This window comes from Ensifer sp. EB106-03-01-XG145 (assembly GCF_058792075.1).
In genome coordinates this window covers 57,672-115,342 of sequence record NZ_JBYTEC010000007.1, presented here as the reverse complement: position 1 = coordinate 115,342, position 57,671 = coordinate 57,672, and the positions used below count along the sequence as shown (strand labels likewise).

The window sequence follows — 57,671 nt, the reverse complement described above, 5'->3', positions numbered from 1 at the left end:
GAGCTTGTCGAAGCCCGTGCCGCCGTCGACGGAAACCGGAGCATTGACGTTGTACTGGACCTCGTCCTCACCACCACCGGCGCGGATGTCGGGCGCCCGCGCAACAGAGAAGCCGAGTCCGATGATCGGCATCGCAACGCCCTGGTCGTCGCGCACGATCACGTCGTCGGTGTAGTCGTCGGGCGTGGAATCGGCATCGGCAAAGTTGATGACGCCGTCGCCATTGGTGTCGAGCGTGACAGCCGGCAAGTCGTCCTGGTCGATCGTGCCGTCGCCATTCCAATCCTGGTTGGCAACAGCGGCGATCGCAAAGGCGCGCACGATGAACAGGTCGTTGTTGTCGTCGCCTTCGAGCCTCAGTTCAGCCTGGTTCGAATAGACACGGAACTCGTCGTTGCCGGTTCCGCCCTGCGCGACCAGCGGCGCACTGATGCCGGGGCTCAGCCAGCCGCGAGTCGTAGCAACCATGTCCGGGAAGACGTCCTGGGCGAGCAGGCCGCCGCCGAAGAACGGCGTGACGCCGTTTTCCGGATCGTCGGTGCGCTTGTTGCCGAAGATCTGCCCGATCTGGAAGGAGTCGTCCCCCGCTCCGCCCTGAAGCGACACGATCGCCGTCGTATCGTCGGAATAGAAGTTGTCGTTACCGCCGAGGCCTTCGACGGTGACGCGACCATTGAGGGCCGTGTCGTAGTTGATGCGTGCGCTCTCGTTCGACGGTTCGTTGTCTTCGATCGTGTCCGCATAGGTGGTCGGCTGGCCGTAGACCATCGCGACATAGGCCGGGCGATCAGCCGTTTCATGCGGCAGAAAGTTCGCGCCGCGCAGCAGGAAGATGTCGTCGATCGGCTTGTTGCCGTCGCCGTCCTTGCCGTTGAATGCCGAGTTGTAGCCATAGATGTTCAGCGCATCGACGCCGTCGTTGGAGCGCCCGCTGTCGAGCACGTTGATGACGTAGTTGCGGTTGAAGTCCGTGCCGGCCGTGCCGCGGCCCGGATTGTTCGAGCCGAGCGTGTAGACCTCGTAGAGGTCGCTGCCGGAGACACCGTCGAGCGTCAGCGTGTGCTCGGCGGCTGTCGTCATGTTTGGCGATGTCTGCGTCGCTGTATCCTGCAGGTAGTAGACCGTGAAGCGATCTTCGCCGTCGGCGTTGGTCGGGTCGAGGTTCTGGCTGCCATAGGCCCGCGTCTTCGAGCCGAGGAAGATATAGCCGGGGCTGCCCTGGGTATTGGTGCCGCCGGCGCCAGAGGGATCGCCGAACTGGATGGTATCGACATCGGTATTGCCAAAGATCCAGGTCAGATTCGTGGCGTGAGGCGCAGCCGTCTTTGGTGCAGCGGTACCAACAGGCGTGCCACTGCTCTTGTTGCCGGGCGTTACTGCGGCATTGGCGATGATGCGCCCGCGCAACAGCATGACCGAACCGAAGCCGATATCGGCATTGGCAAGCAGGGTGATGGCCTCGTCGAAGGCGGTGACGTCGCCATAGATGTCGATCCGCTTGGCGGCCAGGATCTCGCTGTTCGAATCGAGTGTGACGTTGTCGCCGACGCGCAACTGCACATTGCCCTTCTCGGCGAAGATCTGGCCATGCGGGATGAGACGCTCGGCATCAGCCTGGAAGGTCGGGAAGGTGAGGCCGTCCTCGGAGAAGCGTGCGCTGCCGCTGTGCAGCAGGTCGAGGTTCTCCCCCTGTGCCGCCGTCTCGCGCACGGTGATGCGAATGTCGCCGTCATAGGTATGGGCGAGCACGAGCCTGAGGTTGCCGGCGCTCTCGCCGGGATTAACGGGTGCTTCCGCCAGATAGATGTTGTTGTCGGCTTCCAGCGCGACGTCGTCGTTCGACGAGCCGCGTGAGGAATCGATCTCCAGATCATTGTTGAAGGCGCCGATGGAGCCGCCGCCATTGGCGTCGAGATCGATGCTCTGGCCAAGCAGGTCGGCGAAATCATCGCCGGCGCCGTTGTTGCGCGCATCGAGGATCGAGCCAGAGACGGTGCGCAGCGAGATGTCACGCGTCGTATGGACCGTGTGGACGAGCAGATCGCCGACGACTTCATCGAGGAAGATGCCGAGCGTGCTGTCTGCGGTCGTATCGAATGCCCTGAGGACACCGAGGCCACCAAGACCGTTGCGGATGTCGACGTTGATCTCGAGGAAATCGTTCGGCAGGCCGATGCCCCCGAGCGGCGAATTGATGTCGAGCAGCGTCGGGTTGAGAACCTGCGCAGCGACCTGTGCATGGTTCGGGTTAAAGAGACCGACACCGGCGGCCATGGTGATGTTGCGGCCGGCGACATCGGCTTCGACATCGCCTTCCGTGAGGCCGCGCGCATCGAGAATGCGTCGCGGCGAATAGAGCAGCACATCCGACGCAGTCGACTTGATGCGCTCGACGCGCATGTCGCCGGTCTTTTCGCTCAAGGCGATGTAGCCGTTGGTCACCACATCGATATCGCCGTTTCCGGTAATTTCGGTGATTCCGAGGACATTGATCGTCGTTGCGCCGGGATCGGGATTTGCTGCAGCGACGATGATATCGCCACCGCTGGTGACCGCTCCGGCCTGGAGGCCGGGCAGAGTCCGATTGCCGGTAGCCGGATCGATGCCACGGAAGTCGTAGGTGGAAGCGATCGTCGTGTTGCCGGTTCCGAAAACGCCGCGGCTCAGCTCTTCAGGAAGGCCGCTGTCCGGCCGGAAGAAATTGTAATGGGTGATACCGGCTGCCTGGCTCGGCGCCTTGACGAGCACGCCGCCCGAGGCGCCTGCGCCGCTCTGCTCGAGGCTCGCCTGTAGCAGCACATTGGCGCTATCGCCGGCGCTTATCCGGTCGATTTCGACAATGTAGTAGCCGCCGCCGAGGTCTTCGCGCAACAGGGCCTTGAGGTCGAGGTTGATGTTCTGGACGGCATCGACGGTAAATGTCTCCGCCGCAATCAGGCTGTGCTGGTTGGTGAGCGGCCCGCTCGGCGAAAGATTGATCGCGACACCGGCGAGGGAATTCGCCAGCGTGCTTGCCAGCCTGACGCTCAGGCCGTCGGAGGAAGCGATGACATAGTAGTAGCCACCATCGACGAGCCCACCGATCGCTGTGCTGACCGCGTCATAGCGCACGAGCTGGCCGGTATAGAAGCGGTTCTCGTGCCCGAGGAAGATCTGCTCCGTCAGGCCGCTGACGCGGCCGGTATCGAAGCTGATCAATTGCGGCAGGCCGGCGCTATCGACGATGTCGACATTGACGCGGTTTCCTGTCGTTCCAACATTTTCCTCGGCGCGGATATTGAGGATGTGCGTGCGGATCAGGGATTCCCGGCCGTCGCTGCCGAGCACACCGCGATCGTTGGTCGCGAAAACGGATCCGTCGGTATTGACGATCGAGGTGGTCCCGATCGGGTTTTCGATGGTGCCGTTGATATAGATATCCGACCGGCCGCCCGTGTCGGTGATCTCAATCAGCGTCGGCGCCACCTCGCGCTCGATGTTGAACGTCAGGGTCACTGTCTTCGACGGGTTCAACCAGGCAAGCGGCTGCTCGTCGGTGACGACATCGATGTTGTTGATGACGATGTCCTTGTCGGACTCGTTGCGGATCGTAACGCGCTGCAGCGTGTCGCGGAACGTCCAAGTGCCGCCGGAACCGACCATCGTGTCGGAATCGAAGACGACGTCGCCCGGGCCGGGATTGACGATGTCGTTGACGACGATGTCGGCGCTCTGGATCGTATCGCCCTCTCCTTCGCTGCTGCCACCACCGCTGGCGCTATCGTTGACGGTCACCTCGACCGCGACGTCGATCTGCCCGTCAGCACCGATGACGAGCTGTTTGACAACCAGTTCTGGCGAGCGGCCGGAGAGAATGAGGACATCCGAATTGAAGTCGATCTGTTGCGGGCGGTCGTCGGGGCTGCTGCCATCGGAGCCGCCGGCGGCAAGCGAACGCTTGCTGTGGTCGGCGTCATCCGTCTGCGAGATCGAGCCGTTGACGGTGGAGGCATAGAGCGCCAGGTGTTCGCTCGATGCCGCGGGCTCCTGCGGATAATCCGGATGGCCGAGAACACCATCCGCATTGTCGCGCGGGCCGGCGGTCACCAGGGCTCCGGACGCGCCGGATATCTTCGATGCCACGTCGGTATCGTTGTGCGCATCGGAATCGACGAAGCCGAAAAGGCCTGTGGCACGGGCATAGGACTTGGCATGCGTCTTGACGTTGTCGTAGCGGGTGACGAGATCGACGCCCTCCCAGCCGGTCAGTTCGGCGTCGGCATTGATGTGCACTTCCGCCTTCGGCCGGGCCGTTATGGTGCTTTCGGCCTGGCCTTCGCCATAGAAGCCGGCGCCGCGGCCGTCGCTTCCGGCGAAGACGTCGAAGCGCCCGACTTTCGCGCTGGCAACGGCCCGCTTGGCGCTCAGAACAGCCCGGTCGCCGAGCGTTGCGAACGTGTCGGCCTGATCCGGATCGGGGTTCGGATCCGCAACACCGATATAGACATGCGTGACGGCATCGCCATCTCCGCCGAAGCCGACGCCTGAACCGGTCGACTTGGCGGAAACGCCAGCTTCGGAATAGGCGGTTAGCCGTGCCAGTTCGCCGGCGACGACGATCGCGTCGGCGCCGATCGTCGCGGCACTGTTGTACTCGATCCAGACTACGGTCGTCGGCGAAGCCAAGCCAACGGCACCGCCAGCGCTCGCATGCGACGAGGCTCCGGTATTGGCATTGGTGCTGGATGCAACGGTGACGTTCTTGCCGGCGACGATGCGCGTGCCGTCCCCAACCGAGGCAACACTGTTGATGTCCTGGTAGCTGTTGGCATCCGCGTCGCCGACGGCGACGAAGCCGCCGGTGCCGTTGACCGCGTGCGCCGTCGTATTGGTGGTGGCCGATGTGGTGATCGAGACATCGCCGCTCGTCGTTACAAGCGTCGCCGATATCGTGGCGGTCACGTTCGGATTGCTGGTGATATTGGCGTCATTGCCGTTGACGCCAACAAAGCCGCCGCCGGAACCCTTTGAATAGGCCGAGGATACGCCGTCGCCTGACTGCGGCGCGATTTCGCTGAGCGAGACCTCGCCTGGGCCGAACAGGAACTGGCCGCCAGCTACCGACGTCACTGCATCGTTGATGTCGATCCGAAGCTGTTGCTCGCTCGTGGTGTCGCTCGATATGTCGACGGCCAGCGCGCCAATGCGATGGTTGGCGTAGGGGCCGGAAAGCCCGGTCGGCGTCAACGTCATCTGCGTGCCGCCGGAAGGCGCGTCCCACAGTTCGAAGGTATCGTCGCCGGGCCCGCTGACGCCACGGACATAATAGGTCTTGCCGTCTTCGAGCCCGCCGATTGGCAGATTCTTGGCGTTGATCAGCGAATGGATGTCGTCGGCAGTCTTCGCCTTGTTGGGCGTGAGCGTGATGATCGACTGATCGAAGGTCTTGGTGAGCGTCGTTTCAGTAACGCTGTTGACGACCGACAGGATCAGCGTGCTGCCGCTGACGCCGGTAACGGTGTAGGTACCGCTGTTGGCACCGGCGCCGCTGATGAACAGAGTACCAGTTCCAAAACCGAAATCGGCCCAGTTCTCGCCATCGGTACGGATGATCCGGTCGCCGGCCCCATTGCGGACGAACTGAACCTGTTCGGTGACCACGTCATTGCGTTTCAGTTGGATCGTCGTCGAATTGACGACGTGGACACGGTAGGTCTGGCCATCAGACAGCCCCCCGATCGGCGTTCCGGGCGCTCCCGTTTCCGTTTCGACGTTGTAGACGACGTGCTCGCCCTCGCTGAACCCATGGTTCAGCGCGTTGCCGTTGTCGTCAAAGAAGCGAATGTTGTTCTGCGTGCCGTCGTCAATCGGTGAGCCATCGGGATTGAGTGCCGTCGGATGGACATCGACCTGCCGGCTGACGAAGGTCTTGGCGTCGGGCGCGTCATAGGTGACGGCCATGCCATTGGTGAACCCATGACCGGAGATCGTGATCTGATTGCCGGCGATGTCGTCGGGCTGGAAGTTCTTGAAGTAGTTTTGCGGGTTGACTGCCTTGTCATGCGTATTGACCAGTTTGATATGGGACTCGTCGATAACCAATACGTAGTAGAGATTGCCTTCTGTCAGGCCGAAGCTGTTAACCGTTTCGTCGGGCCCGGCGTAGTAACGCACGGCATCGCCGCTGATGAAGTTATGCGCACCCTGGAAAGTAATAATCTCGGTTTCGGAATCGATGCTTGCGGCATTGAAAGTCGAGCCGAAGTATAGCTTGTTCGGGTCGACATTGCCGCCATCGATGACGTTGATGACGTTGTACTGACGGTTGACCGCCGGATCCTGCGGATCGGGCCAGTTGAGGCCGGGGATCACCGCGCCACCGGTGCCGGCATCGTATTCGACGGTATCGCCGGTCACGAGACCATGGTTGTTGACGGTGATGGTGTTGGCGACACCATCGGCGTCGACGACTGCATAGTCGGGCTGCGTGCCTGGAATGGGCGCTGCAATCGCCTCGACCGAAACCGTGCCGGTCGCATTGATGACGCTGCCAGTGCCAATGGTGCTGGAGACGGTCGGGCTGACATTGGTCGTGGCATCGGAATCGCCGGCGCCGAAAATGCCGCCGATCGTAACGCCGACGACCTTCGAATCCCCTTCCGTGTTGGCGAGTGCCTTGAGCCGGATATGGCGTGCGGACTGAACGGACGTATTGTTGCCGATGGTCGCCGCAACGGAGGACGGGCTTGCGGTTGCCGTGGCGCTGTTGAGCGTCAGCGCCCCGAGGACGCCGCCGCCTGTCGCTTCCGCAACGGCGAGCGCGCCGTTGATCGCAAGCGCGTCGACCCCGATGTCGCGAACCGAAACGATATTGGCATTCATCGCCGCGTTCGACTGGCCGTTGGCGGTCGCTTCGGCATCGGTTGCACCGACAGCGGCCGCACCAAAGGAATTCGCCTCGGTGTTGGCGACGGCGTAGTTGCGCAGGCGCGACTTGATATCGATGTCGTTAGTAATGGTCAGGCTGCCGCCCGCGCCGATCGTAGCGTTGACGATGGCGTTGGCCTTGGCGGTGGGCACGGCGCCCTGGCCGCTGAACAGGCCGCCACCCGAGGCTTCGGCAAAGGCCTTGGCGCCACGATCCGTCGCCGTTTCGCCGGTGAAATTGTGGGAGGCGAGCATGACGATGCCGCCGGCTGTAATAGTCGAATTGCCACCGATCAGCGCACTTGTCGTCGGTACGACATTCACCGTCACGAAGCTCGTGCCGACCGCGCCGAGACCGATGGTGAGCGCGAAAACATCGCCCTTGGCATTGTGGCTCGAAAGCGCTTCCAGCGTCACGGTGCCGGTGGCATCGATGTTTGCGCCGCCAAGGATCGATGCTTCGATGTTGGTCTCGACATCGATCAGCGCAAAATTGAACGAGAGGCCGAGCGCACCGCCGGCGAGCGCAAAGGTCTCCGCCTTGGCGTCGACGGTCGAGACCGCATGCACAGTGATCGCACCGACCGTGTCGTTCTGGCCGATCTGGCTGCCAGCCCCGATGGTCGCCAGAGACTCGATCGTGCTGTCGTCCGTGTCGCCGATATTGAGGTCGACATAGGAGGCGCCGGCCGCCACTGCGCCGACCTGTATGCCTGTCGTCGTGACGTCGAAGTCCTGCGTGTTCGAAGCGTTGACCGACAACAGGGCGGCATTATCCACCACGGTTCCATCGAGCAGGCGGGCCTGCACGCGGCTGGTATCGTTGATGACGATGACCGATGCGCCGAGGCCGACGAACCCGCCCTGGAAGGCGACGGTCGTCACATCGACCTCTTCATCAAGCTCAGCCTCGACCTTGATCTGGTTGCCGGCGCTGAGGTTACCGCCGGCCTTTGCCTTGACCTGTCCGGAGACGTTGAGCACGGTCACGGCTGCGCCGGCGCCGACGAGGCCCGCGGCAGCGTTGCCGATCAGAAGATCGACCTTCATGTTCTGGCGCGAGACGACCAGAATGTCATGGCCGGCCTCGACATCCGCACCGGCTTCGATCGTGGCGGTAGTACCGTGCTCCTCATTCGTCGGGATCAACGCGGCAGCGAGGTCCGCGCCCGAGAAGAACGACGGGTCGTTCAGCCGGTCCGACGCACCCTGCATGTTGTCCCTGACACGGGAGTCCGCGGTGCGGGAGTTTCCGTCGCCGCTGAAACCGGTCATCTGGCCGGTCAGTTCGCCGACGCCGCCATCGGTCTTTTCCCCCGCATCGGCGGCCGCATTGTCGCCGCCGCCCGTGGTGGCATCGCCGGACGTGCCTTCCTTCTCGTTGGCGTAATCGTCCTTGAAATCCTGTCCGATCGACCAGACCGAGACCGACGCACCGAGGCCAACAACGCCGCCGACGCCGCTGAAGGCGAAGCCCTTGAGGACCTGAATCGAGTCTGCACTGACAGCGACATCGTTGCGGGCCAGGATGTCAGCATTCGCGCCGATCGAGGCTGTGGTGTCGTTCTTGATGCTGCCGAAATCGATGCCACCACCGATGCCGACGAAGCCGACGGCAGCCGAGCCGGCAAAGGACGTGATGCGGACATCATTGGCGGCGTTGACATAAACGCCCTGCCCGAGGCCGACATTGCCCGGATGCAACTGATAGTCTGCAAAGCCCTGGTTGATCGCGGCACCCGCGCCGATGGCGGCCAAAGTGTCGGAATCGATGATTGTCACACTGACCGCACCGGCAATGCCGACATAGAGCCCGCCGGCGCCGGCAACGGCGATATGCGTGACGATTTCCGACGATTGCGCCTGGACGATCACGCCGTGCGCCTCACCGGAAAGCGTGGAGAAACCGGTCGGATCGCCGCCGCTGGTCGTGATCTGGCCGTCGAGCACGTTCGAGATACCCGCGCCGTTGGCGCGCGCGTCGATCGTCGCGTTTTCGCCGATCGTTGCCTCGGTATCCTTGGTGACGTTGACGACGCCAACGGAGCCAGCGGCACCGCCGCCGGCCAGACCGATGGCGACCGCACCGGAAACGATGGTGAACTGCGAGTCGTCCTTGGCCATGACGGCGACATCGCCGCCGGCCTCAACCGTCGAATCCCCGATGCGCGCGAACGTATCGGCATCGAGCGAGACAACCGAGACGCCGCCGGCGAGGCTGACGGCGCCGCTTACCGCAAGCCCGGCGGAGACGACGAGAACCTTTTCCTTCGCAGTAGCGATGACCGCTACATCATTGTTCGCGTCTACGAGCGTGTCGTCGCCAATAGTCGCCTTCGTTTTCGTGGTAATGACCGACACGTCGACTGCCGGAGCGGCTGCACCCGACCCGCCGAAGGCCGCACCGGCGCCAACGCCGAGGTGGCTGAAATCGCTGGCCGCAGCGACTAGGACCGACTGCGCCCCATTGCCGCCACCGCTCATGTCCTGATTGATGCGGGCGCCTTCCCCGATCAGCGCGGTCGTCGTCGTGTTGAGTACGTTGACCGCCGCACCGACGGCGACACCGACGGATCCGCCGCCGCCGACGCTGATGGCCGCCGTCTCGATATCATCCTTCGTGCTTGCCGAAACCGCGACGCCGCGGAAGCCGCCATCAACGGCGGCCGTCGCCGTCCGCTGCTGGGTCAAGCCTGGGTCGGTTGGGGTACCGTCATCGCTCTCATCCTGGTCGAGGTCATTGAACTGGCCGAGGCCGCCGCCGCCTTGCTTGATCGGCACGCCCGCTTCGAGACTGTCCTTGCTGACCTGGCCGTCGGTCTGCGGGTCATAGCCATCGCCCATGCTTTGCGATCCGGCAAAGCTGATGTCGAACCGGCCGGTACGTGCAGCCACGCTGTGCTGGCCCTCGCCGGTCACGCGCGCGTCTTCACCGATGAACGATTCCGTCGTCTTGGTGACGACGGCCACACCGGCTGCGACACCGACGCCGGCGCTGCCGCCGACGGCAACGCCGCCGACGATCAGATCGAGCTCCGTTTCATCGACCGCCTGCACCAGCACACTGCCAAGGGCGCGAACGTCGGTCAGGCCCGCATTGGCGATGCCGTCGAGCGGATCGTCACCGATGAAGGCGCGAGTCTTCACGTCGAAGATGAACACATCCGCCGAGACCGTGATCGCGGCTGAGGAGGCCCCGCCGGCTGCGACCGAGAAGGAGCCGACGTCCTCGTTGCTGGTCGCTTCGACCTTGATGTTGCCATCGGCATCCATATCCATGCCGGAATCGATCGATGCCTGCGTGGTCTTGATCAATGTCGCGATATTCACGCCGGCGCCGACAGCGGCGCTGCCGCCGGACGCAGCAAGCGATCCCGCAACCGTCAGCAGATCGGTCTCGCCATAGGCATAGACCGCAACACCCGGATCATTGGCGCCGGACTGGGCCGTGACCGCCGTATTCGAGCCGATGCGTGCGATCGTCGTTTCGGTCAGCACCGTGACGGCGACAGAGCCGGCCACGGCCGCGCTGCTGGTCGAAACGCCGCCAGCGGCTGCGATCGTGGTCACGTCCTCGGTCGAAATGGCCGAGACGTCGAGGCCTGCCGGGCCGCCGGTTTCGACGTCCGCGTGGCCGCGGATCTCAGCCTTCACGTCGTCGATGTGAACGAAGACCGTGCCGCCGATGCCGATGCCGGCACCCTGGCCGAAGGCGATGCCGCCGGCGAGCGCAAAGATCTTGGCGTCACCGGTTGCCTTGAGGGAGACATTTCCGCCGGCATGAAGCTCGGATTTGTCGAGTGCTGTTCCCGTCTCGACATAGGCTTCGGTCGAGGTGTCGAGCACGACGACACCGACGGACGCGGCGATGCCCGAGCCGCTGAGGCTCAAGCCGAAGGTGGCGGCAATCGAGTTGATGGTGTCGAACGAATCGGCATTGACGAGGATATTGCCGGCAATGGCACCGAGGTCCGCCGTTCCACCGACCCAGGCGCTGGTATTGCGGATGATGACATTCACGTCGAGGCCGATGCCGACACCGGCATTGCTGCCCCCGGACAGTCCGATGCCGCCAGCACCACTGACCATGGTCAAGATATCGGTCGCTTCGACGGTCACCCCGCCATTGCCGTCGAAATCGGAGCCGTCATTGATGAAGGCATGCGTCTCCATGAAGACGACGTTGACGCTTGAGGAACCGCCCACCGCCGTTCCGTTGCTTGCCGCAACGCCGGCAGCAAAGCTGGTCACCGCCAGATTGCCGATGACAGGAATGCTCTCCGTAGTCGGCAGCAGTTCGGCATGGGCCGTGACACCAATCGCGCCGCTCGCCTCGGCATCGACGCCGGTCCCGACGTCGGCCTTGGTGTTGAGATCGTTGACGATATTGATGGAAACCGCGACGCCGACACCGGTGCCGCCATTGAGGCTCAGCGCCGCGCCGCCGGCGATGCTCTGCATCTCGTTGACGCTGACCGCATTGATAGCGATCCCGCCGGCGTTGGCGTCGAGATCGGCGTTGTTGCCGATGATGGCACTCGAATTGACGTCGAGATAGTTGATCGCGACGGAGCCGCCGACGGCGGTGTTCTTCGAGACGGCGCCTGCCAGTGCCCGCGCCTGGAAGGTATTCCTTTCGCCATCGGCCGTGACTGCCCGTACCTTGATTGAGCCGGCGGTAAGATCGGCGCCGGAATTGACCTGCGCGGTATTGTCGAGCAAGGCGATATTGAGGCCGACAGCGGCGGCAACGCCGGTATTGGCGCTCGTGTTGGTCGCCGTCGCCGTGCCGAGCGCACGCGCATCGGTGGTCATCGTCGCTTCGATTTCCATCGCGCCCGAAGACCCGATCACGACGTTGCTTGCGATCGTCGCGGTGTTGTCGGCGTCGAGGAAGTTGACGGCGATCGTGGCGGCGACGCTGGTCCCGCCCTGTGTCGACTTACCGGTCTCATTCGTGCTCTTGCTATCGGCGGTGCCGAGACTGCTGCTGCCAGATTGGGTCGGTGCCTTCGATCCGCCACTCTGGTTCTGCGCCATGTTCGTCTGGTTGCTGCTCTCCTGGTCGGAGTTCGCCTTCGAGGTATCATTTCCCTTGGCGCTCGCCTTGGACTCTGCCTTCGTGTCGAAAGTCGACGTGGCGGTGACACTGACATTGTTGGCGCCGGAGAAGTTCCTGCCGACAAAGGCATCGTTGGTCACTTCGGCGATGTTCAAAGCGAGCGAAACGCCGACGCCGACATTGCTGCCGGCCGCTTCGCCGTCGCCGAGCGTGTGGATCGTGCTGGCATGGCTCGCCTGCGCGGCGAGATTTCCGGTCAACGTGATCGCACCGCCAGCACCCGAGCCGATATGTGCATCCGTGTCATTATCCACGTAGGCGACTGCAATTGCGCCACCGACAGCAGTGTTGCCGGCTGCGCCCGCCTTTGCCGTGGTGGTGACCGTATCGTTCGAGGTGGCAAGTGCCTGAAAGTTGCCGGTGTTGCCGCTGATCGTTTCGCCGTTTTCGATCCCGGCGAAGGTCGTGTTGAGCGAAATACCAAGCGCTATCGACGCGCCGACGCCAGTGCTTCCTGAGCCGCTGCCGGCACCATGGGCCGTCGCTTCTGTCGTCGATTTGGTTGTGTTGGTTGCCTGCAGGCTGACGTTGCCGCCAGTGAGCGCCACAGACGTCGTGCCGCCGCCGCCGTGGTCGAGCCCAATCGTGCCGAGCGTATTGGTGGTTGCAACACTCAACGCAAACGAACCCGCCACGCCGGTGTCGCCGCCGCTCGCACCTGACGTGGATTTCGCACCGAAATTGTGCTCGGCATTGCCGCCGACCGTCTTCATCGTCGCCGAAGCGGTGAGGCCGTCGGCCGTGATGTGCGCGCCGGCGCCGACCGAAGCTTCGTTGCGCATGGTCGCGACGTTGATGGCAACGGCGACACCGACGCCGGTGCCACTGCTCGTGGTCGTCGCCTTGCCGTCGCCCGTGGCACTGGCATTCATGTTGTTGGAGGACTGGAGCTGAAGCGCTCCGGTGCCCGCGCCTTGCCCGGCAATGATCGTGACGCCATCACCGATCGAGGCGACGGCAAGCGACGAGGAGACGTTTAGGGCGAGCGCTGCGGCGACGCTTACCTGGCCCCCGCCGGTACCGCCCTGGCTCGTTGCGGACTTGTCACCCGTATTCGTCTTGCCCGATTTCTCGTTGGCAAGTTGCTTTTGTTTATTCTTCTGGTCGTCAGTGGTGGTGTTGCCGCTGTCGCTTTCCTTATCCTTGTCCGCACCCGCGGCACTGGCTGTAGCCTCGGCCTTGCTCGCGCCATCGCCATGGGCTGAGAAGCTGACATTGCCATCCGCAGTGATGTTGCGGGCGGTGCTCGCAGTCGCGCTGTCATCGACGAACGCAAGCGCAATAGCGGCGCCGACCGCCGTATTCCCGGCGATTGCGTCGCCGAGTGCGGAAGTCGCGCTGTCGCCATGGTGGGTCGCGGTCGCGGCGAAGGCGCCGTCAAGGTCGATAAGGCCTCCGGTGCCGAGCTTTGCCTCCGTCACATTGTCGGCAACAGTGATCGCGATGGCGCCGCCAACACCGGTACCATCTTCGGCTGTCGCGCCGGATTCCGCCGTCGTGGTGGTCTTGTGGCTACCGGTGGCGTTGAGCGTCAGGTCGTCGAGGCCGGTGAGGACCACGGAATTTTCGACCTTGGCCGATGCCGTGTTGTCGGCTGCGTTGATGGCGAAGGAGGCTCCGACGCCGGTGCTGGCACTCTCTGCATCCGCCTCGGCGACCGCGCTGCTTTCCGAAGTATTGGCGACCGTCAGCGAAGCGTCGTCGCTGCTGAGCGTGACGCTGGCGGAAGGCCGGATCGCCGATTCTGCTGTGGCATCCGACACGTTGAGCGCAAACGATCCGGCAACGCCGGTGTCGCCGCCGCTGGCGCCGGAGGTCGAATGCGCTTCGAAGACGTTCTTCTGGTCGCCGCCGACATTCTTCATGGTGGCAGACAGGATGACGCCGCCGTCGGCGTTGACGACCGCACCGTTGCCGATGATCGCCCTGTTGCTCATGTCTGCGACGTTGATCGCCACGGCGGCGCCGACCGCCGTGCCCGAGGTTTCGCTTTCGAGCGTCGCGCTGCCATCGGCGATGGCCGAGGCATCCATGTTGTTTTTCGCCTGCAGGCTCACGCCGCCGGTTCCGGCGCCGTCGCCAGCCGTCACGGTGCGGCCAATGGCGATGCTGGCCAGCGCTTCGCTGTCGGAGACGTTGATCGCAAGGGCGGCCGCGACGCCGACATCGCCACCGCTGCCACCGCCGGTATTGGCGGTCTGGCTCGTGTTGTCGGCATCGCCGGATTTGCTGTTGGCGAAGTCTACCTGCTTCTGCTTCTGCTGATCGGCCTTGGTGTTGCCATCGGCGGATTCGTCGTTCTTGTCGGCGCCTTTGGCGCTGGCTTTCGCGTCCGCCTTGCTGGAGCCATCGCCGAGCGCCGACAGGCTGACCGAACCGTCGGCGCGCAGATTGCGGTTCGTGGTCGAAATTGCACGGTTGTCGACGAAGGCGAGCGCAATCGCGGCGCCGACCGCGGTCGAACCGATCGCCGTGCCGTCAGCCGTGGTCGTGCTTAGCCCATGATGGGTTGCCGTTGCCGAGAAATCACCGGTTATATCGAGCTCGACATCGTCCGTCCCGAGCGAGGCGCGGGTGGTGTTGTCGATCACGTCGATCGCCACTGCGCCACCGATGCCGGTGCTGCCGCCGGTGCCGCCGGCTTCCGCCGTCGTCTCGGATTCATGGCTGCCGGTTGCCGAAAGCGTCACGTCGTCTGCGGCCGTGACCGTCGCACCGTTTTCGAGCTCCGCGATGGAATTGTTGTCGATGACGACAAGAGCCACCGAGCCGCCGATGCCGGTCTCGCCGGCTTCACCGAGATCATCGCCATTGGGGGTGGCGGCCGTCTCGGCGTGAGTGGTCGACGAGGCCGTGAGGCTGAGATCCGCGCCATTGAGATCGACCGTCGCACCGGCCTCGATCACGGCTTCGACGTCGGTCATGATGATGTTGATCGCGAGAGCCCCGGCGACATTGGTTTCGGCGCCGCCCGCACCGGCTTCCGCCGTCACGACAAAGCTGTCGCCGGCATTCAGCGTGGCATTGAGGTTGACGGCGCTCGCCGTCAGATCCGACGTTCCAGCGACATAGGCACGGGTGGTTACATCGGCGATGCCAAGCGCGACAGCCACGCCGACGCCGGTCCCGGCGCTGCCCGTAGCCGAGCCGTCGGCGGCTGCCGTGACGCTCTCCGTGGAGGTCGCCGTCAAGGCAAGTGTGCTTGCGGAAACGAGGGTGGAACTATCGAGATAGGCTTCCGTCGTTGTCCGGTAATCGGAAACCGTGACGGCACCTGCAAAGGTGATGTCGCCGCCGCTGGTTGCCGCCTTGTCCGAGGTATTGCTGTCCTGGTTCGGGTCGGCGAGCCGCTTTTCGGATTCGCTCGTGCCATCGCCCTGGTTCGAACCACCGGCGCTGGAGATCGCCGCGGTGCTGACATTGCTGGTCAAAGTCGCGCTGAAGGCGACGGAATCGGGCAAGTTACCGCCATTGGCGTTGAGCGACGAGTTGCCCGCCATATAGGCGCGCGTCGTCGCGTTCACTTCCGAAACGGCAACGCTCGCGCCCTTGGAGCCCGAGCCGCCATCCGCGGTTGTCGTCAGTGCCAGCTGGGTGTCGGCGGTCAGCGAAACGGCGCCGGATACGTTGAGGGCGCTGCCGCCCAGCACTTCTGTAATTGAATCACTGAGAACAACCGTCACGGAAACCGCGGCATCCTTGGTCGTGTCGTTCTCGCTTGCATCACCTTCGTCGGCCGCGGTCAGCGAAACGCTGACCGAACTGCCGGCCGTCAGGCTCGCTGCCGTCAACGTGCTGTTGTCAAATCTGATCCTCGCCTCCGGCAGAACGGTAACGATGACGCCTTTGAGCGGCCCTACCTCCGCGGTCGAAGCCGAAACGGTCGCATCCGCCGTCGCCGAGATCTGCACGGCGCCAGAGGCGGTGATGGTCGCGCCGCTGAGGTCGATGATCGCCTCGGGTGTCGCGAAATAGGCGCCGCCGGTGATTTTGCCGTCGTCTTCGGCGAGCGCCACAAGGGTGACCGTCGTCGCCGAAACACCACCTGAAACCGTGATCTTTTCGGCATGAACCGCCAAGGCGCCGAATGTGTTCGTCCCCTCGATGAAGACTTCGTCCTTGCCGTCATCGCCAGCCGTATCGGCAGCGTTCTCGCCAAAAACAGTAAAGCTTGCAGCCCCGAGATTGACACCGGTAACCGTTAGGACATCCTTCGACAGCAGCGGGATCCCGAGGTCGGCGCCAAGTTTGATTGTCAGGCTGTTGGTGGGCTTGGCGAAGGTGACCTTCTCGAAGGTCGGGATAAGCGACAGCGACTCGAGCGTCAGAGTGCCGTCACCGTTATCCTTCAGCCTTGCTTCGTCGTCGAAATCGCTGGTCGCGATAATACGATCGGCGACGACCGTATTGTCTGTGATCGGTTCCAGGCCATCGTAGCGCAGAACCTGACCATCGCGGGTGATCGTGCCGGATGCGGGACCGGTCGCAACGTAGGTGACGGAATGGAAGACGCCGCCATCGAGAACGAGACTGTCGAAGCCGTCGGCCCCACCGTCCATGACGCCGGTCAGTCCGCCGCCAGCTGAAACGAAGAAGGTGTCCTCGTTGTCGGCCGAACCTCTGAGATTCTCAACCTCGACGAAGGACACCCCTGAAACGTTGCCGGAATTCAGTCCGGTTATGTTCCAGTCGGAATCTTCTGGCGGTCCGATCACTGCGTCGCTGCCGGCCCCACCGCTCAGCAGGACCTTGCCCGAAACGGCGTTGTCGAAACCATTATGGACGAAGGTGTCGTCGCCGGCGCCGGTGTCGATCGTCAGCTTCAGATTTGGCGAAGCGAAGGTGTAGGACACCAGCGCGTCGCCGTTGATGCTGTCAAGTGTCGAGAACCCGTCTCCCGGCGTGCCGGCATCGCTGAGACGCAGAGTCTGCCCCTCGCCCGTCATGTCGGCAAAGATCCGCTCCTGCGCGGTTGTCGCATCGGTCACGGTCGAGACGCCACCGATACCGATCCGATGGCTGATCTGGCCGTCTACGGCGGTAAACACACCGGACCCCACGCCATCGACCGCGAACTCGACGAGATCGAACACGCCGCCGGTCAGCGAGAGCCTGTCGTCGCCGTCGCCGCCTTGAAAATCGATATCGAGCGCCTGAAGGAAATCCGTGCCAAAATCGATTGTCAGCGTATCGTTCGCAGCAGTACCGGTCACCCGGATATAGTCGATTTCTGCGGCATTCCGCTGCGCAACGAGGAGGCTCGACCTGTTGTCGTAAACCTGGACCGCCTGGATCAGGTTGTCATAGCGCAGGCTGTAGTCAGCGCCGCCATCACCGACCATGTCCACCGCAAAGGGCATGATATCGGCAGACAACAGATAACGGGGCTCAAGCGTCTCGAGCGCGAGCCCGGGTAGGTGGCTGGTTTCCGAGCGCGGTGTGAAGCTTCGTGCCTTCCTGCCACCGAACCACCGGAAAAGGCGTTCGATCATCGCCGTTTCCTGGGGAGGTGGCCCATCCTGTGCGGCTGACTTTCGGCGGAGGTGTCGGGAATTCTTGGAATCAAGCATCGACGACAGCGGCATGCCACCCTCCCGCGTTCAAAGCTGTAATGAAACCCCTATATTCGAATGTTAACAAACTCTAATGCGGAAAGACAAGCCGTAATCTTTCGCAGTCAATAAATCTTCATAATCCGCTAGATTTTTACTTAACCCGGAAAGCATATGACAACTGCGTTACAGAAATTTCATAATAGATCTGTCGCCATTAACGGATTGGTTTGACTGGTTTTTATAGCCCCTACGAGCTAATTCGGCCGCTTCCTTTTGATGACCCAAAGTGATCAGAAGCCCGATCTGCCCAGCGCCGGTTCGTACGCCACATGACCGCCATTCGGGTGTCGATTAATCGCATCGCGTTCAACGAGCGACAATATTGCAATTACCAATTGCACCGAGATAGTCTACGATCGTTGCGATGCCTTGCCTGCCTCCGGGAACTCCGATCTGAAAACCAATCGGAACCAGACAGGGCGGACGGCGGCCGCTGCCGAGATCACGCGATTTTGCAAGCAGACCGCCTCCCAAGAAGCCATGTTTGGCCGATAATCGAGCGATCGGAAACCGGAGGACGAGCTATGCGCCCTGGCTTCGCAGGTACGTTGCTGACCTTTTCGTTGCTCTTGTCGGAGCCGACTGCTCCCCATGCAGCCGACGTCACGCGTTCGGGCCAGCCTGTGTTTGACCGCGTCGTCGAACTGGTGGATGAAGAACTCTACGACACAACGGCGCTGGTCCGCTTCAACGCTGCTGCCCGGGCACAAATCGACGGGAGGTTGCACTCGATCGCGGCCGCGAGTTCGCCCAGCGACGTCGACGACGCGATTACATCGGTCCTTTCCAGCCTTCGGGTCTCGCATACCGGACGCTACAAGCCCGATACGATCGACTATTTCGAACTCTCCGACATTTTCCGTTTCGCAATCCGGAATGACATCCGCCGCCTCTTTCCGCCGGATGGCGAGGTCCGCTATCCCGGCATCGGCATGGTGACGACCGTTGACGGTGATCGTCGCTTCGTTGCCGATGTCTACGATGGATCGCCGGCCGAGAGGGCCGGCCTGCTCGTTGGTGACGAGATCCTGTCGGTGGACGGGCTTCCCTACCGGGAAATCGGCTCTTTCGCCGGTAAGGTAGGTCGAAGCGTCGAGATCCGGCTTCGACGCCATCGCGATGCCGCACCGATTTCGGCGAAAGTCCAGGTGGAGCGCTTGCGGCCGCTGCTGATGTTCGAGCGGGCGATCGACAAAAGTCTTGCACTCAGCGAACGCGATGGCCACAAGATCGGTTACGTGCGGATGTGGACGCTCTCAACGCGCAATGGCCTCGATATAGTCGCGGAAGCCCTTGCGACCGGCCGCCTCAAGGGCGCCGAGGGTGTTGTCGTTGACTTGCGCGGGCGCTGGGGTGGTGGCCCTGCCGATGCGGCGGAGCTTTTCGTTGGCGACACGCCGTCCTTTCGGTTGGTGCCGCGCCGCGGGGATGCGACACTCGCAAACTTCCGTTGGCGAAAGCCGGTGATCGCGCTGATCGATAAAGGCACGCGCAGCGGCCTGGAGCTCTTCGCCTATGCCCTCAGGCAGAATGCCATCCCGCTGGTCGGTGAACGGACGGCGGGCGCCCTGCTCGCAGGCCGCGCCTATGTCTTGCCGGATGACAGTCTGCTCGAACTCGCGGTTTCCGATGCGGTGATCGACAACGACCTTCGGCTCGAAGCTGTCGGCATCGAGCCGGATATTTCGGTGACGTCGCCGCTTGCCTATGCGGCAGGAAGGGATCCACAGCGGGAGGCGGCGGTCAACGAGATGGCTCGGATGCTTGCCGCCGGCAAAAACGGAAAGACCTCGGCGCCACTCGATCCGGCGTTGACACGCTAATCCGGCCAATGATCATGCGTGTGACGCCTAGGCCTCCTGTCAAGCGCGCCCTGACGGCTAACACGTACCGGCGACGACTGTTGCGGTGGCGCGCAATTCGACTTTGCCCGCCCGGATCGACTGCCGGGCGAGATCCAGAACCTCAGCCTTGATACTTTCCCGTGTTGCAATATCCGCCTGGCCCAACCCCGCGACCACGGGTGCGGCGATTTCGGTCATGAAGGTCCAATAGTCTTCGGGCGTGTCGTGAACCATCGTGGTCGTGACCTCTTCCTCGCGGACGTCTCGCAGGCCCGCGTCAGTAAAGACGGCAGCCATCAGGCCCTCGGGCGCACAGCGGAACAGGCCGGGGGCTCCCGCCGGCGGTTTCGGCATTTCCACGTGGCGCGCAATGGTCGACATGATCGTCGTTGCCCAGATGTTCTTGTCAGGCGAGGCCCAGACGGCGGCACAAACACGTGCACCCGGTTTCGCGACCCGCTTCAATTGTTCGGCTGCTGCCGCAACATCAGGGAAAAACATGAAGCCAAACCGGCAAAGAACAGCGTCGAACGTCGCGTCCGCGAATGGCAATGCGCCGGCGTCGCAGATCCTGGTTTCAAAATTCGTCAGACCGCGGTTCCTGGCGTTTTCGCTCGCCACCTGAAGCATGCGCTCGGATAGGTCCGTGACGGTGACGCGCCCGTTCGGAATCGAGGCGGCGACGGTCAGTCCCGGCTCGCCTGTCCCGGCAGCGACGTCAAGCACCTGATCGCCATCTTTGATCGCTGCTTGGCGGATCATCGCCTGGCCGAAGGGGGCAAGCCAGCCGAGAACGAGAGCGTCCCATTTCTTCCAGCCGGCTGCAAAGCGGTCCCAGGTTTCTCTTTGCTGATCGCGGATTTGATCGAGATGCGCGGACATACTGGTTCCTCCCTTGGCGCCGTTTTTCGACCTCGTTTGGCAAAACTATGAACCCGCTTTCGGATGGTACAAATCAATTTTGCGCCGGGATACGAGGGCCTTTGTGACCGCGGTTACATGTGAGCTTAGACAATCCGCTCTAGGGTGAGAGCGTAAGGCACGCTATATTCCAATTAAAGATACCGGGAAGGAGAGATTCGCACCGATGTCGAACCGGACGAACGTCAAGAATAGCGGCCGGATAGAGCCCAGCGACGAACAATCCCTCGGTGATCAATTGCGGATGATGCATCGGGCTTTCATGGCCTCGCCGCTACGCAACAAGATCATTTGGCTCAGCATAACCATCGTCGTTGTCATCGTTGTGACAGCCTTCGGCCAGATCATCCTCAATCGATGGTACAAACCGTTCTACGACACGCTCGAGCGACGCGACCTGCCCGCCTTTCTTCATCAGTTGGTCGTCTTCGCCCAGATCGCTGGCGTGCTTCTCGTCCTCAACGTCCTGCAAACCTGGCTCGGACAGGTCATCAAGCTGCGCCTGCGCGAGGGCCTGACGGAAGATCTCATAACCGAATGGATGCGCCCCTCGCGCGCGTTTCGTCTGGCGAACGCCGGCGCAATCGGCATCAACCCGGATCAACGCATCCATGAGGACGCACGCCACCTGACCGATCTGTCAGCCGGGCTTTCAATCGGCCTTTTCCAATCGGGTATTTTGCTGGTGAGCTTCATCGGCGTGTTGTGGTCGCTGTCCGACGGCTTCGTCTTTCATGTCTCTGGCTACGCCTTCGCCATTCCCGGCTATATGGTCTGGGCCGCCATTCTCTATGCAGGCACGGCCTCGTGGCTAAGCTGGCTGGTCGGCCGTCCGCTGGTGGCGCTGAACGGTGAACACTATGCCCGTGAGGCGGCGCTGCGCTTCTCGCTGATGCGCGTTAACGAGCATATCGAGGCGGTGTCTCTATCTTCAGGCGAGGCCAATGAAAAGAAGCGCTTACAGCGCGATCTCGCCTCGGTGCTCGAGATCAGTTACGGCCTGTTGCGCGCGGTGACACGCCTGACCTGGGTGACGGGCGGTTATGGCTGGATCACGGTCGTTGCCCCGATCGTCATTGCGGCGCCGGTTTACTTTGCCGGCGACCTGAGCTTCGGCGGGCTGATGATGGCGGTTGGTGCCTTCAACCAGGTGCATGCGTCGTTGCGCTGGTTCGTCGACAACATCGGCGCGATCGCCGACTGGCGTGCCACGCTGCTACGCGTTGCCGCCTTCCGTTCCGCATTGCTGATGACCGACGAAAGGCACGAGGGCGACAAACGTATCGACTTCAAGACGTCGGAAACGTCGCAGATGAGTTTCGACAATATCGAAATCGTCTCGCCGACGGGCTGCATCACGCTGCGGGAGCAAAGCGTGACAATCGATCCGGGCGAACGGGTGCTTGTCACCGGTGCGCCCGAGGTGGAGAAGGCGCCGTTCTTCCGGGCGATCGCTGGTCTTTGGCCCTGGGGTCACGGCCGCATTGCACTGCCGGTCGATGATAGCCTCGCCTTCGTTCCGAAGTCACCTTACTTCCCACCCGGGACCCTGGGCGAAGTTCTCGCCTACCCCGGTCCAACTGATAGCTACAGCAAGGGTGAACTTGCAGCGGTACTCTCCAAGGTCGGGCTTGGTCGCCTCAGCGGCCGGCTTGACCAGGATGCGCGAAAGCAGATGAACCTCAGCGAAGCGGAACAGCGCCTTTTGGCGATTGCCCGGCTCAGCTTGCACAAGCCGCGGTGGCTGATCATCGACGAGGCGCTCGACACGCTTGAGGACGACGCCTACCAGCGCGTTCTGAAGTTCATGGATGAAGAGCTCAAAGGTGTCGCGATCGTCAATATCGGACGCACCGAACGCGGCAATGACTTCTTCACCCGCGTGCTGCACCTCGACAAGAACCCGGCAGGCAATACGCTACGGCGACTGCAGCCAAGGAGCCTTCAGCCCGCCGATCCGCAATTGGTGGATTGAACCAAGCGCGCCATTCGGAAGCGCCAGTAACGGATTGAGGAACATAGAAAACCGCGCATTCGTCGAATGCGCGGTTTTGCCTTACCTAGCGTAAGTTTCCTTAGCGCGCCCGCAGCTTCATATGGCGGTTCACGTCCTTGTAGAGCAGATAGCGGAACTTGCCCGGACCACCGGCGTAGCAGGCCTGAGGGCAGAAGGCGCGAAGCCACATGTAGTCGCCGGCCTCGACCTCGACCCAATCCTGATTGAGCCGGTAGACCGCCTTGCCTTCGAGCACGTAAAGGCCATGCTCCATGACGTGGGTTTCGGCGAAGGGAATGATCGCGCCGGGCTCGAACGTGACGATTGTCATGTGCATGTCGTGGCGCAGGTCCGCCGGATCGACGAAGCGCGTCGTCGCCCACTTGCCGTCGGTGCCAGGCATCGGCGACGGGGTGATTTCGGCTTCATTGGTGAAGATGGCTTCCGGCACAGGCAAGCCATCGACATACTCATAGGCCTTGCGCACCCAATGGAAGCGAACCGGCGCTTCGCTTCCATTGCGAACGCTCCAGTTGCTGGCCGGTGGAATAAAGGCGAAGCCGCCCGGCTGCATCTTGTGCGCCTTGCCGTCGAGCGTAACGGTCAACTCGCCTTCGACGACGAAGATCGCGCCCTCGGCTCCCTCGTCCAGTTCGGGCTTGTCGCTGCCACCGCCCGGAGCGATTTCCATGATATATTGTGAAAATGTTTCAGCAAAACCGGAGAGCGGACGGGACAATATCCACAGCCGGGTTTTATCCCAGAACGGCAGATAGCTGGTGACGATATCCATCATCGTCCCCTTCGGAATCACGGCGTAGGCTTCGGTGAAGACCGCGCGATCCGAAAGGAGTTGGGTTTGCGGCGGGTTGCCGCCATGCGGCGCATAGTAACTACGGTTGGTCATATCTTCCTTCAGTCTCTGCTGGCAGGCACCGCCTCCTCTTATCAGCGGCGCAATTGGTTCGTTTGGGCGTCAAAGCAAGGCGGTGCGAAGATCGCGGGGCTGATCCTTCTCCTCGTCCAGATCCAGTTCCGCTTCCACATGGTTCAGGTGTTCGGCCATTTCCTTGATCGCGCTCGCGACATCGCGCGCTGCGATGTGTTCGACTACGGCCAGATGTTCGTCCGGCCCGCAATTGTGAAGGTGGTTCGAACGGTACATCGCGGTGATCAAGGATGTACGGGAGACCAGGTCGCGCAGAATGCCGAAGAGAAAGGCCGAGCCCGAGAGTTCCGCGAGCAAAAGGTGAAAACCGCCCGAAAGCCGAACGATATCAGAGAGATTGCCGGATCGGCCGGCAATGCGCTCTTCCTCGATATGGCCTCGCAACCGGACGATATCCTTGGGGTTGGCGCGTTCACACAAGCGCTCGACGACGCGCTGCTCGATGGCCCGGCGGGCAACGAAGACATCTCGCGCCTCATCGACGGAGGGCTCGGAGACGAAGGCACCCCGGTTCGGCATGATCGTCACCAGGCCATCGCGCTCCAGCGCGGTCAGTGCCTGTCGGATGCGGGCCCTGCTGACGGAGAATATTTCGGCAAGTTGCTCTTCTTTCAAGCGCGTTCCCGGCCGTAGCCGCCGCTCTGCAATCGCAAGCCAGATCTTCTCGCAAATGATCGCCGTCGGAGCACCGGCGGCTTCGTCCGCGTTGTACATGAAATCTCCCTTAGCCGTTCGCTTACTCTCGCCGTGCGGCGCTCAAAGTCAATTCCATCAGCTGCAGTTAGATATTGACTACAAAATTGTAGACAATATTGTGTACCGCAACTTGATGTGCAATGGCAACTGCTTAAACACGACCGCGCGACCGGCCCGAAGCCGGGGCGCGATGCCACTTGAGAGCCCCGATGGACCTTAATTTCACTGAACTGCCGGACCAGGAGAGGGGCGTGATGCGCACTCTGGACACCACGGCCGACGTCCCCTTCGCAACCGTCCTCCGGAAAACGAGCTGATCCATGCGTCTCCTGCTCATCAACCCGAATTCCACTCGCTCCATGACCGAACAGGCGCATCGCAGTGCGGAGCGCGTCGCAGCACCTCATACCTTACTGGAGTCCATTAACCCTACGTCAAGCCCGGCCAGCATTGAAGGGCATGCCGACGAAGCCATGGCCGTACCGGCGATGCTCGCAGAGGTTCGTAAGGGTGAGATGCGCGGCATCGACGCCTATGTCATCGCCTGCTTCGATGACCCGGGCCTTGGTGCTGCGCGTGAGATCGCCCGTGGTCCGGTGATCGGCATCTGTCAGGCGGCCGTGCAAGTGGCGATGAACATCGCGACCCGCTTTACGATCATCACCACCCTGCCCCGATCCGTGCCGATCATCGAGGATCTGGCTGGCGCCTATGGTGCCGGTCATCGCTGCCGCAAGGTCCGTTCGGTGGACATGCCGGTGCTGGCGCTGGAAGAGGACCTCGCCCATACCGAGGAGATGCTAGTGCAGGAGATCCTCAAGGCGCGGCAGGAAGATGGTGCTGAAGCAATCATTCTCGGCTGCGCTGGCATGTCAGAGCTCTGCGACCGCCTGAAGGCGCGCACCGGCATGCCTGTCATCGACGGCGTGACCGCTGCTGTGAAGCTCGCCGAAGCCCTGGTCGGTGGCGGATATGCCACCTCAAAGGTCGGCGCCTATGACTATCCCCGTGCCAAGGAAAACCCGGCCTGCAGGCTGGCTGACGTCGCCGGCTAAATCTCGAGCCTTTACGGGCCACCGGGCGGCACCCGGTCCGGTAGCGCTCGCGCTGGTGCCGATTGGCTAGATCAGCGCATCAACGCGTCAAGCTGCTCCTGCAGCGTCGCCACCTTCTGCTCGAGCGCTTCCAGTCGTTCTTCGAGGGCGGATAGCGCCGAGCCACTCGGAGCCGAAGACACCGCAGCCCTCTCGGCAGCCGGCTGCTCGACTTCACCGCACAGCAGATGCGCGAAGCGGTCCTCGCGCTGACCGGCGCCTCGGTTCAATTGAACGATCAGTGGCGGCCGGCGGCCCATCATCAGATCGAGATTGTCCTTCAGCTCCTCGATCGAGGAGAACCGCGCCATGCGCTCGCTGCGTGCCCAGAGCTCGTAAGCGGTCTGCGGACCGCGAAGAAGCAGAAGACCCAGCATGACGATCTGCGGCGAGGTCAGCGAGAAGCGGTTGGCTACCAGGTGCTCGTAGCGCTCGACCCTGGACGCAAACGCCTGGCGGACCAACCCCTTCTGCGCCAGCGACGAGAGCGCGCGGTGGACGTCCACCTGTTCGACCGCCATGACGGGATCACGGGCCGTCTTCTGGTTGGCGGCTGCATGCGCCGAATTGAGCGTCAGCGGGTAGACGTCGGGCGTCGTTTCCTTCTTCTCTATCAGGCAGCCGAGAATGCGGGCTTCAACGGCATTGAGGACGGGGAAATCGGTGTCGGAGGTCGTGTTCATAAGCCAACTCTTCAAATCAACGCATTCGATCCCAACCGAGCCCCCCAGCGGAGTGCAGCCCGGCTTTCGGCCCCTACCCTAACGTGAGTGTCGAAGCCCGGAAATGGTCATCGGTCTATTTCGTTGAATTCCGGTTAGCACCGTAGCATTCGCCTGACGACAGGGATACGAAACACGTTCGACAATACGGTTCGCCTGAACATCGCCCCCAAAAAAGAGGCTCCGCGACTGTTACGACACGGAGCCCAAGGCTTCAGGGAACTAGATGTGTCAGGCCGCGTGGATCGCCTTCACTGTTTCTTCGATGCGGTGGCAGGCGGCACGCGAACCGTCGGCGAAGTTGCGCATTTCCGGCCGTTCGCTCTTGCAGCGCTGGTCCGCAAAGGGGCAGCGTGGATGGAACGTGCAGCCGGACGGCGGATTGAGCGGGCTCGGCACCTCGCTGGCAGCGATACTGCGCCCACGCTTCGGATGGGTAATGTCCGGGATCGTCTCAAGCAGCAGTTGCGTATAGGGATGCCGTGGATTGGCGAAGAGCGTTTCGGTGTCCGCCTCTTCGACGATGCGCCCGAGATACATCACCGCGATACGGTCCGACATGTGGCGCACCACGCTCATGTCGTGGCTGATGAAGAGATAGGTCAGCCCCATCTCGTCCTGCAGCTTGCGCATGAGGTTCAGGATCTGGGCCTGGACCGACACGTCAAGGGCCGAGGTCGGCTCGTCGCAAACGAGGAACTCCGGCTCGCCGGCAAGCGCCCGTGCGATCGATATGCGTTGGCGCTGGCCGCCGGAGAATTCGTGCGGAAACTTGGTTCCGTCCGAAGGCGCGAGGCCGACGATCGTCAGCAGTTCGCCGACACGCTCCATGATCTCCGCTTCCGAATTGCGAAGCTTCAGCTCGCGCAGCGGCTCGGCGATGATGTTGCGCACGCGCCAGCGCGGGTTGAGGCTGGCATAGGGATCCTGGAAGATCATCTGCGCCGAAAGCGGTTGCCCGTTCTTGCCGGGCGCAAACCGTACCTCGCCTTCGCTCGCCCGGTAGAGACCGGTGACAAGCCGCGCGACCGTCGACTTGCCGCAGCCGGATTCACCGACGAGGCTCAGACAGCCGCCCATCGGCACGCTGAAACTGATGTCGTCCACCGCCCGCACGAACTGCTGCGGCTTGCGCTCGATCACCCGGTTGAGCCAGGGCGCGGAAACATCGAAATTGCAGGTCAGGTCGTTGACCGTCAGGGCATCACTCATAGAACTCCTCCTGCGTTGAGCCAGCAAGCAGCAACGCCGCTGCCGACCGGGGCCGGCTCGGGACGATCCTTGCGGCAGCGCGGCCCCGCCTCCGGGCAACGCGGGTTGAAGGCGCAGCCGGTCGGGATTGCGTTCAGCCGCGGCATCGAACCGTCGATCTGGTTCAGGCGCTCGACGCGACGGCCGAGTGCCGGGATCGAGCCCATCAGGCCGCGGGTATAGGGATGACGCGCATTCTTCAGCACGTCGCCGACCGGACCGATCTCAACCAGCCGTCCGGCATACATGACCGCGACACGGTCGGCGGTCTCTGCGATGACGCCCATGTCGTGGGTGACCAGCATGACCGCGGTTCCATGATCGTCGCAAAGACGGCGGAGCAGCGAGGTGATCTGCGCCTGGATCGAGACGTCGAGTGCCGTCGTTGGCTCGTCTGCAATGATCAGCTTCGGCTCGGCGGCGAGCGCGAGCGCAATGACGACGCGCTGGCGCATGCCGCCCGAGAACTGATGCGGATAGTGGTCGTAGCGCGCTTCAGGCGCCGGAATGCCGACCTCCTTCAGAAGCTGGATGGCGCGCGCCTTGGCGTCGGCCTTGGAGAGCTTCAGATGGAGGCGGATTGTTTCGACGAGCTGCGCGCCGATGGTGAACAGCGGGTTGAGCGAGGTCAGCGGATCCTGGAAGATCGCGCCGATCTGGCGGCCACGCACGTTCTGCATCTCCTTGTCGCCGAGCTGGTCGATGCGGCGGCCGGCGAGCCAGACCTCTCCGCCGGAGATACGGCCGGGCGGCTCCAGCAGTCCCTGGACCGCAAGGCCGGTCATCGACTTGCCGGCGCCGGATTCGCCGACGACGCCGAGGATCTCGCCCGGGCGAATGCTGAGCGAAACGTCTGAGAGTGCCGAAACCGTGCCATGGCGCCCGGGGAATTCGACGCAGAGGCCGCGAACGTCAAGCACGGCCGATGAAGCAGTTTCCGTCATCGCGGCACCTCCAGAGGGTAGCTCGGCGGGAAGATCTCGCTGACCGGCGGGTGACCCCAGCTTCTTTCGGGATATTTGGCGATCAGACCATCGAACTGCGCCTGCGCCGTTTCGCGCGCCTCGTTCATATCGAAGCCTGCCACTTCGCCGTCACGCATCGACAGACGGCCATCGACGAAGACCGCCTTGGTGACGCGTCCCGAACCGCCGACCACCAGCGTGGTGATCGGATCGACCGCCGGTGCCATGTGGTGGTCCATGAGATCGAAGACGGCGATGTCGGCCCGAGCACCCGCTTCCAGGCGGCCGAGATCCGACCGGCCGAGGGCCTTGGCGCCGCCAAGTGTCGCGGCGTCGAAGAGATCGGCACAGCTGACGGCGCCCGGATCGTTTTCGACCACGCGGCAGGTGATCAGGCCGACCAGAAGGTTCATCAGCATGTCCGGCGGTGTCGTGTCGGTGCCCATGGCGATGTTGACGCCACGGGCCTTGACGGAGCGGAACGAGTTCAGCGTGCTGCCGCCGCGAGCCGAAACCAGCGGGCAATGGACGATGCTGACGCCGTTTTCGGCATAAAGACGCAGATCGTTATCGGTCGCCTGAGTAGCATGCGGCGCGATCAGCCGGTCGCTGAGGAAGCCGAAGCTTGCCAACCACTCCGGCGCCGTCTTGTCGTGCAAGCGGCGAACGGTATCGACTTCCATGGTGCCCTGCGCCGCATGCAGGCGGATCGGACAATCAAGGTCGCGCGCCGCGTCGGCAGTGCGGATCAGAAGCTTCTCGGTGCAGGTTTCCACCCGGTCCGGAGCCAGCAGCCCCTTGACCAGGCCACCGTGACGCCCTTCGTGCTCGCGGATGAAGCCGATGGCATCATCGAGGCCCTTCAGGCCCCTTGCTTCGTCGAAGATCGCTTCGAGCTGGCCCGGCGCCGTCACCATCATGCCGCCGGCACGATAGGCTGGGCTCAGATAGACGCGCAGACCCAGATCGCCGGCAGCATCCGACGCGGCTGCAAATTCCGCTACGGTCTCGCCCCACTCACGATAGAAGAGGGAGGCGATCGGCGCCGCCGTGGTGATGCCGTTTAGGAGAAGCTGGGCGAAGGCAAAGCGCTTCTGGAACGCCAGTTCCTCCTGCGTGTACATCTCATAGGGCCCACGTTCGATATAGGAGCGCGGCCAGACGCGACCCTTGGCCCAACCGGGCTGATGGTCGATCGAAAGGATCGTCGTGTCGAGATCCGAAAGTGCATCGAGGTCGATCAGGCCGGGGCTGATCATCGCGGCCCCGAGATCGATCCGCCGAGCTACGTCGCCTTCGAAGTGTGGCCCGACATAGAGCAGCGTGCCGCCTTCAATGACGACCTCACCGTTCGGGATCAGCCGGTGCGAACCGTCCCGGTGACCGAGCACCCATTGCGCCGTCAGAAGCGTGCGTCCCTCGGGACGTTGGCCAAGTGTCAAATCCTTGATGGTGTTCATGGGATTGCTACCTCCGCAATACCGTTTCGAGCGACGACACGTCCGCGCTTGACGACCAGAGGCCGCGGCGCGACGTCGACGACGGCATGGGCCAGCGTCTCGCCGGTGAGCAGGGTGAAATCGGCGTCGCAGCCGACGTCCAGGCCGTATCCCCTAATGTCCATGACCTCGGCGCCCCCCTTGGAGCAGACATGCAGCGCATGTTCGAGATCGACGTCACGGCGCAGGCCATTCTTCATGCCGAGGATGCGGGCGCGATCCATCATGTCGGGCTGTCCCCACGGACCCCAGGTATCGCGGATGCCGTCGCAGCCGGCCGCGACCTTGACGCCAGCTTCCTTCAATCGAAGGATCGACGGCACGGTCGAGGACGGCGAGCCGGTCGTGACGATGCGGATATCGAGCTCGGCAATCTGTTCGATCAGGCCGGCGACGCGCAGGTAATCCGGTGCTCCGAGCGCGAAGGCGTGACTGATCGCCACCTTGCCCTGCATGCCGAGCGCGCGGATGCGCTCGAACATCATCTCCATGCTGAACGCACCGAGTTCGCCCTGCTCGTGCAGGTGAATATCGATCGGCTTGGCATGTTTGTCGGCAAGGCCGAAGATCGCGTCGAGGTGTCCCTTCGGGTCCCGGTCGATGCCGCAGGGATCAATGCCGCCAATGACTTCGGCGCCCTTGCTCAGAGCTTGGTCGAGGAGCTCGACCGTGCCCGGACGGGTAAGGAGGCCCGACTGCGGGAAGGCAACGATCTCGATGTCGATGATGCCTTCAAGCGCCTTGCGGGTCTCGACGATGCCTTCCATCAGCCTGAGGCCATGGGTCGTGTCGATGTCGACGTGGCTGCGGATGTGGCTTGCGCCGTTGGCCGCGAGCATGATTGCCTGGCGCATGGACTGGCGGTGCGGCTCGATGCCGATTTCAAGCCGCTGCTCGCGCTCGAAGTCGATGCGTTCGCGCAGCGTCGCAGACTTGGCATTGACATGCCAGGGCATGCCCCAGACCGACTTGTCGAGATGCGTATGGGCTTCGACGAGACCAGAGATCACGATATGGCCGTTGCCGTCCTCGGTTGCTACGCCTTCAGCGGAAAGTCCTTTGCCGAAGGCCGCGATCTTGCAGTCGCGCACGAGGATGTCGGTCGCTTCGCCGGCATTGGGCCTGACGTTACGGATCAGGAGATTGGACATCATTCACCTCAATTTCGGATTGAGCGCATCGCGCAGCCAGTCACCGAGCAGGTTGACGGAGACCACGAGAAGGCAAAGCTGGACGACGGGGAAGAGCACGACCCACCATACGCCCGAAAACAGGAACTGGTTGCCGAGGCGGATGAGCGTTCCAAGGCTCGGCTGGCTCGGCGGCATGCCGATGCCGAGGAAGGAAAGCGTCGCCTCCGTCAGGATCGCCATGCCGAAGTTCAAGGTCGCCGCGACCAGGATCGGCGTCAGCGTGTTCGGCAGGATGTGCTTCAGCATGATGCGCCGCGCCGGTGTTTTCAAAAGACGCGCGGCCTGGACATACTCCTTGCCGCGCTCGACGATCGTCTGGGCGCGGACGGTACGGGCATATTGCACCCAGGCGCTGAGCGTGATCGCGAGCACCAGGACGGCGGCGGAGCCGACATCCCTGAGTTCCGGCGGCAGCATCTGGCGCGCGACGGCGCTGACGAGGATCGCGATCAGGATCGTCGGGATCGACAGCAGCACATCGCCGATGCGCATCAGCAGATTGTCGATGAAACGCCCGAAATAGCCGGCGACGAGCCCGAGGCTCAAACCCACGGCCAATGAAAGGACGACCGAGGCGACGCCGATCAGGATCGAGATGCGCGAGCCATAGAGAATGGCCGAGAGCATGTCGCGGCCTTGGGTGTCGGTGCCGAGCACGTAAGGCCACTGGCCGTCGGCCTCCCAGATCGGCGGCAGCTCGGAATTCCAGAGTTCGAGCTGGGCCGGATCGAACGGGTTCTGGGGCGCAATCAGCGGCGCGGAAAAGGCGGTTACGATCAGGAAGGTGAGGATGACCGCGCCGATGATCGCCGACGGCTTGTGGGTGAAGGACCACCAGAGATCGCTCTGGCGCCAGCGGGCAAGCCGCGAGGGCCGGCGCGGCGGTGTGGTTTGCTGGACGTGATCTGTCATGGCAGCGACCTCAGCGGGTGGCGTCGCGCAACCGCGGATCGATGACCGCATAGGCGATATCGACGAGCGTATTGAGCGTGACGAAGATGAAGGAGACGATGCAGAGATACCCCGCCATGACAGGCATATCGAGGAAGGTCACCGCCTGGATGAACAGCATGCCCATGCCCGGCCACTGGAAGACGGTTTCGGTGATCAGCGCGAAGGCGATCAGCGAGCCGAAATTCATCGCCGTCATGGTGACGACAGGCATCAGACAGTTGCGGAGCGCGTGGCGGAAATAGATCCGCCAGCGCGGCACGCCGCGGGCACGTGCGAATTTGACGAAGTCCGAGCGCAGCACTTCCATCATCTCGGCGCGGACGAGACGCATGACCAGTGTGATCTGGTAAAGCGCGAGCGCGAGGGACGGCAGAAGCAGGGACGCGCGACCCGAAGCCGTCAGCAAACCGGTGCTCCACCAGCCAAGCTGCACAACATCGCCGCGCCCGAAGGCGGGCACGAGGCCAAGCGTTACGGCAAAGACGAGGATCAAAAGGATGCCGACGACGAAGCTCGGCAACGAGACGCCGATGATGCTGACAAACTGAAGCCCCTCGGAATACCATCGCCCTCGGTGGATCGCGGTGATGACGCCAAGCGGAATACCGATCAAGAGCGACAGGACGGTTGCGACCAGCGCCAGCTCCATCGTCGCCGGGAAGCGTTCGGCAATCAGCTTCATGACGTCCTGGCCGTTGCGGTAGCTGATTCCGAAATCGCCCTGTGCAGCGTTGACGACGAACCGGCCGAACTGGGTCACGAACGAATCGTTGAGCCCGAGCTTTTCGCGCAGCTCGATGCGGTCGGCCTGCGACATCTGCTCGTTGGCCATCAATTCAACCGGATCGCCCGCGAAGCGGAAGATCAGGAAGGCAAGCAGCGCAACGGCGAGCATGACCAGCACGGCATTGGCCAGTCGCTTGATGAGAAAGACAATCATTGGGTTTCTCGCTGAATGAGAAAGCCCGGCAGAGCGAACTCTGCCGGGGCAAGGAAACTCAATCGCCGATGCGCGTCAGCCAGTGGCGCGGCTTGTTGTCGGCGCGAATGGTGACGTCCGTGACGTTCTTGGACATCGCCCAGGCCATCGGCTGCTGGTGCAGCGGGATCATGATGACCTCGTCCTTGGCGAACTTCAGCGCCTCGGTTTCGATCGCCAGACGCTTGTCGTGATCCATCTCGACCGCTGCCTTCTTCACCATGGCGTCGAGTTCCGGATAGGACCAGCCGCCGTAGTTGGCGACGCCGGCGGCACCTTCGCGGGTCGAGAGCACCTGAACCAGGATCGAATAGGCATCGAGCGTCGGCTCGTTGGCCCAGCCGATCATGTAGGCGTCGGACTTGCCGCCGGCGCGCTTCGGCGCCTGAACCGCACGCGGGCCGATGTCGAGGGTCGGCTTGAGACCGACGCGCGACAGCATCGAAACGAGCGCGCTGCAGACGTCTTCCTCGTTGACGCTCTCGTCGTTCATGCAGACGAACGTGAACTCCTTGCCGACGGCGCCCGCTTCTTCGAGCAGCTTCTTGGAGAGTTCCGGATCGTAAGCGGTCGGCACGTCGAGCTCGGCGCTGTAGCCGGGGATCTCAGGCGCGACCATGGTGCCGGCGACATGCGACTTGCCGCGCATCACGCGCTTGAAGATGAGCTGGCGGTCGATCGCATGGTCGATCGCCTGGCGTACCTTGATGTTGTTGAAGAAGTTTTCGCGACCGTCGGCGAAGGTGTCGTGGCGGTTAAAGACCATGTGCACGGTGCGCAGGTCGGTGCGCTCGACGACCTTGATGTCCGGCGAACTCTTCAAGCGCTCGAGATCCTGCACGGGCGCGCCGTCTGTCAGGTCGATTTCGCCCGAAAGCAGCGCTGCGACGCGGGTGGCGGCCGAGGTGATCGGCATGAATTCGATGCGGTCGAGATTGTGCTTGGGCGTATCCCACCAGCCGTCGTTCTTGATGAGAACCGTCTTGCTGTCTGGAACGCGGGATTCGACCTTGAACGGGCCGGTACCGTTGGTGTTGTAGGTGGCGTAGCCTTCGACCTTGGCGCCGACGTCGGTCGGCAGCTCGGACTTGTTGTCGACCAGCCAGTCCTTGTCGAACATGAAGATGTTGGTCATGTCGTTGAGGAACAGCGGGTTCGGCGAATTCACTTCGATGTCGACCGTGTAGTCGTCGACCTTGGTGGTCGAGACATAGGCGGGAATGTTGCCACGCAGCGGCGAGGTCGGGTGGCTAACGCGGGCCATGGAGGCAACGACGTCGTCAGCGGTGAAATCGGCACCGTTCTGGAACTTCACGCCCTTGCGCAGATGGAAGCGCCAGACCTTGTCCTTCACCATCTCCCAGCTCGTGGCGAGCGCCGGCTCGACCTTAAACTCCGGCGTATAGCGCGTCAGGCCCTCATAGACGTGGTTGAGGAAGGCCAGGTTCGAGGTGCTGCCGTAGGAATAGGGGTCGAGCGAGAAAATATCCCGCGGGCTTCCCCAGCGCAGCGTTTCCGCGGATGCGGAGGATGCGAGGACGGTAAATGCCAACCCCGCGAGGAGATGCTTTCTCAGTTTCATGTCGTTCCCTCTGTTTTCTCGTCAGTCGCCCTATGCCGGCGCTCTCGCCCACTCGTGAGCAAGCCACCCTAGATTTGAAGCTGTTGGCGACAATGTCAACTATTTTGTCGACAATTTTGTATGCATAAATGTTTAAAGTGGCATACGCTATAAAAAGTGGGGATCGGTTCCCCGAACAAAGAGGCTGAAAGACAGTGGTCAAGCAGCAACTATGAGGCGAATAAAATCTGTCGGAATGCCTGAAACGGCACGCCCGTCGGTATCGTTCGATACCGACGGGCAAATGCAATTTGTCCGATTGCTCGGCGCTTGGGCGCGTCAGCTCTCGAAGCGGGCTCGAATGGCGGGCATTTGCCGGCCCGATCCTGGCGCTGCCGATCCTGTCGCGGCTCAAAGTCGATCGGCCGAAGCTGAGCTTCTCGCTCGCGGTCGACAATTCCGCCCGCGTCATCGACCAGATCCTCGACTACCGGGCCGATGTTGCGATCACCGCGCAGACGCCTGACGATCCGCGCCTTTATGGTGTTCATTTCCTCAGCATGCGGATCGGGCTATGCGTACCCGTCGGCCATCCGCTTGCCGAGCGCGAGGGAGTGAAGATGAGGGAGCTGGAGGACATGTCCTTCGTCATGCGCTAAAGGAGGTCACGCACACGCGAGATCTTCGAAAGGAATCTCGCCGAACACGGCACCACCGTGCAGCAGATCGTCGAGATCTCGTCGCGCGAAGGTGTGCGCGAAGCGATCGCCAACGGTGTTGGTTGCGGCGTCGTCGCCGACCTCGAATTCGGCCACGATGCCCGTCTCGCCTTCGTGCCGATCGACGACGCCCGCGAACTCATCGACGAATATGCCATCTGCCTTGCCGAGCGCCGGCACCTGCCGCTGATCCGCGGATTTATCGACGAAGCGGGCCGATTGCGGCCGGACGACAGCGAGGCGGTCTTCGCGACGCCGCTGCCGGGCGTGTATCCCGACACGCACGATCGCAAAACGACCCGGCCGACCACACAATAGTGACGGTCAGCGCACTTGGATCACGCGATTCCCGGCGGAAAACCGCTTCACATTTTTCCCGGAATTGCTCGAGCGCTATGCCGCGCCGCCAAAGCCGGAGAGGAAGGACGTCAGGTTGTCCGATAACGCATCGCAGAGATAACCGCCTTCCTGTACGATCGCGGTCGGAAGGCCGAGGCCCGCGATCGCCTCACCAATCCGGGCAAAGCCCGGAGTAGAGACCGAGAGACCCCCGAAAGGATCGCCTTCGAAGGCATCCAGGCCCAGCGCGACAACCAGCGCGTCCGGCGCGTAAGCGCGGATGCGGCGGAAGGCGACGTCGAGCGCGGCGAGAAATTCCGCATCGCCGGATTTGCGTTCGAGCGGCAGGTTGAGGTTGTAGCCGAGGCCCGGCCCCTCGCCGCGCTCGTCCGCATGGCCCCAGAAGAACGGGTAGAAACGCACCGGGTCCGCATGGATCGAGATCGTGAGCACGTCGGCGCGCTGGTAGAAGATGCCTTGCGTGCCGTTGCCATGGTGCAGGTCGATGTCGAGGATCACCACGCGGGCAGCATTTGTCAGGAAGCGCTGCGCGGCGACCGCCGAATTGTTGACGAAGCAGAAGCCGCCGGCGACGTCGGCAAAGGCATGATGGCCCGGTGGCCGGCAGAGCGCATAGGCCGCCCGTTCGCCCGCCATGACCGCATCGGTGGCATCAACGGCGCTCCAGGCGCTCCAGCACACGCTCTCCCAGGTTTCGCCCGAGATCGGACACGCGGTATCGGCCATGTGGTAGCCGGCCTGGCCAACGGCGGACGCCGGGTAGCGACCGTTACGCGCTAGCGGATGAATGTTCGGGATAACCTCCTCCGAAGCCTCGGCGATACGCTGCCAGCGCGCGTAGATATGTTCGAGAAAATCGAGATACTCCGGCGTGTGCACCGCGGCGATCGGGTCGAGCCCGTGATCGCGGGGCCGCAGGATCTCGCAGCCGGCGGCACGGGCACCGGTGAGCAGGCGCTCGACCCGTTCCGGCCGCTCCGGATTGGGCTGCGGCGCTCCGCTCGACAGAAAGGCCTTCGGGTTATGGCGCTTCTGTTCGGCTGCATAGAAGGCTTTCATGCTGTCTCCCTTTCCTGCGTCGTCAAACTTTCAGTCCCCGGCCAGAGCCCCGAACGCCTCGCCATACGCGGCATGAGCGCGATCTTTCGTCTGCCAGGTGATGCCGATACGCTCGTAAAGGCGCTGCGCCGGCAAGTTCTCCACGTCGACTTCCAGCCGCAGATAGTCGCCGCCCCGCGCCTTCGACCATGTGGCCACTTCGCGAAGCAGGCGCTCGCCGATACCGAGGCCACGGAAACGATCGTCGACATACAGATCCTGCACGAAGACGCCGGGCCTCCCGCGCCAGGTCGAAAAGATCGGGAAGAACAGGCAAAGACCGGCAAGATCTGCACCCGCCTCGGCGATCAGACTGTGGAAGGCGGCGTTCGGACCGAAGCCGAAACGGCGATAGTCATCGACCGTGCAGGTGAGCTTGTCCGCCATTTCGAGCCCACGCCCCATAGCCAGGATCGCGTTATGTATGGTGTCGGCATCCCCTGGTTCGCCTGCGCGAATTCGGACATCGGCCGTTGAGTGCTGCATCATCGTCACTGTTTTCCCTTTCACTGCCAGCAGGCGAAGGCTCAAGTCGAACCATGCCCGTGGCGCCGGCCTCAGAATGCCACCTGATCTCCGCCCTTGAGGCCGAGAAGCGCGCGCGCCTCCTTAGGGGTTGCAACCTCCAGGGACAAGGCGTCGAGAACTGTGCGGATCCGGTGGACCTGCTCGGCATTGCTGGCCGCAAGCGTCCCGCGGCCGTTGTAGAGGCTGTCTTCCAGCCCGACGCGGACGTTTCCGCCCATGGCGGCGGCCATGGTGATCATCGGCATCTGATGGCGGCCGGCGGCCAGTACCGAGAAGCTGTAGTCGTCACCGAAGAGCTTGTCGGCGATGCGTTTCATGTGCGTCAAGTTCTCAGGATCCGCACCGATGCCGCCGAGCACGCCGAAGACGAACTGGATGAAGAGGTGCCCGGACACCAGGCCGCGGTCGCGGAAATGCGCCAGCGAATAGAGATGGCCGACGTCATAACATTCGAACTCGAAGCGCGTGCCGCAGCCCTGGCCAAGCCGCGTCAGGATGAATTCCATATCCGCGAAGGTGTTCTTGAAGATGGAGCTCCGCGTTGCTTCGAGAAGCTGCGGTTCCCATTCGTGTTTCCACTCCGTCGGCTTGTCGAGCGCCGGAAACAAAGCGAAGTTCATCGACCCCATGTTCAGCGAACACATTTCCGGTTCGGCGCGCAGCGAAGCCGCAAGCCGATCTTCCAGCGCCATCAGCGACGAACCGCCGGTGGAGATGTTTATTACCGCATCGGTCGACTGCTTGATGCGCGGCAGGAACTGCATGAACAGCGCCGGATCGGCCGACGGGCGGCCGTCTTCCGGGTTCCTTGCATGGAGATGCAAGATGGAAGCGCCGGCCTCGGCTGCAGCGATTGCTTCGGAGGCGATCTGGTCGGGGGTAACAGGTAGGTAAGGCGACATGGTCGGCGTATGCACCGATCCCGTCACCGCGCAGGTGATGATCACTCTGCGCGATGTTTTGGACTTCGTCATGGTCAAGCCCTCAGCGGTTGACGGGAAGATTGAGTTCTTCGGCGAGCACTTCGAGTACGTCGCCAAGGATGGCGACGATCTCGCCGATCTGCTCACGGGTGATGATCATCGGCGGGCAGACGAGGAAATGGTCGCCCTCCACACCGCCGCGCGTACGCCGTGAATAGATGATCAGGCCGCGCTCATAGGCGAGATCGACCATGCGCTGGTGCGCATTCAACTCCTTCGGCAGCGGCTTCATCGTCTCACGATCGGAGACGAATTCGGCCGCCAGTAGCAGACCCTTGCCGCGCACATCGCCGATGAAGGGGAAGCGATTGGAGAGCGCCACGAGTTCAGCCTTCAAAGCATCGCCCATGGCAGCGGCATTATCGATCAGGCCAAGGCGGTCGATTTCGTCGAGAACGGCGAGACCAGCGGCGCAAGCGAGCGGATTGCCTGCATAGGTGAAGCCGTGCTGGAAGCCGCCGGCATCGAGCACCGGCTGGACGATCAACGACGGAGCTGCCATGGCGCCGAGCGGGCAATAACCCGAGGCGAAGCCCTTCGAGAGCGCGATCAGATCCGGGCGGCAATTCCAGTGGTCGCCGCCGAGGAATTTTCCGGTGCGGCCAGCACCACTCATGACCTCGTCATGGATCAATAGGATGCCGTACTTGTCGCAGATCTCGCGAATGCGCGGATAGTAGCTGTCGGGTGCCACGAGCGCGCCGGTGGAAGCGCCGCCGATCGGCTCCATGATGAAGGCGAGCACGCTCTCCGGGCCTTCCGCCTGGATCCGCTCCTCCAGCATGTCGGCATATTTGATGCCGCGCTGCTCCATCGTCAGGTTGTCCCGATCGAGATAGGCGGTCGGCGCCGGCACCTTCGGCATTTCGCGCATCATCGGCGAGAAAGGATCGGAGAGCGCCGCATAACCGGTGACAGCCAGCGCCCCGAGCGTGCCGCCATGGTAGGACGGAAAGCGCGAGATCACCTTCCAGCGGTCCTTCTGACCGGTGGCGACCGCCCATTGCCGCGCAAGCTTGAGGCAGGATTCGACTGCTTCCGAGCCACCGGAAACGAAGAAGATCTTGTCCATGCCCTCCGGCAGCTTTTCCGCCGCGCGGCGGGCCAGATCTTCGGCCGGCTCGTTTTCAAAGTGCAGCCTATAGGCGAAGGTGACGCGATCCATCTGGCTCTTCATCGCGTCGAGCACATTGCGGTTGCCATGGCCGATATTGACCACCATGGCGCCGCTTGAGCCGTCGATCACCCGGCGCCCGTCCTGGTCGAAGAGATAGATGCCTTCGGCCCGATCGACCAGCGGCCGGCGGAGGCGCGACTGGTAGAAGAGATGGGAGGCAGGTCGTTCGTTGGAAGCTGTCGTCTTGAGCATGGCAAATCTCTGTCAGCGAGTGAGATAGTGATTGAGAACATTGGCGGTGACGCGCTCGACCATTGCGTCACCGCGTTTGAGCGCCGCCACCCATTCGCAGCTGCCGGCGTGGAACACCTCGCCCTTGCCGCGCGGGAAGTTTATGATCATGCCGCAGCCGCGCTTAACGCGTTCGACGGCCGCAGGGGCAGTGTCGCCGATCAGCGTCTCGGCGACGAATTTCGCGTCGGCATCCGAAAGGAATTGGTCGTCTGCGGGGATGTCGGCGCTTTCTTCCTTCAGCGACGACATGCCGAGCGCGAGGATTTCGAGCCCGTCCGGCGCGCCGCTGTCCTCCGTCGGCTCCGGCAGGCCGTTACGGATAATATAGTCGAGGCCATCAACCTCGTAACCAAACGCATGGCCTTCCGCGCCGAGGATATCACCGTAGTAGATGCCCGTTCCGGAGAAGGCCCAATGCTCCGGCCGATAGACCGGAAAGCCACGTGCGCCACGCGGAGCGCAGCCGCCCCAACCGACATAAAGACCACGGGTGGCATTGAGCCCGAATGTCGCCGCCCCCGGCCGACCGATCTCGGCTGCTTCCCAGGAGCCGCTGGTGCGCGTCGGATCTGCCGAGCGATAGGCGGGGTCTTCTGCTCGTGATCGGTACTTGTAGCAAACCTGCCGCTTGCCGCCGTCTTCCAGCCGCGTCTGCCACATGAAGTTGCCGGCAAAGCGCGCCGCCTTTCCGCCGCGTTCGACATAGTTGTCAACCGCATCGCGCATTTCCCAGGTCCAGTATTCGTCATGGCCGACGAAGACGACGCAATCGTAGCCGTCGAGGATCTCCGGGTTGAAATGAAGCTCGTGCTGGCTGGCGAGATCGACGGCATAACCTTGGCGTTCCGCCCAGCGGAAGAAGTGACTGTCATAGCTCGCCCAGCCGGACGAGGCATATTTCTTGGAATAGCCGTTGGCATAGGCCCATTCCATGTGCGGATAGCGCGGGGCAACCGCCATCGGCGCATAGATTTCCAAGGGCACCCGCGGAGCATCCGGGGGCAGCACGACGAAGCCACGGCAGAACGGACGTTCGATGCTGACGGTCGTCGCATACTGATCGCGGTTGGGGCCGGTGATCCCCTGGTAGTGGTTGGAGCCGCCCCAGGTGTTATACGAGGTCCAGGAGCCGGTGGCCGCCACCTGCAGCACCCGGCCCGGCTTGCGGCCAGCGAGCGGCCGAACAATGAACAGATGGTGGCAATGGATCGGCTTGCCGTCCCTGCCCTCGGCCCTCAGCGTGATGCGATAGGCGCCCGACGGCCAGTCTTCGGCAATCTTGAATTCGAAGCTCGTTTCCCAGCCGCAGCCGATGACTGAACATTGGTCCGGCGTTTCCTGCCAGCCCGCCGCAAGGCTGTCGCGCTTGAAAACCATCGTCTCCATCGCTCCATCGCGCGTAATTTCGAGCGAGAACCGTGAAGCTGTCGAACTCACTTGTAGCCGCGCGGTGGCACCGGGCGGATAGGCATAGCCGTCGGTGTAGCACCAGATCTCACCGCCCTCACCGTCCATGCCCGGATATTCGTAATAGTGACCGAGCACCGCCTCGCGGCGCTGTTCCGGCGTCAGGCCGAAATCCGGGTAGTGCTTGCTTTTTTCCATCATGGCATCCATCACGCTGCCAGGTATTTCTTGAGGAACGCCCGGGTGCGCTCCTGCGTCGGCTGGCGGAAGATTTCGCTGGGCGCCCCTTGCTCGACGACGACACCGCCGTCCATGAAGAGCACGCGATCGGCGACCTCGCCGGCAAAGCGCATCTCGTGGGTGACGATCAGCATGGTCATATGCTCGGCTGCGAGCTGTTTCATGACGGCGTTCACCTCGTCGACCAGTTCCGGGTCGAGCGCCGAGGTGGCCTCGTCGAAGAGCATCACCTTGGGCTGCATGGCGAGCGCCCGGGCAATCGCGACGCGCTGCTTCTGACCACCGGAAAGCCGCGACGGAAAGGCGTCTACCTTGTCCTTGAGCCCCACCTTCGACAAAAGCTCGATGGCGAGTTCACGCGCCGCAGCCTTGCCCATTCCCTTCAGGATGATCGGGCCCATGGTGATGTTCTGTAGCACTGTCAGATGTGGGAACAGATTGAAGTGCTGGAACACCATGCCCATCTGCTGGCGCACCGCATTGATGTGCCGTTCGAAAGCTTGGCCTTTCAGGTTCTGGTTGACCTTTACGCCATCGAGCCAGACCTCGCCGCCATTCAGCGTCTCCAGGTGATTGATCGATCTCAAGAGCGTGCTCTTGCCCGACCCGCTCGGGCCGATGATCGCGACAATCTGCCCTCGGGCAACGGAGAGGTCGATGCCCTTCAGGACCTCCAGCGCGCCGTAGTTTTTGCGGGCGCCCTTGACTTCGACCATGGGTTTTAGAGCGGTCATCGGGAGACCTCCACGTTCTTTTCGACCTGGCGCAGACCCGCTTCGAGGACGAGATTGATGATGTAATAGAGGGCGGCAACCGTGATGTAGAATTCGAACGGCCGGAATGTCTCGCTGATCGCGAGCTGCGCTGCGTGCACCAGTTCGGCAATGCCGATGATCGAGACGAGCGAGGATTCCTTCAGGAGCACGATCAGGTTGTTGCCCATGGCAGGTATGGTGTTGCGGATCGCCTGCGGCACGATGAAGTAGCGCAACGTCTGCATGCGGCCGAAGCCGAGGCTGCGCGCACCTTCCGTCTGGCCGGCGTCGACGGCCACGATGCCTGCACGAAGGATATCGGCACTGTAGACCGCAAAGTGCAGACCGAGGCCGATGATGCCGGCGATCAAGGCGGGGATCTTGAGGCCCAGTTGCCCGAGCCCGTAATAGATCAGGAACAGCTGCAGGAGCAGCGGCGTGCCCATGAACAGCCACATGAAACCGCGCACCGGCAGGGCGACCGATTTCGGCGCGTAGAGCACGACGAGGGCGAAAACGATGCCAAAGACGAAGCTGATCGCGGCGGCGGAAATGGTCAGAACGACCGTCCACCAGACACCCATCCAGAGGATATCGGCATAGGGTGGAACGACGCTGAAATCGAGACCTTGCATATGGCGCTCCTCCCTCAGGCTATGGCGTAGCGTCGATCAAGCAGATCGACGATCCGCGCGACAACATAGACGATGAGCATGTAGAGCACGGCGGCCACGCCGAAGATCTCGAACGGCTTGTAGGTCGAGCCGATATAGCGCTGCGCCGTGTAGGTGAGTTCAACCACCGAGATCGTCGAGACCAGCGCCGATCCCTTGACGAGCGCCACGGCATTGACGCCAAGCGGGCGGATCATGAGACGCGCGGCTTGCGGCAACACGACCTTGCGCATGGTCTGGAACCGGCTGAAGCCGATCGAGCGGGCGGCTTCCGTTTGCCCACGGTCAACCGACAGGATGGCGCCGCGGATGGATTCTGCCATGTAGGCGCCGATATTGAGACCGAGGCCGATGACGCCGGCAGCAAAGGGCTCCAGATTGATACCGATCTGCGGGCCACCGAAGTAGAGCACGAAAAGCTGGATGAGGCAGGGCGTGCCGCGAAACAGGCTGACATAGGCGGTGCCGAAGGCGCGCAAAAGGAACGAGCGCGACATCTTTGCGGCCGATATCAGGAACGCAACGACGAGGCCGAGCGCAAGCGCAAGTACCGAGATCTCGATCGTGATCCACGCCGCTTCCACGAAAAACGGGAAGACGCGCTGCACCAGCGAAACGTCCATGGGAAAACTCCGGAAGGCAAACTCGTGGCCTCCGGCCGCGGCTTACATGGCGGCCGGAGAGACGGTAAGGGTGGGGATCAGCGGATGTCGCTGCCGACCCATTGCATGGCGATCTTCTCGTAGGAGCCGTCTGCCAGCATATCCTCGAGCGCCTTCTGCATCGCCGCCTTCAGTTCCGGATTGTTCTTGCGGATGGCGATACCGATCGCGACGCTGCCGCCTTCGATATCCGGCGTTTCGAGACGGCGGACCTTCTCGCCGGTCTCCTTGACGGCAACCATCACCGGGATGTTGTCGACGACGATCGCATCGACGCGGCCGCTCTTCAGTTCCATCAGCAGTTCCGGCAGGCCCTTGTAGGTGCGGACGTCCCAGCCGCCCTGCTCGCGCGCCCATTTTTCATGGGTTTCGCCGAGCGTGACGCCAAGCGTCTTGCCCTTGAGTTCGTCGAGCTTCTGGACATCAGATGCTTCGCTGACGAAAACGGCGCGGCCGGCATGGTAATAGGGGCCGACGAAGTCCACGACCTTTTCGCGCTCCGGGGTGATCGTCATCGAGCCGACGATCGTATCGTATTTGTTGGCAAGCAGGCCGGCGATGATGCCGTCCCAGGCGGTCGTTACCAGCGTGCCCTTGACGCCGACGCGCTCGGCAATTGCCTGACCGATCGAGGCGTCGAAACCAACGACCTGGTTTTCTTCGTTGACGAAATTGAACGGCGGGTACTGACCCGACATGGCGATCTTCAGTTCGCCGGCGGACTTGACGTTTACTAGGTCGTCAGCACGAGCCGTGACGGCGGAAAAAGTCGCAGCAATGGTGAGCGTCGCGGCCAAGAGGCCGGAGAATAGGGTCTTCATGAAATGTTCCTTGTTCCTCTGGATTGGGGCGCGCCTTCTTGTGCGCTTGGGATTGGCAAGGGGCGCCTTCCGAATTTCATGATTGCTTCTGCTTCAGCATTGCGCAAATAGATAATGGAAATAGAGGGCATAGATTTCAGGAATGGCATCACCGCGATTGGAACGGCTCGTCTGGGAGCTCGACTGGAACCTTCTGCGCACCTTCGTTGTGATCGCCGAAGTGAAGAGCATCACGCGCGCGGCCGAGCGGCTGAACCTCAAGCAACCGAGCGTCAGCAACGCGCTTCGACGGCTGGAAGACCGCGTTGGACGCCGGCTCGTCGAACGTGACGCGACGCGTTTCGATCTCACTGAAGTTGGACAGCTGCTCTATGAGCAAAGCGTCGAGGTCTTCGGCACGATCTCGCAACTGCCGCAACTCGTGCGCGGCGTCAGCGACGACGTCACCGGACATGTCACGATCGCAGTTGCGAGCCACGTGGTCTCACCGATCTTCGATCGGGCGCTGATGGAGTTTCACCGCAGCTATCCGCGCGCCACGCTAACGATCAACGTCGGGCCGAGCGGCGAGGTGACGCGCCAGGTGCGGGAGAAGCGTGCCTCCTTCGGTCTTTGTCTTGTCAGTGTCCGGGATCCAGCGCTCGACTATTTGATGGTCTTCCGGGAGTTTTTTGGCTTCTTCTGCGGCCCGCACCACCGGCTGTTCGGACGCGAGGGGTTGAAGCTGGCCGACCTCAAAGGCGAGACGTCGGTGTCCTTCCATACCGACCACATCGCCGATGCCCTGCGGCCTGTGGCGCTCTTGCGCAGCGAAGCCAAGCTCAACGCCAATGTCGTCGGCGTCTCGTCCAGTCTCGAGGAGGTGCGGCGAATGACGCTTGCCGGTCTCGGCGTCGGCTCGCTGCCGCTGCATGTCGCCCGCCGCGATGTGGCGGACGGGCTCCTGTGGCGCCTGCCACCCTATGACAATCCGCCTGCCATCGATATCTTCATGCTGACAAACCCGGAGAAAGCGATTAACCGGGCAGAGAAGGCGCTGATCGCCGGTTTGCAGACGCTGATCGCAGAAACGCCGGTTGAAGAACGCGTCTATGCCGATTGATCTGCGCGTGCAGGCTCGTTGCTCGACAGGAGCGCCTCGGCGCGCGCCCGCGCGTCTGGCTCCAACGCAATGGCCGCGCGTGCCTCAAGATCGAAACGTACGGTCGTGGTCCTGTTGACCGCATGCACGATGCCGTCGAGCGTACCGGACATGATCTGCTCGAAGGTGACCGACGAGCGGCCAAGCTTGATGACACGCGACCGGATGGTGATCAGTGCGCCCGCCTCGGTTTCGTGCTTGTACTCGACCTCGGAGCGCACGTCGGCCCAGCCTCTACCCGTCTCCGACTGAGCTTCCGGCCCGACGATGTGACCAAGAAGCTGGAAGCTCGCATCGTCGAATATGGCCGCATAATGGCGCACATTCATGTGCCCCATCGTGTCGCACATCCACGGGTGAGCGACGCCGACATAGGTTGTCAAAGGCTGGACGGACATGGGGCGCGCCTCATTCATCGAGTTGTGACCGTTGCGAGACATAACGGATGCCCGACGCTTCTGTCCATGGCGCCCGAGAAGAGCATCCCTTGAACGCTCGCATCTGCGGTGGCTGGACAAAGGACCAGGAAATCCGGACTTATGTAGCAAATGCCACAAAGTTCACGCAGCGCAATCAGACGCGATTTTTGGTGCTTGATGTTACACGGACGGGCTTGGCTGATCGGGATGGCCGCCCTGTATTTTGATTGTTGGGCGATCTTGCCGTCTGAAAGCCGCTTCCGCGAGACCATCGAACCACTCCTCATTTATCGAATGGCTCCAAACCGATAGGACCTCGTAGAGCCACATCCATGTTTGCCACACTGGTGTCTCACGCAACATGTGGACACCAGAAGTGGCGTCGGGCGCGGCGCACGAAGAACGAGTGAGCAATGTCAGACAACGATAGCGATCTCAATGCGGGCCGCAAAGTCGATGACTTGGGACATCTCGGCGACGTTCGTGAATATGGGCGTCGCGCTGAGCGCGGATAGGTCGCTCGAGTCGACTCGATCTCCGAAAAGGAGGATCGATCGGTCGGGGTCGCAGCGCTTCGATGTCCATATCAGTCCATCGACATCAGGTCTTGCTTGGTGGATGGCAAGCGCCCATTGCGCGATCATCGGATATTGGTCGGCGTCGGTCTCGATCAATTCCGCACGCGAGATGTTCCAACGCGCGAGGTCCGGTGTGAAAAGGGGGACCAGTTTCAAATCGCGGATCGGCTCGACCACTGAGTGGGCCAGAGGCTTGATGTTGTCCGCGCCGACGGTCTTGCCCGGCGCGGTCAACGGCACGTCGTGGAAAATGGTCTCGTTGACGGCGCATTCAAACGTCGTCGCCACATACTGTGTTGGGATGGGGCCGCCGGGTAGATGAAGGGGAGCGAAACGGCTGAGCCGTCCGAGACCAGGATTGAATGTGCAACTCCCGAAACGAGCGTCGTGCACGCGATGCAACATCGTTCCACCTTTAAGGACGCACGTGTTCGAAGCAGGGAACGGTGACGGCGGAGGTGGTGTCTTCATCCTGCGATGAATTCCGATTCCTGCGCCGCCGCATTTAGCACACCATCCTTGTCATCGAGCGAGTTCGCCGGAACCCTGCCGCCCAACCATCCGTTGGGAGAGGTGAACCAGAACGCCAACTGCCAGGGCGACTTCCTGCCTTCCAGCTTCTTGATGACATCGCCGACTACAGCGATAGGTTGGCCATCCGAAAATTGGAAGACCGGGAAGTATTCCGTGCCCGCATGCTTGACGGAAAAGACCTTGTGACTGGCTTTCCAGCGAGCTGCAGTCATGCTCGGGTTGCTGGATGAGTGTCCGGCGCTTTCGGCGAGCTGCTTGCTTGTGGCGCAACTCCATTTTTCGAAGAATTCTTTGCGGGCCTTCGCGTTGCTTTCCAGCAGGAGCTGGGTGACGGCCGCGTCCGGCGGCGTCGGCATGTAAACTGAAAGAAGTTGATCGACTGCTTCGTCCGTGAGTTTTTCGTGCCGCGCCTCGACCACGCCCGGAGCCCTGGAAACTACGCTCCTGATGGTGTCCCGCAACAGGGCGTCATCTGATTTCACCACCACGATCATCACGTCTTTGACGTCGACGTCGGACGTCCCTCGAATGACCCGCTCGACGACGTTGGCGAACTTTCCCGCACGCACGAAGGGTTCCCCACTAGCCTTCTCAGCGGTGATCTTCTTCGAGGTGGTTGCCCTCCCCTTGATTTTGGCGGATTTAGCCTTGGGCACGGTCATGCCTGCTTGAAGAGCGAAAGCGAACTCGGCTCCACCGTATATCTGCAAGTCGTCTTTCCTGGCCATGATTGCCACCGTTATTCAGGTTATTCTCATAGTAATTAACCTATATAATCTTCGTGCGATTTTCAAGGTCGAAGATCGGCGAGACACGTCGTTCTCGCGTCATGGCTGTTGGCTATCGGAACTCGAACTTCCTCGACAATGCTTCTAGTATGTCTGGACGGGCGCGGTCTCGAACGCCGCCTTCTGCCCCTCAAAGGCGGCTTCCTCTCGGATCGCGACCAACCTGGCGTCGTCCTCGGCCAGTATCCACTTCGATTCGTCGACCACAGACGCCATGAAAAGCACACTAAAAGCACACCGTTTTGATGCAATCAGGAGTATATCAATTTCGTCGACCTGGAATCTTGTGGCATTTGCTACATAAGTCCGGAAAAATCCGAGGGTAAGCACACTTGCTCCAAACGATAAACGATGGCTAGGCGCAGCGTGGTTGCCCAATCCTAGATAGCGGCTTGAAATACGAGGAGGAATGAGGCGTGAAGGTCTATCTCGCTGGCCCGGAAGTCTTTCTCTCCAATGCGGTCGAGATACAGCAGGAGAAGGCGGCACTGGCGCGCGCGGCCGGCTTCACGCCGCTGGTGCCGGGCGATCTCGAAATCCCTCCGGCGCCCACCAAGCATGAACGTGGCCTTGCTATCTATGCGGTGGACGAGGGCATGATGCTCGCCTCTGACATGATCATCGCCAACCTGACGCCATTTCGCGGCATCAGTGCCGATGTCGGCACGGTGTTCGAACTCGGCTTCATGTGCGGCCGTGGCAAGCACGTCTATGCCTATACCAACACCTCGCGCAGCTACTACGAACGTATCCTGAATGATCATTACAGAGGCACCGCTGCACTGCGCCCCGACGGACGCATGGCAGGCGCCGACGGCCTCAGCATCGAAGATTTCGACATGGCCGACAATCTGATGCTGGATGGTGGCATCCTTCGTCGGGAGGGCGCGCTGATCAAGCGCGAAGTGCCAGAGGCCGATCGCTTTACCGACCTCGAGGCTTTCAAGGAATGCCTGGCCATCGCCGCAAAGCGGCACCTGGCGTAGAGTTGCGGTTGGTCCTGTCGTCCGGCGAGGGGCTGCCGAAATCGAAGAAATCATCGACCGTGACGGCCCGGTCGCCGAAACTTATATCTCTGATATCGTTGCGGCCGGCCGCTCTATCGACGCAAATTGCACGTCCGAAGCAGTTTCTCGCCTCTTTGAAGGATGCGATCGCGAAGAATGGTGCCAATTTCTTTGCTTGACCTGAAACCGGACTCGATTGCCACAAGCGCCGCTCAACCGCATCGATCGATTGGCCGCGCCGAGCCAACCTTCTATAGAGTTTACCGCTCGGGAAATTATCTGCGGAAGACATCATGCGGCCGCGTTAATTTTCCCGTTCGGGAAAATTAATCTCGACAGAGCACCCAACATGCTGATACTTTCCCGAGCGGGAAAATAACGATGGCAAAACGGGTCAAAACTCCATCTGATATCGGCGCCCTGGTCCGAAGCGCACGCAAGGAGCAAAACTTGCGGCAGGACGAACTCGCCGGCGTTGCTGGCGTCGGGCTCCGGTTCATTGTCGATCTCGAGGCCGGCAAGCCGACAGCACAGATAGGAAAAGTGTTGCAGGTTCTGCAAACGCTCGGCTGTTCGGTCGATATTCTGGTTCCTGGTGAACGCAGACAATGATGACAAGGGTTCTCAACGTCTGGTGGGATGCTCGAATTGTCGGGCAATTCTCCCAGGATCGGCACGGCGATATCGGTTTCGCCTACGCTGAAGCTTGGCTTGATGATGAAAGCACACTTCCGCTTTCAGCCTCCCTCCCGAAGCGCCAGCAGCGTTTTTCCCGTCGTGAATGCAGACCATTTTTTGGCGGCCTGCTGCCCGAAGAAAGCCAGCGCTTGGTTGCAGCGCAAGCATTGGGCGTCTCACCTGCAAATGATTTCGCGCTACGATAAATCACTTTGCGGACTTGATCGCGGGCCGCGCCAAACTCGTCAGGTTGTCGATTTAGCCGAACTGCGGAGTGCAATCCTAAAAGGCTTTGTTTCGCCACCACCACGAATTCCGCGATCAGATTAGCTGCTTGTTACATCCAACGCTTCGGCAACGCATCCCCGCCCGGCATCTGCGCCGTCCGCACTGCCGGCCCAAGCGTTGATAAATCAGCCGCTGTCTTCCACGTCGGGATCGGGCACAAAAATAGGCCACGGCTTTCCGGACGCCGGATCGGGATGCAGTCGCTCGTTTTCAGGTGTGCCGCTTTCGTCGCGGACCCGGTCGATTTCGCGAAGCACGCGCGGGGCGGAGTCGCGAAACTGCCGTCCCGCCGTCATCGGTAAGAGCTTTCGTCGAAGTAAAGGTCAAACGCACCCCGCGAGTGTTCAGAGGGCAGCGAAAGCCTCTAATCGGAGGCGCAGGGCCACCCCGCCGGTGTGTTCAGACCGGCTGGCAACTTGGTCGAGCTATCGCCGCACGTCATGTCGACCTGCTCCTGTTCGAGCCCGGTCGCCTCGGAGAGGTTTACGCCCTCGATCCGCGTCAGGAACATGAACGCACCATCGAAGTCGATCGGTCCCGTGAAGCTCGAGTTGCTAAAGCTGGCGCGCGACAGGTTGGCGTGAGAAAAGCGGGTTCCGGTCAGTTCCGCCCTATCGAAATTCGCCCGTCCGAGTTCGGCTTTCTCGAAGCTCGTACCCGTCAGCCGGGCGCCGCTGAAATTGGCGCGCTGCAGTTCGGAATTGACGAAGGACGCCTTTTCGGCAGCGATACCCGCAAAATTGCAGCGATAGGCTTCGATCTTGGAAAAATTTGCCCCTTCGGCCAGGGCGCCAGCCACCGATGAACGCACCAGTGTTGCCTTCTCCAGGTTGGCGCCAATCAGATTGGCGCCCCGCAGGTCCGTCAAGGTGAAATCCGTGTTGACCAGATTGGCACCTTGCAGATCGCTGCCGCCAAGCATGAGCGCCTTCTTGTTGCAGTCGGTCCAATCAGCGCCGGGTGCGGCCGCGTCCTTGCAACTCGCGGCGTGGCCGACCGCCGGCGCCGCCAGGGCGACAAGGCAAGCGGTGATTGCCGGCGCCAGCAAATTTTTCACCGTGCGAGCCGTCCCGTTCAGCGTTTTCCGGCGCAGCGCCGTGGACTGACGCATCGCGCCGCACCCGTGGTCGAGATCGGTTTTGAGGATAGTCATGGCGCCGCTCCGGGACCCGCGGGGTCGAATGGTTTGCATTTCAGATGGCATACACATCCTTTGCGATGATCGGCATCACCGGTTGTGCGTGCTTCGCTGGTAAACGTATGACGTTGTTGCCCTTTATGCAAATAACAGAATTGAAAACGCTTCGTTTCAGATAGCGGCTTCCAACAGCCAGTCGCGCAGTTTGGCGTGGGGGCTACCCTCGATAATGGCTGCTGGTGCGAGCAGTTGGTAGACCGTTCCGTCCTCGATAAATCCCGCTGGCGCGGTCAGAATGCCGCTATCGATGTCATCACGTACTAGTTGCCAAGGACCGATCGCGACACCGATTCCGGCGACCGCGGCCTGAAGGCTTATGTAGAAATGCTCGAAACTCTGTGAGCGCCGCCCGAGCGTGCGGCAATCGGCGAGCCTTGCCCAGGTTTCCCACGCATCCGGGCGGCTACGCGACTGGAGGCGTACCGCATCGGCGCGCAGTTCCGGCAGGCGGCGTGCGTCAGGCCGGTCGAAAAAAGATGCAACCTTGTCGACACGGCAGATCGGGCCGGTGCGTTCACGAAACAGCGGGGTCGCATGGACCGCGCCCGTCTGCAGGAAATCGTTTCGCCGGATAGCGAGATCTATGCCGCGCCCCAGTGTTACCGGACCACCCCCGGCAACGAGATGTACAGGGACATCCGGGTGCCGCCCTTGAAAATCCGGCAACCTCGGGATGAGCCAGCGCATCAGAAGCGTCGGCTCGCAAGAAACCACGAGGGCAGACACCCTCGCCTCTTCCCTGATCTCCCGGACGGCTGCCTCGACGAGAGCAAAGCCCTCGCGCACGGCAGTCGCGAGCTTGCGGCCGGCGTCCGTCAGGAAGACGCGACGACTTCGCCTTTCAAACAGCGCCACGCCCAACTCGTCCTCCATGAGACGGACTGCCCGGCTGATTGCGCCATGGGTTAGATGCAATGCCTCCGCAGCGCGACTGAAGCTTTCGAGCCTGGCCGCCGCCTCGAAACAGCGAAGCGCTGCCATAGGCGGCAGGCGAACGGTGTTAATCTGTGATCTAGGCTCACCAATATCGTCAGGATTCATCGTTAGTCGCCGCACCGTTTTTCGCCTATTGCTTCTGCAACATCGACGGAACAAGCGAGAAATGCAATGACGGAACTGTTAGCCGTAGTCACCATTACGATCTTGGCTGTCATCAGCCCCGGCCCCGATTTCGCGATGGTCACGCGCAACAGTCTTTTGCTGTCCCGACGGACCGGCGTTTTGACGGCGCTCGGGATCGGCGCAGGTGTCTGCGTCCATGTCGCCTATACCATCCTGGGTGTCGGGCTTGTAATCCGGCAATCGATCCTTCTCTTCAGCATCTTGAAGCTTGGCGGTGCCGCCTACCTGATCTGGCTCGGTTTCAAGATGTTGCGCGCCAAGCCTGCGGGCCCGCTGGAAAAGCTCGACGTTCCGGCGCTTTCCGATCTCGGCGCCCTGCGCACCGGATTTTTCACCAATGCGCTCAATCCAAAAACGACGGTCTTTATCGTCAGCCTCTTCATGCAGGTCGTCGAGCCAACGACCCCGCTGCTTTTGCAAGTCGGCTATGGCGGCTTCATCGCAGCCGCCCATATCGTCTGGTTCGCCTTGGTGGCCTTGTTCTTTTCGTTCGGTGTCGTGCGTGTTCGCCTTCTTCGACTGCGGCATTGGATCGACCGCATCTTCGGCGCCTTGTTGGTGAGTTTCGGCCTTCTCCTGGCAACGACGAGTGTCACCAGACCCTAGCTGCGGCGTCTGACAGGCGCCTATCTCCTGTCATTATCGGCCATATGCCTTGCCTGGGACGCGGAAGCATGCAATATCCATACAATTATCAAGACCGGATATTGTAGCGATGAACGACGAACGCTTGCAGATTTCGTGGAGCCCCACCATTCGCAAGGCTGATGGGCCTCTCTATCTCGCGATCGCGGATGCGATTGCCGCGGATATTGCCGATGGGCGGCTTGCGGACGGGATGCGACTGCCGCCGCAGCGCGTGCTGGCAGAAGCGCTGGGGATCGACTTTACCACCGTTAGCCGTGCTTACAACGAAGCGAGGCACCGTGGCCACGTGGAAGGCCGCGTCGGCCAGGGCACCTATGTTAAGGCACGGCGGGCCAATGTCGCCCGTCCGGCGACCAGTGGCATTGTCGACATGAGCATGAATCTGCCACCGTTGTTTGACGATCACGCGCTTTCTGCGCGGCTCTGGGATGACATGGCAGCACTTCAGGCTGAGCACGGGCTCGACCTTCTGATGCGCTACCAGGCGCCCGCCGGCACACTGCACAACAGAGCCGCCGGCGCCGCCTGGCTGAGACCGCGCCTCGGCGAGGTGCCAGTCGGGCGCATGCTGGTCTGCCCTGGCGCGCAAGGCGCGCTGCTTGCCGCGCTCAGCAGTTTGGCCAAGGCAGGCGACACCATATGCGCCGAGGCGATTGCCTACCCGGGTCTTCGGGCGCTCGCCGCCCATCTCGGCATCACGGTGCTGGGGGTCGCCATCGACGACAAAGGCCTTATTCCGGAAGCCTTTGAAGAGCTTTGCTCGACGCATACATTAAAGGCCCTCTACTGCAATCCGACGCTTCACAACCCGACGACCGTCACGCTCTCGCTGGAGCGCCGCGAAGCCATCGTCGCCGTCGCCAGACGACATGGCGTGGCGATCATTGAAGATGACGCTTATGGCGCCCTCCCGGTGGCACCGCCACCCGCGCTTGCTGCGCTGGCGCCGGATCTTGTCTATTATATCGGGGGCCTGGCGAAATGCCTCTCGCCGGCGCTCCGCATCGCTTATCTCGTCGTGCCGGATAGCCGCAGCTCGGTCCGGATCGAGGGCGTCATCCGGGCAACCGCCGGCCTGGCGTCGCCCCTCACAGCCGCTATCGCCACCCGCTGGATCGAGGATGGAACGGCAGATGCCGTCCTTGGCGCGATCCGCACCGAAACAGCCGCTCGGCAAAGGATAGCCGAAAACGTCCTTCCGAAAGACACGGCCGTCAGCGACCCTCATGCCTTTCATGTCTGGTTGCGCCTGCCGCGGCCCTGGACCCGCGGCGAGTTCAGCGGGCGGCTGCAGGCGGCAGGCATCGCGGTCGTTCCGAGTGACGCCTTTGCCGTCGGCCCGGCCCCGGAAGCCGTCCGCCTGGGGCTGGGCGCGGCTGCCACACAAGAAGAATTGCGCCGCAGCCTGTTGACCATCGCTGACCTCCTCGGCCAATCCCCCGCCGCATCCAGCCTCGTGGTCTAAGGGAAACGGTACTGCTGGCGGGCGAAATTGTCGCAGCAATGTATGCATACAATAATTTGACAATGTATGCTTTCGGGCGCTTAATCCTCTGGACCTGAGGCGGCGCCTAGGAATGGCCGGCCGCATACCAGGCAACATCGGCAAACATCAAAATGCGCCGGACGAGACGCCTGAAAGGAACGACTATGTCTTCGGATCACGAATGGCCACCTATCCCACCCATGCAGACCGGTCTGCGCGGCCGTTGCCCGCGCTGCGGACAAGGACACCTCTTCCAGGGGTTCCTGAAGATGCGCAAGGAGTGCGAAGTCTGCGGTCTCGACTATTCCTTCGCAGACCCAGCAGACGGCCCCGCCTTCTTCGTCATCTGCTTTGCCTGTGTGCCAAGCGTGCTTCTTGGCGTCTGGCTCGAGGTTCAGTATAGCGCGCCGCTCTGGGTGCATCTGCTGGTCACCGGCCCGTTCATGCTCTTGACGTGTATTCCACCGCTTCGACCCTTGAAGGGATGGCTCGTCTCAAGCCAGTTCTTCTACAAGGCCGAGGAGGGCAAGGTCGTCAGGCGCAGTGCGGATCCGCCAGTTGCGACAACGCAGTAATGACCGCGCCTCACTGCGAGAACATGGCTACCGGTCGCCGATAGCGCGGCGACCGTCTTCAGGTGGCGGCGCGCCTTGTCAGGCGGCAGATACCGACCGCCCGCATCCGCCAGGAAGGCCGATCACCTGTTCGATACAGCGCGGCACTGGTCGAACAGAACCTTCTCCTTGGCATCCGCCTCAGGGCCAAGCCAAGTCAATGCCCCGAACTTCGTCCCCAATCCGCCAACGGTAACTGCCTCCGTCACCGTGCGGAGACACATACATCTTCCTCGGAGCGGTCGGTGAGGCGCCACATTCGGACGGTTTTGCCCGCAAGTTCCGCCAGCACGGACTCCTCACCGCTCTTCTTCTTCGCATAGGCAATGGTAACCGGACCTTGTTCGCAAGAATAAGCAATGACCGTTACTGCCGTGGTCGCCTTTGCTGCGAAAGATGAAGATGCATCCGAGAGCGACATGACTGCCGCGGCGATGAGGAATGCACATCGATTCATGCCGAAATCTCCGATGGGACCGTGCAGGCTGGATCGCCTTGCGGGCCTGTGCCCTAGGAGGAATTACAATCATTGGCTTCATTTCGTCAAGCAAGTCGCGACCATCAGGAGCGCGCCGGAGCGTCAGCGCAGCGGTTCCCTTCCAAGCAGCTTTTAGAGGCGTTGCGTGTGGGTCGCTGCGGCACTGATCGCGAACGGTCGGTCGCCTCCCAGAGTAAAAATTCCCTAAAAAATAACGGCGCCGCCAACTGTTGATCGTTGACGGCGCTCTTCACCGGAAGCCTCTCTTCTCAAAGGCCGACACTAGGTAAAATATAGAAACCAAACCGTCAATGTGTAGTTTATGACGTTTTTATGAGGGCTTGTTGTCAATAGTTCTTCGCCGCAAAAATATAATTTGGATTCATTACTATCTATAAGCGGTCATTTTTATTTTAGAAACACATGATAGTGAATATTGTGCCATACTATATATCAAAGAAGTTCTCCGAAGATTCGAAACAAAATTGTTACAAAACTGTCGTTTGGCGACGATAGCGGTGTCGCCGCTGCCCGCCGCGAGCCATCGTGGCCGGTTCATTTCGTCGCAGCGTGAGCGAGGTAGCCGATAATTTTCTGGGCGACACCAGGGTCGGGCCTTGTTGACCTTGAAGACCATTAGAGAGTTCGTCCGTATGAATATCAAAAGCCTTCTTCTCGGCTCCGCTGCTGCTCTCGCAGCAGTCTCTGGCGCCCAGGCAGCTGACGCAATCGTCGCAGCCGAGCCGGAGCCCATGGAATATGTTCGCGTTTGCGACGCTTTCGGCACTGGCTACTTCTACATCCCGGGAACCGAAACCTGCCTCAAGATCGGCGGCTTCATCCGTTTCCAGACCTCGTTTGGTCGTGACGCTGCAGACAGCCGTTACAACAACGAAGACCACTTCTTCGAAGGTGCCCGCGGTCAGTCCACGTCTGACTGGGATGCCTTCTCGCGCGCTTACATCTCGTTCGACGCCAAGAGCGACACCGAGTATGGCACGCTCACCGGCTTCTTCGCCGCTGAGTTCAACGCCGACAACGACACCGATACTGGCGACAGCGACTTCATCGACGTTGATGAAGCCTACATCCAGCTCGGCGGCCCGAAGGCCGGTTTCTTCTACAACTGGTGGGATAAGGGTATCAACGGCGAAACCGACACGCTCGGCAACGTCACCGAATTCAACTCGGTCGCCTACCTCTATGACGGCGGTTCGTTCCAGGCCCTCGGTCGACGAGCTCGAAGGCTGGTCCACCAAGGCAAACGGCATCGGCATCTCCGGTATCGTTTCGGCTTCGGTCGGCGGCGTTTCGTTCGACTTGCTCGGCGGCTACGACACCGAGTGGGAAGAAGGCGCAATCCGCGGCCTGCACTCGGCAGACCTCGGCCCGGGCACCTTCCAGCTTGCCGGCATCTGGGCTTCGAACCCGAACACCTACTGGAAGGCTTCCAAGTGGACCGTTGCAGCGTCGTACGCCTTCAAGGCCACCGACAAGCTGAAGATCACCCCCGGTGTCCAGTACTGGGATAGCCTGCAGACCTCGGCTACCGATTTCGGTGACGACGACATGTGGCGCGCTGGCGTAACGCTCGACTACGCGATCACCGAAGGTCTGGCGACCCGCATCTCCGTTCAGTACAAAGACAAGGACAATGCCGACGAGCAGGTCAAGGGCTTCGTCCGTCTGCAGCGCAACTTCTAATCCGACCACCATCGGATGCAATGGCCCGCAACCTCTGCCGAGGTTGCGGGCTTTCTTATTGCCAGCGAAATACGTCAGCCGCCGGGCCCGGCGCTGATCAATTGGCTGGGGTTGGCTCGCCCAGCGAAAGCATCAGACGGTTCGCCCAGTTAAAGAACGCGGCGCCGTGGATCACATCGGCGATTTCCAATTCATCAAGGCCGGCCGCAGCCAAGCGTGCGACATGCTCGTCGCCGAAGGCTGGCGGTGTCGCAGTCAGCGCGACGGAGGCGGCAACGATTGCATTCCATCGCTCGCCAAGGTCGGCGCCGACACCCTCATCCAGCAGCTTTTGCACGTCGTCGCCGCGTTTCGAATGATGAGACGCGAAGCGCGCGTGGACCGATGCGCAGAAGATGCAGCCGTTTGACCGCGAGGCGGCCGTGGCCGCGAGTTCGCGCTCCGCGCGTGGCAAGCCCGTGCGGGTATTGTAGAAGATGTCCTTGTCCGTCTTCGTGCGTGCCTCCAGTACCACCGGATCGCGTACCAGCAGACGAAAATAGGGAGACTTTGCGCGCGCCGCTTCGACAAGCCCGCGGAGATGTCGATCGGTCAGATCGTCCTCGGCCAAGGGCTGGAGCCACGGCGTCCAGCCGATCTCGGCCTGGGTGAAGGTTACAGGAGGATTTTCTACGCCCGGTGTGATGGCAACTTCAGTCATTGTCGCGGTTCCTCTCGACGTCTTATGCAGCGGCACGCTTCGATGCGGCGGAAAGCAGGCTGAGCCCGGCGATCACCCGGATCTGGAACGCGACAAACGAGACGAGTTGCGACAGCGTGACGATGCCATCTGTCGTCCAGCCGGCGTCGAGCAGCGCCTGCAGCGCTTGCGGGCTGGCCTCGCGCGGGCGGAAGACGAGCAGATGCGCATGTTCAAACGCGGCTGAGAGCTTTTCGCCGAGCACGTCGCGGTTTGTGTCTGAGACGCGATAAAGCAGACCCGCCTTGTTCTCGACGCTCAAGGGCCCCTCGGGGTAATCGCCGTAGGGACCCGTCGCCTGCCCTGCCCCAATCTCCGCCTTCA

39 protein-coding genes and 4 pseudogenes (2 of these 43 cut by a window edge) are annotated in these 57,671 nt (G+C 61.9%); 12 read left to right on the top strand and 31 right to left on the bottom strand.

Features of this window, described 5'->3' with window-relative positions; translation table 11 throughout:
• Positions 1 to 17,520: the 5' portion of an LEPR-XLL domain-containing protein gene (locus AC3WWH_RS18375; RefSeq protein ID WP_492377143.1), read on the bottom strand. 9,453 nt of this gene lie to the left of the window's left edge; the window shows 17,520 of its 26,973 coding nt (coding positions 1–17,520); it begins with the start codon at positions 17,518 to 17,520; its stop codon lies beyond the left edge, outside the window.
• Between the two features lie 647 nt (positions 17,521 to 18,167).
• Between AC3WWH_RS18375 and AC3WWH_RS18370 the strand changes: the two genes are divergently transcribed.
• On the top strand, positions 18,168 to 19,466 hold the full coding sequence (locus AC3WWH_RS18370) for a S41 family peptidase (protein ID WP_058320903.1): 1,299 nt from the start codon (positions 18,168 to 18,170) through the stop codon (positions 19,464 to 19,466).
• 57 nt (positions 19,467 to 19,523) lie between these two features.
• Here the strand turns inward: AC3WWH_RS18370 and AC3WWH_RS18365 are convergent, their stop codons facing one another.
• The gene (locus tag AC3WWH_RS18365; protein ID WP_058320904.1) at positions 19,524 to 20,369 is read right to left on the bottom strand and encodes a class I SAM-dependent methyltransferase; all 846 of its coding nucleotides are present in this window, start codon (positions 20,367 to 20,369) and stop codon (positions 19,524 to 19,526) included.
• Between the two features lie 205 nt (positions 20,370 to 20,574).
• On the opposite strand from AC3WWH_RS18365, the gene AC3WWH_RS18360 reads away from it, so the two are divergent.
• Positions 20,575 to 22,383, top strand: a complete 1,809-nt coding sequence (locus AC3WWH_RS18360; protein WP_058320905.1) for an ABC transporter ATP-binding protein/permease — start codon at positions 20,575 to 20,577, stop codon at positions 22,381 to 22,383.
• A 100-nt stretch (positions 22,384 to 22,483) separates the two neighbouring features.
• Here the strand turns inward: AC3WWH_RS18360 and AC3WWH_RS18355 are convergent, their stop codons facing one another.
• Positions 22,484 to 23,311 carry a bifunctional allantoicase/(S)-ureidoglycine aminohydrolase gene (locus tag AC3WWH_RS18355; protein ID WP_057249556.1) on the bottom strand — a complete coding sequence of 276 codons (828 nt, stop codon included), beginning with the start codon at positions 23,309 to 23,311 and terminating at the stop codon, positions 22,484 to 22,486.
• 69 nt (positions 23,312 to 23,380) lie between these two features.
• Positions 23,381 to 24,067 (bottom strand): GntR family transcriptional regulator, encoded by a 687-nt coding sequence (locus AC3WWH_RS18350; RefSeq protein ID WP_058320906.1) that lies wholly within the window; start codon positions 24,065 to 24,067, stop codon positions 23,381 to 23,383.
• 302 nt (positions 24,068 to 24,369) lie between these two features.
• Here AC3WWH_RS18350 and AC3WWH_RS18345 point away from each other — a divergent pair, with 302 nt between their 5' ends.
• Positions 24,370 to 25,104 (top strand): aspartate/glutamate racemase family protein, encoded by a 735-nt coding sequence (locus AC3WWH_RS18345; protein WP_058320907.1) that lies wholly within the window; start codon positions 24,370 to 24,372, stop codon positions 25,102 to 25,104.
• A gap of 71 nt (positions 25,105 to 25,175) precedes the next feature.
• Here the strand turns inward: AC3WWH_RS18345 and AC3WWH_RS18340 are convergent, their stop codons facing one another.
• The 8 genes from AC3WWH_RS18340 to AC3WWH_RS18305 all read right to left on the bottom strand — a co-directional run bounded on the left by AC3WWH_RS18340 (position 25,176) and on the right by AC3WWH_RS18305 (position 34,288).
• The gene (locus tag AC3WWH_RS18340; RefSeq protein ID WP_058320908.1) at positions 25,176 to 25,826 is read right to left on the bottom strand and encodes a YceH family protein; all 651 of its coding nucleotides are present in this window, start codon (positions 25,824 to 25,826) and stop codon (positions 25,176 to 25,178) included.
• Positions 25,827 to 26,096: 270 nt separating this feature from the next.
• Positions 26,097 to 27,077 carry an ABC transporter ATP-binding protein gene (locus AC3WWH_RS18335; RefSeq protein ID WP_058320909.1) on the bottom strand — a complete coding sequence of 327 codons (981 nt, stop codon included), beginning with the start codon at positions 27,075 to 27,077 and terminating at the stop codon, positions 26,097 to 26,099.
• Positions 27,074 to 28,060, bottom strand: a complete 987-nt coding sequence (locus tag AC3WWH_RS18330) for an ABC transporter ATP-binding protein (RefSeq protein ID WP_058320910.1) — start codon at positions 28,058 to 28,060, stop codon at positions 27,074 to 27,076. Before AC3WWH_RS18330 ends, AC3WWH_RS18335 begins: the two co-directional genes overlap by 4 nt.
• The gene (locus AC3WWH_RS18325; RefSeq protein ID WP_058320911.1) at positions 28,057 to 29,541 is read right to left on the bottom strand and encodes an amidohydrolase family protein; all 1,485 of its coding nucleotides are present in this window, start codon (positions 29,539 to 29,541) and stop codon (positions 28,057 to 28,059) included. The genes AC3WWH_RS18330 and AC3WWH_RS18325 overlap by 4 nt, the downstream gene beginning before the upstream one ends.
• Positions 29,538 to 30,731, bottom strand: a complete 1,194-nt coding sequence (locus AC3WWH_RS18320; RefSeq protein WP_058320973.1) for an amidohydrolase family protein — start codon at positions 30,729 to 30,731, stop codon at positions 29,538 to 29,540. Before AC3WWH_RS18320 ends, AC3WWH_RS18325 begins: the two co-directional genes overlap by 4 nt.
• A 3-nt stretch (positions 30,732 to 30,734) precedes the next feature.
• Positions 30,735 to 31,685: an ABC transporter permease gene (locus tag AC3WWH_RS18315; RefSeq protein ID WP_057249545.1), complete on the bottom strand. Its 951-nt coding sequence runs from the start codon at positions 31,683 to 31,685 to the stop codon at positions 30,735 to 30,737.
• 10 nt (positions 31,686 to 31,695) lie between these two features.
• Positions 31,696 to 32,667, bottom strand: a complete 972-nt coding sequence (locus AC3WWH_RS18310; RefSeq protein WP_057249543.1) for an ABC transporter permease — start codon at positions 32,665 to 32,667, stop codon at positions 31,696 to 31,698.
• A gap of 58 nt (positions 32,668 to 32,725) precedes the next feature.
• Positions 32,726 to 34,288, bottom strand: coding sequence for an ABC transporter substrate-binding protein (locus tag AC3WWH_RS18305; RefSeq protein ID WP_058320912.1), 1,563 nt, complete (start codon positions 34,286 to 34,288; stop codon positions 32,726 to 32,728).
• A gap of 290 nt (positions 34,289 to 34,578) precedes the next feature.
• Here AC3WWH_RS18305 and AC3WWH_RS18300 point away from each other — a divergent pair.
• Positions 34,579 to 35,304: pseudogene (locus tag AC3WWH_RS18300) on the top strand (LysR substrate-binding domain-containing protein).
• A 75-nt stretch (positions 35,305 to 35,379) separates the two neighbouring features.
• Here AC3WWH_RS18300 and AC3WWH_RS18295 read toward each other — a convergent pair.
• From AC3WWH_RS18295 to AC3WWH_RS18255, 9 genes are all read right to left on the bottom strand, one after another.
• Positions 35,380 to 36,405 (bottom strand): histone deacetylase family protein, encoded by a 1,026-nt coding sequence (locus AC3WWH_RS18295; protein ID WP_058320913.1) that lies wholly within the window; start codon positions 36,403 to 36,405, stop codon positions 35,380 to 35,382.
• A 30-nt stretch (positions 36,406 to 36,435) separates the two neighbouring features.
• On the bottom strand, positions 36,436 to 36,930 hold the full coding sequence (locus AC3WWH_RS18290; protein WP_373419817.1) for a GNAT family N-acetyltransferase: 495 nt from the start codon (positions 36,928 to 36,930) through the stop codon (positions 36,436 to 36,438).
• Positions 36,931 to 37,001: 71 nt separating this feature from the next.
• Entirely contained in the window at positions 37,002 to 37,946 is a 945-nt protein-coding gene (kce, locus tag AC3WWH_RS18285) for a 3,5-dioxohexanoate:acetyl-CoA acetone transferase (RefSeq protein WP_058320915.1), read from the bottom strand.
• Between the two features lie 10 nt (positions 37,947 to 37,956).
• On the bottom strand, positions 37,957 to 39,324 hold the full coding sequence (locus AC3WWH_RS18280; RefSeq protein WP_058320916.1) for an aminotransferase family protein: 1,368 nt from the start codon (positions 39,322 to 39,324) through the stop codon (positions 37,957 to 37,959).
• A gap of 12 nt (positions 39,325 to 39,336) precedes the next feature.
• Positions 39,337 to 40,974 carry a N,N-dimethylformamidase beta subunit family domain-containing protein gene (locus tag AC3WWH_RS18275; protein ID WP_058320974.1) on the bottom strand — a complete coding sequence of 546 codons (1,638 nt, stop codon included), beginning with the start codon at positions 40,972 to 40,974 and terminating at the stop codon, positions 39,337 to 39,339.
• An 8-nt stretch (positions 40,975 to 40,982) separates the two neighbouring features.
• Positions 40,983 to 41,747: an amino acid ABC transporter ATP-binding protein gene (locus AC3WWH_RS18270; protein ID WP_058320917.1), complete on the bottom strand. Its 765-nt coding sequence runs from the start codon at positions 41,745 to 41,747 to the stop codon at positions 40,983 to 40,985.
• Complete coding sequence (locus AC3WWH_RS18265; protein WP_058320918.1) at positions 41,744 to 42,403, bottom strand: amino acid ABC transporter permease; 660 nt, start codon at positions 42,401 to 42,403, stop codon at positions 41,744 to 41,746. The genes AC3WWH_RS18270 and AC3WWH_RS18265 overlap by 4 nt, the downstream gene beginning before the upstream one ends.
• A 14-nt stretch (positions 42,404 to 42,417) precedes the next feature.
• The gene (locus AC3WWH_RS18260; RefSeq protein ID WP_057249527.1) at positions 42,418 to 43,065 is read right to left on the bottom strand and encodes an amino acid ABC transporter permease; all 648 of its coding nucleotides are present in this window, start codon (positions 43,063 to 43,065) and stop codon (positions 42,418 to 42,420) included.
• A gap of 77 nt (positions 43,066 to 43,142) precedes the next feature.
• A complete protein-coding gene (locus tag AC3WWH_RS18255; RefSeq protein WP_058320919.1) occupies positions 43,143 to 43,925 on the bottom strand; it encodes an ABC transporter substrate-binding protein in 783 nt (260 codons plus the stop codon).
• A gap of 142 nt (positions 43,926 to 44,067) precedes the next feature.
• Between AC3WWH_RS18255 and AC3WWH_RS18250 the strand changes: the two genes are divergently transcribed.
• Positions 44,068 to 45,027, top strand: coding sequence for a LysR family transcriptional regulator (locus AC3WWH_RS18250; protein WP_058320920.1), 960 nt, complete (start codon positions 44,068 to 44,070; stop codon positions 45,025 to 45,027).
• Here the strand turns inward: AC3WWH_RS18250 and AC3WWH_RS18245 are convergent.
• The 4 genes from AC3WWH_RS18245 to AC3WWH_RS18230 form a co-directional block, all read right to left on the bottom strand.
• Positions 45,015 to 45,464, bottom strand: a complete 450-nt coding sequence (locus AC3WWH_RS18245) for an acyl-CoA thioesterase (protein ID WP_058320921.1) — start codon at positions 45,462 to 45,464, stop codon at positions 45,015 to 45,017. The two genes, AC3WWH_RS18250 and AC3WWH_RS18245, sit on opposite strands and share 13 nt — an antisense overlap.
• Before the next feature lie 437 nt (positions 45,465 to 45,901).
• The gene (locus AC3WWH_RS18240; RefSeq protein WP_162752637.1) at positions 45,902 to 46,468 is read right to left on the bottom strand and encodes an RES family NAD+ phosphorylase; all 567 of its coding nucleotides are present in this window, start codon (positions 46,466 to 46,468) and stop codon (positions 45,902 to 45,904) included.
• A gap of 62 nt (positions 46,469 to 46,530) precedes the next feature.
• Complete coding sequence (locus AC3WWH_RS18235) at positions 46,531 to 47,325, bottom strand: hypothetical protein (RefSeq protein ID WP_058320922.1); 795 nt, start codon at positions 47,323 to 47,325, stop codon at positions 46,531 to 46,533.
• Positions 47,326 to 47,469: 144 nt separating this feature from the next.
• On the bottom strand, positions 47,470 to 47,601 hold the full coding sequence (locus AC3WWH_RS18230) for a hypothetical protein (protein ID WP_280938312.1): 132 nt from the start codon (positions 47,599 to 47,601) through the stop codon (positions 47,470 to 47,472).
• Between the two features lie 200 nt (positions 47,602 to 47,801).
• On the opposite strand from AC3WWH_RS18230, the gene AC3WWH_RS18225 reads away from it, so the two are divergent.
• The 3 genes and pseudogenes from AC3WWH_RS18225 to AC3WWH_RS18215 form a co-directional block, all read left to right on the top strand.
• A complete protein-coding gene (locus AC3WWH_RS18225; protein ID WP_058320924.1) occupies positions 47,802 to 48,371 on the top strand; it encodes a nucleoside 2-deoxyribosyltransferase in 570 nt (189 codons plus the stop codon).
• Positions 48,372 to 48,773: 402 nt separating this feature from the next.
• Entirely contained in the window at positions 48,774 to 49,004 is a 231-nt protein-coding gene (locus AC3WWH_RS18220) for a helix-turn-helix transcriptional regulator (protein WP_057249517.1), read from the top strand.
• Positions 49,001 to 49,270, top strand: a pseudogene (locus tag AC3WWH_RS18215) (HipA N-terminal domain-containing protein); the annotation flags it as partial. The gene AC3WWH_RS18220 and the pseudogene AC3WWH_RS18215, both read left to right, overlap by 4 nt.
• Positions 49,271 to 49,483: 213 nt before the next feature.
• Here the strand turns inward: AC3WWH_RS18215 and AC3WWH_RS18210 are convergent.
• The 3 genes and pseudogenes from AC3WWH_RS18210 to AC3WWH_RS18200 all read right to left on the bottom strand — a co-directional run.
• Positions 49,484 to 49,663, bottom strand: a pseudogene (locus AC3WWH_RS18210) (hypothetical protein); the annotation flags it as partial.
• Positions 49,664 to 49,722: 59 nt separating this feature from the next.
• Positions 49,723 to 50,469, bottom strand: a complete 747-nt coding sequence (locus AC3WWH_RS18205) for a pentapeptide repeat-containing protein (protein ID WP_082615791.1) — start codon at positions 50,467 to 50,469, stop codon at positions 49,723 to 49,725.
• Positions 50,470 to 50,667: 198 nt separating this feature from the next.
• Entirely contained in the window at positions 50,668 to 51,537 is an 870-nt protein-coding gene (locus AC3WWH_RS18200) for a LysR family transcriptional regulator (RefSeq protein WP_156433004.1), read from the bottom strand.
• Positions 51,538 to 51,663: 126 nt separating this feature from the next.
• Between AC3WWH_RS18200 and AC3WWH_RS18195 the strand changes: the two genes are divergently transcribed.
• The 3 genes from AC3WWH_RS18195 (at position 51,664) to AC3WWH_RS18185 (ending at position 54,387) form a co-directional block, all read left to right on the top strand.
• Complete coding sequence (locus tag AC3WWH_RS18195; RefSeq protein WP_058320926.1) at positions 51,664 to 52,284, top strand: LysE family translocator; 621 nt, start codon at positions 51,664 to 51,666, stop codon at positions 52,282 to 52,284.
• A gap of 109 nt (positions 52,285 to 52,393) precedes the next feature.
• Positions 52,394 to 53,791 carry an aminotransferase-like domain-containing protein gene (locus AC3WWH_RS18190; RefSeq protein ID WP_058320927.1) on the top strand — a complete coding sequence of 466 codons (1,398 nt, stop codon included), beginning with the start codon at positions 52,394 to 52,396 and terminating at the stop codon, positions 53,789 to 53,791.
• A 185-nt stretch (positions 53,792 to 53,976) separates the two neighbouring features.
• Entirely contained in the window at positions 53,977 to 54,387 is a 411-nt protein-coding gene (locus AC3WWH_RS18185) for a DUF983 domain-containing protein (protein ID WP_057249508.1), read from the top strand.
• 244 nt (positions 54,388 to 54,631) lie between these two features.
• Here the strand turns inward: AC3WWH_RS18185 and AC3WWH_RS18180 are convergent, their stop codons facing one another.
• Positions 54,632 to 54,883 carry a hypothetical protein gene (locus tag AC3WWH_RS18180; RefSeq protein WP_058320928.1) on the bottom strand — a complete coding sequence of 84 codons (252 nt, stop codon included), beginning with the start codon at positions 54,881 to 54,883 and terminating at the stop codon, positions 54,632 to 54,634.
• 674 nt (positions 54,884 to 55,557) lie between these two features.
• On the opposite strand from AC3WWH_RS18180, the pseudogene AC3WWH_RS18175 reads away from it, so the two are divergent.
• Positions 55,558 to 56,608 (top strand): annotated as a pseudogene (locus AC3WWH_RS18175) (porin).
• Between the two features lie 97 nt (positions 56,609 to 56,705).
• Here AC3WWH_RS18175 and AC3WWH_RS18170 read toward each other — a convergent pair.
• A complete protein-coding gene (locus AC3WWH_RS18170; protein WP_058320929.1) occupies positions 56,706 to 57,308 on the bottom strand; it encodes an alkylhydroperoxidase domain protein in 603 nt (200 codons plus the stop codon).
• Positions 57,309 to 57,330: 22 nt separating this feature from the next.
• A protein-coding gene (locus tag AC3WWH_RS18165; protein ID WP_058320930.1) for a CMD domain protein crosses the window boundary here: on the bottom strand, positions 57,331 to 57,671 show its 3' portion. The gene runs 277 nt beyond the window's last position; 341 of the gene's 618 nt are visible here — the last part of the coding sequence; its start codon lies beyond the right edge, outside the window; the stop codon is at positions 57,331 to 57,333.

What these genes read in the sequence shown, in the direction of transcription:
- AC3WWH_RS18370 (WP_058320903.1), top strand. Translation starts at nt 18,168, where the DNA reads ATGCGCCCTGGCTTCGCAGGTACGTTGCTGACCTTTTCGTTGCTCTTG.
- AC3WWH_RS18365 (WP_058320904.1), bottom strand. Translation starts at nt 20,369, where the DNA reads ATGTCCGCGCATCTCGATCAAATCCGCGATCAGCAAAGAGAAACCTGG.
- AC3WWH_RS18360 (WP_058320905.1), top strand. Translation starts at nt 20,575, where the DNA reads ATGTCGAACCGGACGAACGTCAAGAATAGCGGCCGGATAGAGCCCAGC.
- AC3WWH_RS18355 (WP_057249556.1), bottom strand. Translation starts at nt 23,311, where the DNA reads ATGACCAACCGTAGTTACTATGCGCCGCATGGCGGCAACCCGCCGCAA.
- AC3WWH_RS18350 (WP_058320906.1), bottom strand. Translation starts at nt 24,067, where the DNA reads ATGTACAACGCGGACGAAGCCGCCGGTGCTCCGACGGCGATCATTTGC.
- AC3WWH_RS18345 (WP_058320907.1), top strand. Translation starts at nt 24,370, where the DNA reads ATGCGTCTCCTGCTCATCAACCCGAATTCCACTCGCTCCATGACCGAA.
- AC3WWH_RS18340 (WP_058320908.1), bottom strand. Translation starts at nt 25,826, where the DNA reads ATGAACACGACCTCCGACACCGATTTCCCCGTCCTCAATGCCGTTGAA.
- AC3WWH_RS18335 (WP_058320909.1), bottom strand. Translation starts at nt 27,077, where the DNA reads ATGAGTGATGCCCTGACGGTCAACGACCTGACCTGCAATTTCGATGTT.
- AC3WWH_RS18330 (WP_058320910.1), bottom strand. Translation starts at nt 28,060, where the DNA reads ATGACGGAAACTGCTTCATCGGCCGTGCTTGACGTTCGCGGCCTCTGC.
- AC3WWH_RS18325 (WP_058320911.1), bottom strand. Translation starts at nt 29,541, where the DNA reads ATGAACACCATCAAGGATTTGACACTTGGCCAACGTCCCGAGGGACGC.
- AC3WWH_RS18320 (WP_058320973.1), bottom strand. Translation starts at nt 30,731, where the DNA reads ATGTCCAATCTCCTGATCCGTAACGTCAGGCCCAATGCCGGCGAAGCG.
- AC3WWH_RS18315 (WP_057249545.1), bottom strand. Translation starts at nt 31,685, where the DNA reads ATGACAGATCACGTCCAGCAAACCACACCGCCGCGCCGGCCCTCGCGG.
- AC3WWH_RS18310 (WP_057249543.1), bottom strand. Translation starts at nt 32,667, where the DNA reads ATGATTGTCTTTCTCATCAAGCGACTGGCCAATGCCGTGCTGGTCATG.
- AC3WWH_RS18305 (WP_058320912.1), bottom strand. Translation starts at nt 34,288, where the DNA reads ATGAAACTGAGAAAGCATCTCCTCGCGGGGTTGGCATTTACCGTCCTC.
- AC3WWH_RS18295 (WP_058320913.1), bottom strand. Translation starts at nt 36,405, where the DNA reads ATGAAAGCCTTCTATGCAGCCGAACAGAAGCGCCATAACCCGAAGGCC.
- AC3WWH_RS18290 (WP_373419817.1), bottom strand. Translation starts at nt 36,930, where the DNA reads ATGCAGCACTCAACGGCCGATGTCCGAATTCGCGCAGGCGAACCAGGG.
- kce (WP_058320915.1), bottom strand. Translation starts at nt 37,946, where the DNA reads ATGACGAAGTCCAAAACATCGCGCAGAGTGATCATCACCTGCGCGGTG.
- AC3WWH_RS18280 (WP_058320916.1), bottom strand. Translation starts at nt 39,324, where the DNA reads ATGCTCAAGACGACAGCTTCCAACGAACGACCTGCCTCCCATCTCTTC.
- AC3WWH_RS18275 (WP_058320974.1), bottom strand. Translation starts at nt 40,974, where the DNA reads ATGATGGAAAAAAGCAAGCACTACCCGGATTTCGGCCTGACGCCGGAA.
- AC3WWH_RS18270 (WP_058320917.1), bottom strand. Translation starts at nt 41,747, where the DNA reads ATGACCGCTCTAAAACCCATGGTCGAAGTCAAGGGCGCCCGCAAAAAC.
- AC3WWH_RS18265 (WP_058320918.1), bottom strand. Translation starts at nt 42,403, where the DNA reads ATGCAAGGTCTCGATTTCAGCGTCGTTCCACCCTATGCCGATATCCTC.
- AC3WWH_RS18260 (WP_057249527.1), bottom strand. Translation starts at nt 43,065, where the DNA reads ATGGACGTTTCGCTGGTGCAGCGCGTCTTCCCGTTTTTCGTGGAAGCG.
- AC3WWH_RS18255 (WP_058320919.1), bottom strand. Translation starts at nt 43,925, where the DNA reads ATGAAGACCCTATTCTCCGGCCTCTTGGCCGCGACGCTCACCATTGCT.
- AC3WWH_RS18250 (WP_058320920.1), top strand. Translation starts at nt 44,068, where the DNA reads ATGGCATCACCGCGATTGGAACGGCTCGTCTGGGAGCTCGACTGGAAC.
- AC3WWH_RS18245 (WP_058320921.1), bottom strand. Translation starts at nt 45,464, where the DNA reads ATGTCCGTCCAGCCTTTGACAACCTATGTCGGCGTCGCTCACCCGTGG.
- AC3WWH_RS18240 (WP_162752637.1), bottom strand. Translation starts at nt 46,468, where the DNA reads ATGTTGCATCGCGTGCACGACGCTCGTTTCGGGAGTTGCACATTCAAT.
- AC3WWH_RS18235 (WP_058320922.1), bottom strand. Translation starts at nt 47,325, where the DNA reads ATGGCCAGGAAAGACGACTTGCAGATATACGGTGGAGCCGAGTTCGCT.
- AC3WWH_RS18230 (WP_280938312.1), bottom strand. Translation starts at nt 47,601, where the DNA reads ATGGCGTCTGTGGTCGACGAATCGAAGTGGATACTGGCCGAGGACGAC.
- AC3WWH_RS18220 (WP_057249517.1), top strand. Translation starts at nt 48,774, where the DNA reads ATGGCAAAACGGGTCAAAACTCCATCTGATATCGGCGCCCTGGTCCGA.
- AC3WWH_RS18205 (WP_082615791.1), bottom strand. Translation starts at nt 50,469, where the DNA reads ATGCGTCAGTCCACGGCGCTGCGCCGGAAAACGCTGAACGGGACGGCT.
- AC3WWH_RS18200 (WP_156433004.1), bottom strand. Translation starts at nt 51,537, where the DNA reads ATGGCAGCGCTTCGCTGTTTCGAGGCGGCGGCCAGGCTCGAAAGCTTC.
- AC3WWH_RS18195 (WP_058320926.1), top strand. Translation starts at nt 51,664, where the DNA reads ATGACGGAACTGTTAGCCGTAGTCACCATTACGATCTTGGCTGTCATC.
- AC3WWH_RS18190 (WP_058320927.1), top strand. Translation starts at nt 52,394, where the DNA reads ATGAACGACGAACGCTTGCAGATTTCGTGGAGCCCCACCATTCGCAAG.
- AC3WWH_RS18185 (WP_057249508.1), top strand. Translation starts at nt 53,977, where the DNA reads ATGTCTTCGGATCACGAATGGCCACCTATCCCACCCATGCAGACCGGT.
- AC3WWH_RS18180 (WP_058320928.1), bottom strand. Translation starts at nt 54,883, where the DNA reads ATGAATCGATGTGCATTCCTCATCGCCGCGGCAGTCATGTCGCTCTCG.
- AC3WWH_RS18170 (WP_058320929.1), bottom strand. Translation starts at nt 57,308, where the DNA reads ATGACTGAAGTTGCCATCACACCGGGCGTAGAAAATCCTCCTGTAACC.